Source organism: Pseudomonas monsensis (assembly GCF_014268495.2).
In the GTDB taxonomy this organism is placed as follows: Bacteria; Pseudomonadota; Gammaproteobacteria; order Pseudomonadales; family Pseudomonadaceae; genus Aquipseudomonas; species Aquipseudomonas monsensis.
The window spans coordinates 5,346,142-5,403,812 of record NZ_CP077087.1 but is presented as its reverse complement, the minus strand read 5'-3'; the positions used below and the strand labels follow the sequence as shown (position 1 = coordinate 5,403,812).

Here is a 57,671-nt window from a genome sequence, read left to right as displayed (position 1 = left end):
GCACGGCGACCTGCACGACTTCATGCAGTGGAAAGGCCCGATTCTCACCGACTCCGGCGGCTTCCAGGTATTCAGCCTGGGCGCGATGCGCAAGATCAAGGAGGAAGGCGTGACCTTCGCCTCGCCGGTCGATGGCTCGAAAGTGTTCATGGGCCCTGAAGAGTCGATGCAAGTGCAGCGCGATCTCGGTTCCGACATCGTGATGATCTTCGACGAATGCACGCCGTACCCGGCTGACGAAGACGTCGCCCGTGTATCCATGGAACTGTCGCTGCGTTGGGCTCAGCGCTCGAAAAACGCGCATGGCGATAACACCGCGGCGCTGTTCGGTATCGTTCAGGGCGGCATGCACCAGGATCTGCGCATGCGCTCGCTGGAAGGCCTCGACAAGATCGGCTTCGATGGCCTGGCCATCGGCGGTCTGTCGGTGGGCGAGCCGAAGCACGAGATGATCAAGGTGCTGGATTATCTGCCGGGCATGATGCCGGCTGACAAACCTCGTTACCTTATGGGCGTTGGCAAACCGGAAGATCTGGTTGAGGGTGTGCGCCGCGGTGTGGACATGTTCGATTGCGTGATGCCAACCCGTAATGCCCGCAATGGGCATCTGTTCATTGATACTGGCGTGCTGAAGATCCGTAACGCGTTCCATCGCCATGATGATTCGCCGCTGGATCCGACCTGCGATTGCTATACCTGCCAGAACTTCTCCCGCGCTTATCTGCATCACCTGGACAAGTGCGGCGAAATGCTCGGCAGCATGCTCAATACCATCCATAACTTGCGCCATTATCAGGTGCTGATGGCTGGTTTGCGCGAGGCTATTCAACAGGGTACATTGGCCGCCTTTGTCGATGCCTTCTACGCCAAACGCGGGCTCCCCGTTCCGCCTTTGGACTGAGTTTTCTGACCCCAAGATTCAACATTTGCAACTGGAGTGCTAAATGAGCTTTTTTATCTCTAACGCCATGGCTGACGCAGCTGCACCGGCTGCTGCTGGCCCAATGGGCGGCGGCTTCGAGTGGATTTTCCTGGTCGGCTTCCTGGTCATCTTCTACCTGATGATCTGGCGTCCACAGGCCAAGCGCGCCAAAGAGCAGAAGAACCTGCTGAGCAGCCTTGCCAAGGGCGACGAAGTGGTCACCACCGGCGGCATCGCCGGCAAGATCACCAAAGTGGCCGATGACTTCGTGGTTCTGGAAGTTTCCGACACCGTGGAAATGAAGTTCCAGAAGGGCGCCATCGCTGCCACGCTGCCAAAAGGCACGCTGAAAGCGATCTAAAGGTAACAACTTCTACTCAATCGACGGGGCGCGCAAGGCGCCCCGCGTTCATAACGGGCGGCGTGATGCTGAACAAATATCCTCTGTGGAAATACATTCTGATCCTGGCGTTGCTGGCGATCGGTCTGATTTATTCCGCTCCCAATCTTTACCCCGATGACCCGGCCATTCAGATCAGCGGTGCCAGCACGGCCCTGCAGGTCAATCAGGCCGATCTGGATCGCGTAAGCACCGCGCTTCACGAGTCCGGGATCAACGTCAAGGCTGCCACCCTGGCGGCGGGCGGCAAGGGCGGTCTGATCCGTCTGACCAAGGCTGAAGACCAGCTGCCGGCCAAAGACGTTGTGCGCAAGGCATTGGGTGATGACTACGTCGTCGCGCTGAACCTGGCACAAACCACCCCGCAATGGCTGCGCAATCTGGGCGCGCACCCGATGAAGCTGGGTCTGGACTTGTCCGGTGGTGTGCACTTCCTGCTGGAAGTGGACATGGACAAAGCCCTCGACGCACGCCTGAAAGTCTACGAAGGCGACGTCAAGAGCCTGCTGCGCAAAGAGAAGTTGCGCTATCGCAGCCTGCCGCAACTGGGCGGTGCCATTCAGCTGGGCTTCAGCGATGAAGACTCCCGCGAACAGGCCCGTGCACTGATCCGCAAGAACTTCAACGATTTCGACATTGTTCCGGCCGACCTCAACGGTCAACCGGTGCTGCGTCTGGCGATGACCCCGGCCAAGCTGGCGGAAATCCGTGAATACTCCATCAAGCAGAACCTGACCACGGTACGTAACCGCGTCAACGAGCTGGGTGTTGCCGAACCGATCGTCCAGCGTCAGGGCGCCAACCGCATTGTGGTTGAGCTGCCGGGCGTGCAGGACACTGCCGAAGCCAAGCGTATCCTCGGCAAGACGGCCAACCTCGAGTTCCGTCTGGCGGCTGAGCCAGGTGCTTCGAAAGCCACTTCCGAAACCTTCGAGTTCCGTGAAGGCAAGCGTCCGCCGGCACAGATCGAGCGTGGCCTGATCATCACCGGTGACCAGGTGACTGACGCCAAGGCCGGTTTCGGCGAGCACGGCACTCCGGAAGTGAACATCCGTCTGGATGGTCACGGTGGCGAGCTGATGAGCCGCGCGACCCGCTCCAACGTCGGTCGCAGCATGGCGGTGATCTTCATCGAACAGCGTCCGGTCACCACTTACACCAAGCAGGTTGTGGGCGGCGTCGAGAAAGACGTGCCGGTACAGACCTTCAAGGAAGAGAAGAAGATCATCAGCCTGGCGACCATTCAGTCGCCGCTGGGTGCGCAGTTCCGTATCACCGGCCTGAATGGCCAGGGCGAATCGTCCGAACTGGCACTGCTGCTGCGTGCCGGTGGTCTGGCCGCGCCGATGTACTTCGCTGAAGAGCGCACAATCGGTCCGAGCCTGGGTGCTGACAACATCACCAAGGGTATTGATGCATCGCTGTGGGGCATGCTGTTCGTCTCGCTGTTCATCATCGCCATCTACCGCTTCTTCGGTGTGATCGCCACCGTGGCACTGGCGGTGAACATGGTCTTGCTGCTGGCACTGATGTCGCTGCTGGGGGCAACGCTGACCCTGCCGGGTATCGCCGGTATCGTCTTGACCATGGGCATGGCGGTCGACGCCAACGTGCTGATCTTCTCGCGGATCCGTGAAGAGATCGCCGCCGGCATGACCGTGCAGCGTGCAATCAACGAAGGCTTCGGCCGGGCATTCACCGCGATTCTCGACGCCAACCTGACCACTCTGCTGGTCGGCGGCATCCTCTTCGCCATGGGCACCGGCCCGGTGAAGGGTTTCGCAGTGACCATGTCCCTCGGGATCTTTACCTCGATGTTCACGGCCATCATGGTGACCCGCGCGATGGTCAACCTGATCTTCGGCGGTCGTGACTTCAAGAAGTTGTGGATTTAAGGGGCTGCCATGTTACGTACAATCAACTTCATGGGCGTTCGCAACTTCGCGTTCGGCGTCACAGTGTTTCTCACGTTGCTGGCTATTTTCAGCGTCTTCCACAAGGGCATGAACTGGGGCCTGGACTTCACCGGCGGTACGCTCATCGAGCTGACCTACGAGCGTCCGGCGGATGTCACCAAGGTGCGCGAGCAACTGGTGGCTTCCGGTTACCACGAAGCCGTGGTGCAGAACTTCGGTGCAACCACCGACCTGCTGGTGCGCATGCCGGGTGAAGACCCGCAGCTGGGCCATCAAGTCGCGGACGCGCTGCAGAAAGTCGGCGGCGACAACCCGGCAACGGTCAAGCGCGTCGAGTTCGTCGGTCCGCAGGTCGGTGAAGAGCTGCGCGACCAGGGCGGCCTCGGCATGCTGCTGGCGCTCGGCGGCATCCTGATCTACCTGGCTTTCCGCTTTCAGTGGAAGTTCGCGGTCGGCGCCATCGTTTCGCTGATCCACGACGTGATCGTGACCGTGGGTATCCTGTCGTTCTTCCAGATCACCTTCGACCTGACGGTGCTGGCGGCAGTGCTGGCGATCATCGGTTACTCGCTGAACGACACCATCGTCGTGTTCGACCGGGTTCGTGAGAACTTCCGCGTGTTGCGCAAGGCTTCGCTGATCGAGAACATCAACATCTCGACCACCCAGACCTTGTTGCGCACCATGGCGACGTCGATCTCCACGTTGCTGGCGATCGCGGCACTGCTGTTCTTCGGCGGCGACAACCTGTTTGGCTTCTCCATCGCCCTGTTCATCGGTGTGCTGGCGGGTACTTACTCCTCGATCTACATCGCGAACGTGGTGCTGATCTGGCTGAACCTGACCACTGAAGACCTGATTCCACCGGCCAACACCGAAAAGGAAGTCGACGACCGTCCATAACGGCCACCGCTTTTTTCCAGCTGTCAGCCAAAAAAGGCGCGAGTTGAACTCGCGCCTTTTTTTATGCTCCAAGGCTGGGAGAAGCGCGGGCGCGTCCCGCATGTGATGGTCAGGAGGTTCATGTGAACAAGTCGTTGCTGGTTGGTGCGGTATTGGGTGCTGTCGGTGTGACTGCCGGGGGTGCTGTTGCCACCTACAGCCTGGTTAAAAGCGGCCCTGAGTATGCGCAAGTGTTGGCCGTCGAGCCGGTTAAAACACAGATCAAGACTCCACGTGAAGTGTGCAAGGACGTGACAGTGACTCGTCAGGCACCGGTAAAAGATCAACACCAGATTGCCGGTACCGTTGTGGGTGCGCTGGCAGGTGGTTTGCTGGGCAATCAGATTGGCGGCGGCACCGGCAAGAAGATTGCCACGGTAGCGGGTGCGGTCGGTGGCGGTTATGCGGGTAACAAGGTGCAGGAAGGCATGCAGGAGCGTGACACCTACACCACCACGCAAACCCGCTGCAATACGGTCAATGACATCAGTGACAAGGTCGTCGGCTACGACGTGCGTTACTCGCTCGATGGCAAGGAAGGTAAAGTGCGGATGGATCGTGATCCGGGCAATCAGATTCCGGTCGACAAGGAAGGCAAGTTGATTCTGTCGCAGAATGAGCCGGCTCAGTAAGGGCCGACTGTTTTAAAAAGAAGCACCCTGCGGGGTGCTTTTTTTGTGCCCGCCATTTAGGCCGCGCAACAAATCCCCTGTAGGAGTGGTGTGGTAGAGGTCGAATTCCAGGCATAAAAAAAGCACCCCGAAGGGTGCTTTTTTGCGTTTCGCGGGAAGCTTAGCGCTTCAGCGAAGCCGGCAGGTGCGGCTGGATCGCCGTCAGGACTGCCTTGAAGCATTTGGTGTTGCCGGCAACGATGTGGCCTTTTTCAAGGAAGTCGTGACCGCCGGTGAAGTCGCTCACCAGGCCGCCGGCTTCCTGAATCAGCAGGGCGCCCGCAGCCATGTCCCACTCGGACAGGCCCGATTCCCAGAACGCATCGAAACGACCGGCGGCCACGTAGGCCAGGTCCAGGCTGGCGGAACCGGCGCGGCGGATGCCGGCAGTCTGGCCAACCAGGGCGCGGAACATGCCCAGGTAGTTGTCGAGGTTGTCCATTTGGTCGTCACGGAACGGGAAGCCAGTGCCCAGCAGTGCACCGTCGAGGCTGGTACGACCGCTGACGCGCAGACGACGACCGTTCAGTTGAGCGCCGCGACCACGGCTGGCAGTGAATTCTTCCTGGCGAACCGGGTCCAGAACAACAGCGTGTTCCAGGCGGCCACGGTATTTACAGGCAATGCTGACAGCGAAGTGAGGAATGCCGCGCAGGAAGTTGGTGGTGCCGTCCAGCGGATCAATGATCCACAGGTACTCTTCGCCTTCGATGCCGGTACCGGCGTGCAGGCCAGTCTCTTCACCCTGGATCGAGTGATTCGGGTAAGCCTTGCGCAGGGCATCAATGATTTTTTGTTCGGCGGCGCGATCGACCTCGGATACATAATCCTTGGCGTCTTTTTCGTCGACCTTGATGGTATCCAGGCGCTCGATGGAGCGGAAGATCAGTTCACTGGCGCTGCGGGCGGCGCGCAGCGCGATATTCAGCATGGGCTGCATGGATGTGTCACCTAAGGTTGTTAAAGAAAGCCGCGCATTCTATCAGAACTTTTCTTCAGGTGAAGGACGCTGTTAGCTTTCATAGCTTAACGGTAGGCTGTTCTGTAAGATTTGCACCCCTTTCCCGTGTCCGAGAGCGCCTCCCTTGCTGCAGAACATTCGTGTCGTCCTGGTCAACACCAGCCACCCCGGCAACATCGGCGGGGCCGCGCGCGCCATGAAAAACATGGGTCTGTCGCGGCTGGTACTGGTCGAACCGCGGGTATTTCCGCATCACGAAGCCGATGCTCGAGCTTCGGGTGCCGGTGACATCCTTGAAAACGCGCAAGTCGTCGCCACCCTGGAAGACGCCTTGGTCGGCTGCAATCTGGTGCTTGGCACCAGCGCCCGTGACCGGCGCATTCCCTGGCCGCTGCTCGATCCGCGCGAATGCGGCAGCAAAGTGGTCGAGGAAGCCGGGCAGGGCGCGCAAATCGCCCTGGTGTTCGGTCGTGAAGATTCCGGCCTGACCAATGAAGAGCTGCAGCGATGTCACTTTCACGTGCACATCCCCTCCGATCCAGAGTTCAGTTCGCTGAACCTCGGGGCGGCGGTGCAGGTGTTGAGCTATGAAGTGCGCATGGCCTGGCTGGCGGCACAAGGTCAGCCGAGCAAGATCGAGAAAGAAGAAGTGGCTTCGGTGAAAAGTGCCGAGCTGGCGACCATGGATGAGCTGGAGCGCTTTTATGAGCATCTGCAGCAGACGCTGGTCGCCATCGAATTCCTCGATCCGGAAAAGCCCCGGCACTTGATGGCGCGCCTGCGCCGGTTGTACGGACGCAGCTCGGTCAGTCGGGCGGAAATGAATATTTTGCGTGGCATCCTCACGGAAACCCAGAAAGCGGCCCGTGGTGAGCTTCTTAAGCGGAAGGACTAAATGATGTTTGAGCGTTTGCGTGAAGATATCCAGAGCGTATTCCATCGAGACCCGGCGGCGCGTAACGCTTTTGAAGTCCTGACCTGCTACCCCGGCATGCATGCGATCTGGATTCACCGGTTGGCCGGCATGCTGTGGCGCAATGAGCTGAAATGGCTGGCGCGGCTGGTGTCGAACTTCGGTCGCTGGTTGACCGGCATCGAGATTCATCCGGGGGCCAAGGTCGGGCGTCGCTTCTTCATCGACCATGGTATGGGCATCGTCATTGGTGAAACCGCCGAGATCGGTGACGACGTGACCATTTATCAGGGCGTGACCCTCGGTGGCACCAGTTGGAACAAGGGCAAGCGCCACCCGACTCTGGGTGACGGTGTTGTTGTCGGCGCCGGGGCCAAGGTGCTGGGGCCGTTCACGGTCGGTGCCGGCGCCAAGGTCGGTTCCAATGCCGTGGTGACCAAAGAAGTGCCGCCGGGCGCGACTGTGGTCGGCATTCCGGGACGAATCATCGTCAAGTCGGACGAGGAGCAGGATGCCAAGCGCAAGGCCATGGCCGAGAAGATCGGTTTCGATGCCTACGGCGTCAGCGAAGACATGCCCGATCCGGTGGCACGTGCCATCGGTCAGTTGCTCGATCACCTGCAAGCGGTGGACGGACGGCTGGAAGGGATGTGCGGCGCGCTGAAGGATCTGGGCAGCAATTACTGTGCGAAAGATTTGCCTGAGTTGCGTGAAGAAGACTTCGCCTGCGTGAAGGGCAAGGATCAGAGTCAGGCCAGCTAAACCGCAGCGCTGCCATCGCGAGCAGGCTCACTCCTGCATTTCAAAAGCGTTTCCCTGTCAGGGGAGCCTGCTCGCGATGAGCGTCACGCGGTACTGCTGGCTGTAAGCCGCCAGCCTTTGCTATGATGCGCGCGCTCTTTTGCGGGTAAACCCGACTAAAGCACTAGGTCTTATAGTTGACTTAAATGCTCGGGAATTGCATACTCCCGCCCATTCCGAACTCCGTGGTAACTGTCCATGCGACTGACTACAAAAGGCCGATACGCCGTGACTGCCATGCTTGACCTGGCGTTGCACGCGCAGCACGGGCCCGTGTCCCTGGCCGATATCTCCGAGCGCCAAGGCATCTCCCTGTCCTATCTCGAACAGCTGTTCGCCAAGCTGCGCCGCAGTAACCTGGTTTCCAGTGTTCGCGGCCCAGGCGGTGGCTATCAGTTGTCCCGCGACATGCAGGGCATCCAGGTCGCTCAGGTGATCGATGCGGTGAACGAATCGGTCGATGCGACCAAATGCCAGGGCCAGGGCGATTGCCATTCCGGCGACACCTGCCTGACCCACCATCTGTGGTGCGACCTGAGCCTGCAGATTCACGAATTTCTGAGCGGTATCAGCTTGGCTGACCTTGTGACTCGCCGTGAGGTGCAAGAAGTAGCCCAGCGTCAGGACCAGCGCCGTTGCAACAGCAAGGCGCCACGCCTGGACAAGATTGAAGCGTCCGCCGTCGAATGACAGCCGAAGAGCTAGCGGCACGCCAGCCCTGATTTAGGAGATAGTCCATGAAATTGCCGATTTACCTTGATTACTCTGCGACCACCCCGGTTGATCCGCGTGTTGCGCAAAAAATGAGTGAGTGCCTGCTGGTCGACGGAAACTTCGGTAACCCGGCGTCCCGTTCCCACGTGTTTGGCTGGAAAGCTGAAGAGTCGGTCGAAAACGCCCGTCGTCAGGTGGCTGATCTGGTCAACGCCGACCCGCGCGAAATCGTCTGGACTTCCGGTGCCACCGAATCCGATAACCTGGCAATCAAGGGTGCGGCACATTTCTACGCCTCCAAGGGCAAGCACCTGATCACCTCCAAGATCGAGCACAAGGCTGTCCTCGACACCATGCGCCAGTTGGAGCGTGAAGGTTTCGAAGTGACGTACCTCGAGCCGACTGAAGACGGTCTGATCACCCCGGCGATGATCGAAGCCGAACTGCGCGACGACACCATTCTGGTATCGGTGATGCACGTGAACAACGAAATCGGCACCATCAACGACATCGCCGCCATCGGCGAGATGCTGCGTTCGAAAGGCATCCTGTTCCACGTCGACGCCGCTCAGTCCACTGGCAAGGTCGAAATCGACCTGCAGAAACTGAAAGTCGACATGATGTCGTTCTCCGCCCACAAGACTTATGGCCCTAAAGGCATCGGCGCGCTGTACGTCAGCCGCAAGCCGCGTGTGCGCATCGAAGCGACCATGCACGGCGGCGGTCACGAGCGCGGCATGCGCTCCGGCACCCTGGCGACCCACCAGATCGTCGGCATGGGCGAAGCGTTCCGTGTGGCCAAGGAAGACATGGTTGCCGAAAACGTTCGTATCAAAGCGTTGAGCGACCGCTTCTACAAGCAGGTCGAGCATCTGGAAGAGCTGTACGTCAACGGCAGCCTGACCGCCCGCGTTCCGCACAACCTGAACCTGAGCTTCAACTACGTTGAAGGCGAGTCGCTGATCATGGCGCTCAAGGATCTGGCGGTATCGTCCGGTTCGGCGTGCACCTCGGCGTCGCTGGAGCCTTCGTATGTACTGCGCGCTCTGGGCCGCAACGACGAACTGGCACACAGCTCGATCCGCTTCACCTTCGGCCGTTTCACCACCGAAGAAGAAATCGACTACGCCGCGCAGAAAGTCTGCGAGGCCGTTACCAAGCTGCGCGCTCTGTCGCCGCTGTGGGACATGTACAAAGACGGCGTCGATATCTCGAAGATCGAGTGGGCGGCACACTAAATATAGAAGCCGCCGGATACAGATCCTGTAGCGACGCGGCGATTACGCAGCGCAGTTGCAGGGCCTGAAGAGCGGCCCTGATGAGTGAGGATTGAGAATCATGGCTTACAGCGAAAAGGTCATCGACCACTACGAAAACCCGCGCAACGTCGGCAAGATGAATGCCGAAGATCCGGATGTCGGCACCGGCATGGTCGGCGCGCCGGCGTGCGGCGACGTGATGCGTCTGCAGATCAAGGTCAACGAGCAGGGCGTGATTGAAGACGCCAAGTTCAAGACTTACGGCTGCGGTTCGGCAATCGCTTCCAGCTCCCTCGCCACCGAGTGGATGAAGGGCAAGACCCTGGACGAAGCGGAAACCATCAAGAACACTCAGCTGGCCGAAGAACTGGCCCTGCCGCCAGTGAAAATCCACTGCTCGGTACTCGCTGAAGATGCCATCAAGGCAGCTGTTCGCGATTACAAGCAGAAGAAAGGCTTGATCTAAGCATTGGGCGACGAGTAAGGAGTCAACGATGGCTATCAGCATGACAGAAGCGGCTGCTCGACACGTGCGACGCTCCCTCGACGGGCGCGGCAAAGGTGAAGGGATTCGTCTGGGTGTTCGCACCACAGGCTGTTCCGGCCTTGCCTACGTGCTGGAGTTTGTCGACGAGGTGGTTGCCGAGGATCAGGTGTTCGAGAGTCACGGCGAAAAAGTGATCATCGACCCGAAAAGCCTGGCTTACCTGGACGGCACCGAGCTCGATTTCGTCAAGGAAGGGTTGAACGAAGGCTTCAAGTTCAACAACCCCAACGTACGCGGTGAATGTGGCTGCGGCGAAAGCTTCAACATCTGAGGCTTGTCGTGGGTATTCCTTGTCATTTCGCTTTATTCGAGCTGCAACCGAGCTTCCGCCTGGATCTCGAGCAGTTGGCCACGCGCTATCGTGAGTTGGCGCGCGGCGTTCATCCTGACCGCTTTGCCGACGCTTCCGAGCGCGAGCAGCGGTCGGCGCTCGAGCAGTCTGCACGGCTCAACGACGCCTATCAGACGCTCAAGAGTCCGGCCCAGCGCGCTCGCTACCTGCTGACCATCAGCGGGCATGAAGTGCCGATGGAGGTCACGGTTCACGACCCCGAGTTTCTTTTGCAGCAGATGCAATGGCGCGAAGAGCTCGAAGACCTCCAGGACAGCGCCGATCTTGACGGTGTTGCTGTGTTCAAGCGGCGCCTGAAAGTCGCTCAGGAACAGTTGAACGAAAGCTTCGCAGCCTGTTGGGATGATGCAGCGCAACGCGAACAGGCCGAGCGCCTGATGCGACGCATGCAGTTCCTCGACAAGCTCACCTACGAAGTGCGCCAGTTAGAAGAGCGCCTCGACGATTAACCCAGTGCCGCTCCGGTCGCACGCCTGATATACAGATAAGTCCTGATCACGATGGCCCTACTGCAGATCGCCGAACCCGGCCAAAGTCCTCAACCGCACCAGCGTCGTCTGGCTGTGGGGATCGACTTGGGCACTACCAATTCGCTGGTCGCTGCGTTGCGCAGTGGTCTTTCCGAGCCACTGGCCGACGCTGACGGGCAGGTCATCCTGCCGTCCGCCGTGCGTTATCACGCCGATCGCGTCGAGGTTGGCGAATCGGCCAAGCTGGCCGCGTCCTCCGATCCCTTGAACACTGTGCTGTCGGTCAAGCGCCTGATGGGGCGCGGTCTGTCCGACGTCAAACAATTGGGCGAGCAACTGCCGTACCGCTTTGTCGGCGGCGAATCGCACATGCCGTTCATCGACACCGTGCAGGGCCCGAAAAGCCCGGTCGAAGTCTCTGCCGATATCCTCAAGGTCCTGCGTCAGCGTGCTGAAGCTACTTTGGGTGGCGAACTGGTTGGCGCGGTGATCACCGTTCCGGCGTATTTCGACGATGCGCAACGTCAAGCCACCAAGGATGCGGCAAAACTCGCCGGTCTGAACGTGCTGCGTCTGCTCAACGAGCCGACCGCAGCCGCTGTGGCTTATGGTCTGGATCAACATGCCGAAGGCCTGGTCGCGATTTATGACCTGGGCGGCGGTACTTTCGATATTTCGATTTTGCGCCTGACTGGCGGTGTTTTCGAAGTACTGGCTACCGGCGGCGACAGCGCCCTAGGTGGCGATGACTTCGACCACGCGATTGCCGGCTGGATCATCGAGAGCGCCGGGCTGTCCGCCGATCTCGATCCGGGCGCACAACGCAATCTGCTGCAAACCGCCTGCGCGGCCAAAGAAGCCCTGACCGATGCCGCCAGCGTTGAAGTCGCCTACGGTGACTGGAAAGCGCAGTTGACCCGCGAAGCCTTCGATGCGCTGATCGAGCCGATGGTTGCCCGCAGCCTGAAAGCCTGCCGCCGTGCCGTACGCGATTCCGGTATCGAACTGGAAGACGTACACGCCGTGGTCATGGTCGGCGGTTCGACCCGTGTGCCGCGTGTGCGTGAAGCGGTCGCCGAAGCTTTTGGTCGTCAGCCATTGACGGAAATCGACCCGGATCAAGTGGTGGCCATCGGGGCCGCGATCCAGGCGGATACGCTGGCTGGCAACAAGCGTGATGGCGGCGAACTGCTGCTGCTCGACGTGATTCCGCTGTCCCTGGGGCTGGAAACCATGGGCGGGCTGATGGAGAAGGTGATTCCGCGCAACACCACCATCCCGGTCGCTCGCGCTCAGGACTTCACCACTTATAAAGATGGCCAGTCGGCCATGGCGATCCACGTGTTGCAGGGCGAGCGCGAGCTGATCAGCGACTGCCGCTCCCTGGCACGCTTCGAACTGCGCGGCATTCCAGCAATGGTGGCCGGGGCGGCGAAGATTCGCGTGACCTTCCAGGTCGATGCCGACGGTCTGCTCAGCGTGTCCGCCCGTGAACTGGGTTCGGGCGTTGAGGCGAGTATTCAGGTCAAGCCGTCGTACGGACTGACCGACGGCGAAATCGCCAAGATGCTCAAGGACTCGTTCCAGCACGCCAACGACGACAAGGTCGCTCGTGTTCTGCGTGAGCAGCAAGTCGATGCCCAGCGCCTGATCGAGGCGGTGCAGGGCGCTCTGGAGGCCGATGGCGAGCGTTTGCTCGACGCCGAAGAGCGCATGGTCATCGACCTGCAGGTGCAGGAACTGACTGAACTGATGAAAGGCACCGATGGTTACGCCATCGAGCAGCAGACCAAACGTCTGTCGCAAGTGACCGATGCTTTTGCTGCCCGCCGCATGGATCTGACGGTGAAAGCCGCTCTGTCGGGGCGCAATCTGAATGAAATCGAGGATATCTGATGCCGCAGGTCATTTTTCTGCCACACGAGAAGTTTTGCCCTGAGGGCATGGTGGTCGAGGCTGCGCCCGGCACATCTATTCTTGAACTGGCCCACGAACACCATATCGAGATGGAAAGTGCCTGTGGCGGCGTCTGCGCTTGCACCACCTGCCACTGCATCATCCGCGAGGGTTTCGACTCGCTGGAAGAGGCGGACGAGCTGGAAGAAGACTTTCTCGATCGCGCCTGGGGTCTTGAAGCGCAGTCGCGTCTGGCCTGTCAGGCTATCGTTGGTGAAGAAGACATCACCGTCGAAATCCCGAAATATTCGCTTAACCATGCGGCTGAAGCGCCGCACTGACTGGTAAGACTGTCATGAGCTACGGTTGGAATGATGTTAATCGCATTGCAGAAGAATTGGCCGAAGCCAAACCGGATGTAGATCCGCTTTCTGTCAATTTCGTCGACCTGCAGCGATGGATCATGGAACTGCCTGACTTCGACAACACCTCTGGCCGTGTCGGCGAGAAAGTGTTGGAAGCGGTTCAGGCGCTCTGGATCGAAGAAGTCGACTGATCGTCCTCGCAGGTTAGGCAATACCCAAGAACCCGCGTATAATTCGCGGGTTTAATTTTTCGCAAATTACCGTTTCTGGAGTTACACCATGGCTGTTCAACGTACTTTCTCCATCATCAAGCCTGACGCCGTTGCTAAAGGCGCTGCCGGCGAAATCGTTACCCGCTTCGAAAAGGCTGGTCTGAAAGTTGTTGCTTCGAAAATGAAGCAGCTGTCCAAAGCCGAAGCTGAAGGCTTCTACGCTGAGCACAAAGAGCGTGGTTTCTTCGGTGACCTGGTTGCTTTCATGATCTCCGGTCCGGTTGTTGTTCAGGTTCTGGAAGGCGAAAACGCTATCGCTCGCAACCGTGAGCTGATGGGCGCTACCAACCCTAAAGAAGCTGCTGCCGGCACCATCCGTGCTGACTTCGCTGAGTCGATCGACGCCAACGCCGTTCACGGTTCGGACTCCGAAGCCGCTGCTGCTCGCGAAATCTCGTACTTCTTCGCAGCTACTGAAGTAACCACTCGCTAAGCATTGGCTTGAGAGTGAAGGTGAATCCATGACTACATCGACTGTTAAAACAAACCTGCTGGGTCTGACCCAGCCGGAAATGGAAAAATTCTTCGACTCAATCGGGGAGAAGCGTTTCCGTGCCGGTCAGGTAATGAAATGGATTCACCACTTTGGCGTCGATGATTTCGACGCCATGACGAACGTCAGCAAGGCCCTGCGCGACAAGCTCAAGGCTATTGCCGAGGTTCGTGGTCCCGAAGTGGTCAGCGAGGACATCTCCAGCGACGGCACCCGTAAGTGGGTGGTGCGCGTGGCGTCCGGCAGCTGTGTCGAGACCGTGTACATTCCCCAGGGCAAACGCGGCACGCTGTGCGTTTCGTCCCAGGCAGGCTGTGCCCTGGACTGCAGTTTCTGCTCCACCGGCAAGCAAGGCTTCAACAGCAACCTCACTGCCGCCGAAGTCATCGGTCAGGTGTGGATTGCCAACAAATCTTTCGGCAGTGTTCCGGCTACCATCGACCGCGCCATCACCAACGTGGTGATGATGGGCATGGGCGAACCGCTGCTGAACTTCGACAACGTCGTGGCCGCCATGCATCTGATGATGGATGACCTCGGCTACGGGATCTCCAAGCGCCGCGTGACCCTGTCCACGTCGGGTGTGGTGCCGATGATCGATGAGCTGGCCAAGCACATCGACGTCTCCCTGGCGTTGTCCCTGCACGCACCGAATGACGCATTACGTAACCAATTGGTGCCGATCAACAAGAAGTATCCGCTTAAGATGCTGCTCGAGTCGTGCCAGCGCTACATGTCCGCCCTCGGCGAGAAGCGTGTGCTGACCATCGAGTACACCTTGCTCAAGGACGTCAACGACAAACTTGAGCACGCCGTGGAAATGATCGAGTTGCTGAAAGACATTCCGTGCAAGATCAACCTGATCCCGTTCAACCCGTTCCCGCACTCCGGGTACGAGCGGCCGAGCAACAACGCTATCCGCCGGTTCCAAGATCAACTGCATCAGGCCGGTTACAACGTCACCGTCCGCACCACCCGTGGTGAAGACATCGACGCCGCGTGTGGTCAATTGGTAGGGCAGGTGCTGGATCGCACCCGTCGCAGCGAACGTTACATCGCCGTGCGTGAGTTGAGCGCCGACAGCGATCTGGCACAGAACGCCGCGAACACTAACTAAGAGAGGATCTCTATGTCCCTGCGCTTTGCGCTGCTGTTGCTGATGGCCAGCCTGTGTGCTGGTTGTGTCCTGTCGGGTGACTACAACCCGATGAAGACCAGCAAGGGCCGCGATGAAGCGCGGGCTGCCTACGTGCAGTTGGGCCTGGGGTACTTGCAGCAGGGCATGACCGAGCGGGCCAAGGTGCCGCTGAAGAAGGCGCTGGAGCTTGACGATTCCGACCCTGACGCCAATGCCGCCCTCGGGCTGGTGTTTCAGGCCGAAATGGAGCCGAAACTGGCTGACGAGCACTTTCGCAAAGCCCTGTCCTCCCGACCCGCCGATGCGCGCACCCTCAACAACTACGGCAGTTTTCTCTACGAAGAACAGCGTTACAAGGAAGCCTACGAGCGTTTTGAACAGGCGGCCGCCGATACCCTGTATCCTGAGCGTTCGCGAGTGTTCGAGAACCTCGGCATGACGGCGGCGAAGCTCGGTCAGCGCGATCTGGCGCAGCAGCAGCTGGAAAAGGCTCTGCGTCTGAATCGTCAACAACCGCGTGCCTTGCTGGAAATGGCTGAGTTGTCCTTCGAAGACAGGCATTATGTGCCCGCGCGTGACTATTACGACCGTTTCAGCCTGCTAACCGAGCAAAATGCACGTAGTCTATTGCTCGGCGTTCGGCTGGCAAAAGTGTTTGAAGATCGCGACAAGGCCGCCAGTTACGGCCTGCAATTAAAACGACTCTATCCCGGTACGCCGGAATATCAGCAATACCTGTCGGAGCAATGATGAAAGCGGCGCATCCCGAAGTTGTAGCAGCGAATCGCGTTAACCCCGGTGAGACTCTGCGCCAGGCCCGCGAAAGCAATGGCTGGTCGCTGGCCGAAGTGGCCCTCAAGCTCAACCTCACCGTGTCTTCCCTGAGCAATCTTGAAGCCGGCGCTTTCGACAAGCTGCCGGGGCATACCTTTGCTCGCGGTTACATTCGCGCCTATGCCAAATTGCTCGGCATGGACCAGACCGTTCTGGTTCAGCAATTCGACCAGTCCACCGGTACCGACTCCCAGGGCAGCAACGTTCACGCCTTGGGCCGTATCGAAGAGCCAGTGCGGGTCTCCCACACGATCTTGCGTATCGTCAGCCTGTTGTTGCTGATCGCGGTCATCGGCGGCGGTTTCGTCTGGTGGCAGGATCAGACGTCGCAGCGGATCAAGGATTTGACCACCCTGGCCCCGGAGCACGTCGAAGTCGAGGGCGCCGACGGCACTACCCAGATTCATCCGATCGACGAGCCGGAAGACCAGGCAGTCGCGCAAAACCAGGCCGAAAGCTCGACTTCCCTGGCCTTGCCACCCTCCGAAACCACCGCAGAATCGACCGGTGCCGAGCCTGTTGCTCCGGCGACGGCACCAACTGCGCCGGCGGTAGCGCCAACCGCACCAGTTCATACCCCGGCGCCGGTCGTTGCCCCTGCGGCGACTCCGGCACCGGCTGTTCCGGCCATGCCTGCGCCAACCGTCACTGCACCGGTGGCGCCTGCGCCGACCGCAGAAGTGGCGGCTCCGGCGGCCGGCGATGGTCAGGTTCAGCTGCAATTCACCGGCGATTGCTGGGCACAAGTCACCGATGGCCGTGGCAAAGTGCTGTTCAGTGGCCTGAAGCATAAAGGCGACAGCGTGGCTGTCAGCGGCAAGCCGCCGCTCAGTGTGCGCCTGGGTGTTGCCCGCGCCGCACAGGTCAGCTACAACGGCCAGCCGGTCGATGTCGCTCCGTTCACCAGTGGCGAGACTGCTCGCCTGAAGTTGGGTCAATAAGTCATGCACGGCGAATCTCCAATCAAACGTCGCGTTTCGCGCAAGATCTGGGTCGGTAACGTACCTGTTGGCGGCGATGCGCCTATCGCTGTGCAGAGCATGACCAACAGCGACACCAATGATGTGGCTGCCACCGTTGCCCAGATCAATCGTCTGGAAGCGGCCGGCGTCGACATCGTCCGCGTTTCGGTACCGGACATGGACGCCGCCGAGGCGTTCGGCAAGATCAAGCAACTGGTCAAGGTGCCGCTGGTTGCCGACATCCACTTCGACTACAAGATTGCCTTGCGCGTCGCCGAACTGGGTGTGGACTGCCTGCGTATCAACCCGGGCAACATCGGTCGTGAAGACCGCGTGCGCGCCGTGGTCGATGCTGCCCGTGATCGCGGTATTCCGATCCGCATCGGCGTCAACGCCGGTTCCCTGGAAAAAGACCTGCAAAAGAAGTACGGCGAGCCGACCCCGGCCGCCCTGGTCGAATCAGCCCTGCGTCACGTCGAGCACCTCGAACGCCTGAATTTCCAGGACTTCAAGGTCAGCGTGAAGGCCTCTGACGTGTTCATGGCCGTCGAAGCCTACCGCTTGCTGGCCAAGGAAATCGTCCAGCCGCTGCACCTGGGCATTACCGAAGCCGGTGGATTGCGTTCGGGCACAGTGAAATCCGCCGTGGGCCTAGGTATGCTGCTCGCCGAGGGGATTGGCGATACTATCCGCATCTCGCTGGCGGCCGATCCGGTCGAGGAAGTGAAGGTCGGTTACGACATTCTCAAGTCTTTGCATCTGCGTTCCCGTGGCATCAACTTCATCGCCTGCCCGAGCTGCTCGCGGCAGAACTTCGATGTGGTCAAGACCATGAACGAGCTGGAAGGGCGTCTTGAAGACCTGCTGGTGCCGCTGGATGTCGCGGTGATCGGTTGTGTGGTCAACGGCCCCGGCGAAGCCAAGGAAGCCCATATCGGCTTGACCGGCGGTACGCCAAACCTGATTTACATCGACGGCAAGCCGTCGCAGAAACTGACGAATGACAATCTGGTGGATGAGCTGGAAAAGCTGATCCGCGAGAAAGCGGCCGAGAAGGTCGAAGCTGACGCAGCGGTTATCGCGCGCGGCTGAGCCTGACTGAAGCGCCGAACGAATTTAAGGATTTAAAGTGAGCAAGTCTTTGCAAGCCATACGTGGCATGAACGACATCCTGCCCGAACAGACCCCGCTGTGGCGTTATTTCGAGGGCACCGTTGCGCGTTTGCTGGATAACTACGGTTACAAGCAGATTCGCATGCCGATCGTCGAATTCACCGAGCTGTTCAAGCGCTCGATCGGTGAAGTGACCGACATCGTCGAAAAAGAGATGTACACCTTCGAAGACCGCAATGGCGACTCCCTGACCCTGCGTCCGGAAGGTACCGCGGCGTGCGTGCGTGCGGTGCTCGAACACGGCATCACCGGCGGTGGCCAGGTGCAGAAACTCTGGTACATCGGCCCGATGTTCCGCCACGAGCGTCCGCAGAAAGGCCGCTATCGCCAGTTCCACCAGATCGGTCTGGAGGTGTTCAACCTCGACGGTCCGGACATCGACGCCGAGCTGATCATCATGACCTGGCGCCTGTGGGGCGAGCTGGGCATCCGTGATGCGGTCAAGCTCGAACTCAACAGCCTGGGCACCAGCGAGTCCCGTGGTCGTTACCGTGAAGCGCTGGTCGAGTACCTCTCGGCGCACCACGACAAGCTCGACGAAGACAGCCAGCGTCGCCTGAAAACCAATCCGCTGCGCGTGCTCGACACCAAAAATGCCGACACTCAAGCGGTGCTGGTCGGTGCGCCGAAGATGGCGGACTACCTGGATGACGAATCCCGTGCCCACTTCGAAGGCCTGAAGGCGCGTCTGGATGCCGTCGGCATTCCGTACGTGCTCAACCCGAAGCTGGTACGCGGCCTCGATTACTACAGCAAAACCGTATTCGAATGGGTCACCGACAAGCTCGGCGCCCAGGGCACTGTCTGCGCGGGCGGTCGTTACGACGGTCTGGTCGAGCAGATGGGCGGCAAGCCGACTACCGGCGTGGGTTTCGCCATGGGCATCGAACGTCTGGTGCTGATGCTGGAAACCCTCGAGCAGATCCCGGAAGAAATCTCCCGTCAGGTCGACGTCTACCTCTGCGCCTTCGGTGAGCAAGCCGAACTGGCCGGCCTGGCCCTGGCCGAGCGTGTCCGCGATCAGCTTCCAAACCTGCGTCTGCAAGTCAATGCAGGCGCCGGCAGCTTCAAAAGCCAGTTCAAGAAAGCCGACAAGAGCGGTGCGCTGTACGCACTGATCCTGGGTGACGACGAAATGGCCCAGCAAGTGGTAGGTTTCAAACCCCTGCGTGGCCAGGGCGAACAACAAAGCATTGCCTGGGATGCGCTCGCCGCTCACCTGGCCACCTGCGTCGTGCAGGGTTGAAGCTGTCTAAACAGCCGATTTAGCGATTAAGGAGTATTGGGGTGTCGAGTACCGAAGACGAACAGTTGGCGGATTTGAAGGACTGGTGGACACGCAACGGCAAACCTCTGGTCACCGGCGGCCTGTTGGCACTGGTTATCGTGTTCGGCTGGCAGGCTTATCACAAGTATCAGAGCAACCAGTCGCAAGGCGCCTCGGTGCTTTATCAGCAACTGCTGGAAACCACGCTGACGCCTGACGGCAAGCCTGATGCGGCCCGCGTTGCGGATCTGGCCGGCAAGCTCAACAGCGAATTCGGCGGCACCGCGTACGCGCAGTACGGCAGCCTGTTCGTGGCAAAAGTGGCGGTCGACAGCGGCAAGCTGGACGACGCGGCGACCGAGCTCAAAGCCATTGTCGACAAACCGGCCAACCCGGCGCTGGGCGAAATCGCCCGTCAGCGTCTGGCGCAGGTGTTCGGCGCGCAGAACAAGGCCGAAGACGCCCTGAAACTGCTCGACGGCGACGCCGACAAAGCGTTCCTGGCCACTCGCGAAGAACTCAAGGGCGACCTGCTGGTGCAGTTGGGCCGTACCGATGACGCGAACAAGGCGTATCAAAAAGCCAAGGCAGCACTGTCGGATGAAGCGGCGGTCGGTGGCCTTCAAATCAAGCTCGACGACCTGGCCAAAGGGGATGCGTGACGTGATCCGTTGGAAGCATGCAGCATTGCTGGCTCTGGCCTTGTTGGCCGCGGGTTGCAGCAGCAACAGCAAAAAAGAATTGCCACCGGCCGAGCTGACCGACTTCAAAGAAGAAGTGGTTCTGCACAAGCAGTGGAGTCGTTCGATCGGTGACGGTCAGGGCGAAACCTACAACATGCTGGTGCCGGCGATCGACGGTGACACCATCTACGCCGCCGATGTAACCGGCGTGGTGATGGCCATGGATCGCGGCAATGGCGACGTGAAATGGAAGCAGGATCTTGATCTGCCTGTCTCCGGCGCTGTCGGCGTTGGCTACGGTCTGGTGCTGATCGGTACGCTGCGTGGCGAAGTCGTCGCTCTGGACACCAGCAACGGTGAAGAGAAGTGGCGCGCGCGCGTGACCAGTGAAGTCCTCGCACCGCCGGCCAACAACGGTGACGTCGTAGTGGTGCAGACCCAGGACGATCGTCTGATCGGTCTGGATGCTGCCACCGGTACGCAACGCTGGGTGTATGACAGCACCCCGGCCGTGCTGACCCTGCGTGGCACCAGTGCACCGCTGGTGACCAACCGCCTCGCGGTGGCAGGTCTGTCCACCGGTAAAGTGGTCGCGCTGGACATTTCCAACGGCGTGCCGGTCTGGGAACAACGGATCGCGATTCCACAGGGTCGTTCGGAACTGGAGCGCGTGGTCGACATCGACGGCGGCCTGCTGCTGTCCGGCGGCACCCTGTACGTGGCCAGCTATCAGGGTCGCGTGGCGGCACTGGATCTGGAAAGCGGCCGTCAACTCTGGCAGCGCGATGCGTCGAGCTATGCCGGTATTGCCCAAGGTTTCGGCAGCGTTTACGTGAGCCTGTCCTCGGGCACCGTTGAAGGCGTCGACGAGCGTTCCACCACCGCGCTGTGGAGCAACGACTCGCTGGCTCGTCGTCAACTGTCGGCTCCGGAAGTGTTCTCCAGCTATGTTGCAGTAGGTGACCTGGAAGGTTATCTGCACCTGCTGAGTCAGGTTGACGGTCGTTTCGTCGGCCGTGAGCGCATCGACAGCGACGGCCTGCGTGCCCGTCCGCTGGTGGTGGGTGACACGATTTATGTGTATGGCAACAGCGGCAAACTGGAAGCCCTGACCATCAAGTAAGAACTATGCTTGGGGTTAACACCCCCAGGCAGCTTCACTGGTAGGAGCGAGCCTGCTCGCGAAGGGCGTCAACGATGACGCGTACAGCCTGAATAAACGCGGTGCTGTTAGCGTTTTTCGCGAGCAAGCCCGCTCCCACAGTGTTGCCCCGAGCACCAGCCGCTGCCTCGCAGCGGCTTTTGTATTTTCTGAAATAACGAAGTGGAGAGCCGCATGGTTCCCGTAATCGCCCTGGTGGGCCGACCGAACGTCGGCAAATCCACCTTGTTCAACCGCCTGACCAGGACTCGCGACGCTATTGTCGGCGACTTGTCCGGTCTGACCCGTGATCGCCAGTACGGTGAGGCCAAGTGGCAAGGGCGTTCCTACATTCTGATCGACACCGGCGGTATCTCCGGTGACGAACATGGTATGGACGAAAAAATGGCCGAGCAGTCGCTGCTGGCCATCGAAGAGGCAGATGTTGTTCTGTTCCTGGTAGATGCCAAGGCTGGTTTCACCGCCGCCGACCAGATGATCGCCGAACACCTGCGCAAACGTAACAAGCGTTCCCACGTGGTGGCCAACAAGGTCGACAACATCGACCCGGAAATGGCTCGCGCCGAGTTCGCCCCGCTGGGCATGGGCCACGCGATCCCGATCGCCGGTGCTCACGGCCGTGGTATCACGCAGTTGCTGGAAGCCGCTCTGAGCGATTTCCCGCGTGACGATGACGAGCCGCAGGAAGGCGAAGAGGAAGAGATCGTTGCCGAAGGCGAGGAAGCCAAGCGCATTCCTGGCCCGAGCGAAAAAGACGGGATCAAGATCGCCATCATCGGTCGTCCGAACGTGGGTAAATCGACCCTGGTCAACCGCATGCTCGGTGAAGACCGGGTGATCGTCTATGACCAGCCCGGCACCACCCGCGACAGTATCTACATCCCGTTCGAACGGAATGAAGAGAAGTACACGCTGATCGACACCGCCGGTGTGCGCAAGCGCGGCAAGATCCACGAAGAAGTCGAAAAATTCTCCGTGGTCAAAACCCTGCAGGCGATCAAAGACGCCAACGTGGTGATCTTCGTGATGGACGCCCGCGAAGGCGTGGTCGATCACGACCTCAACCTGCTGGGCTTCGCCCTTGAAGCCGGTCGAGCGCTGGTGATCGCGATCAACAAGTGGGACGGCATGACGCCGAGCGAGCGCGACTTTGTGAAGGTCGAGCTGCAGCGTCGCCTGTTCTTCGTCGACTTCGCCGACATCCACTTCATCTCGGCGCTGCACGGTACCGGCGTGGGCAACCTCTACGCTTCGGTGCAGAACTCGTTCAAGTCGGCGGTCACCCGCTGGCCGACCAGCCGCCTGACCCAGATCCTTGAAGATGCGGTCAGCGAGCACCAGCCGCCGATGGTCAACAGCCGTCGGATCAAGCTGCGTTACGCTCACCTGGGGGGGGCTAACCCGCCGATCATCGTGATCCACGGTAACCAGATCGAGAAAGTGCCGAAGTCCTACGTGCGCTATCTGGAAAACACCTACCGTCGTGTGCTGAAGCTGGTCGGTACGCCGATCCGCATCGAGTTCAAGGGTGGCGAGAACCCGTACGAAGGCAACAAGAACACGCTGACCGACCGTCAGGTCAACAAGAAGCGTCGTTTGATGTCGCACAACAAGAAAGCCAGCAAGAAGCGTCGCGACAAGAAGTAAAAAGCAGCTTCAAGTTTCGAGCTGCAAGCTTCAAGTAAAAGCGATAAAGCAGAGAGGGCTTCGTATGAAGCCCTTTTTTGTGGGCGCGGGTTTTTGCTTGCAGCTTGCAGCTTGACGCTTGAAACTTGCAATTCACCTGCAAGGGGCTTCCGATGATCACCAGTAAGCTGCCGAATGTCGGCATCACGATTTTCACGCAGATGTCTCAGCTCGCGGCGCAAACCGGGGCCATCAACCTTTCCCAGGGGTTCCCTGATTTCGACGGCCCGCAATCCCTGCGCGATGCGGTGGCTCGGCACGTTGCCAGCGGCCATAACCAGTATTCACCCATGACCGGTCTGCCGGCGTTGCGTCAGCAGATAGCTGCGAAGATTGCCCGCAGTTACGGGGTTAACGTCGATGCCGACCACGAAGTGACCGTCACACCGGGCGCGACCCAGGCGATCTTCTGTGCGATTCAGGCCGTTATCCACAGCGGCGACGAAGTCATCGTCTTCGATCCGTGCTACGACAGCTACGAACCGGCGACGGAACTGGCAGGTGGCCGTTGCGTGCATGTGCAGCTGAGTCCGGACGATTTCTCCATTGATTTCGACAAGCTCGCCACGGCCCTGAGTCCGCGCACGAAAATGATCGTTCTCAACACCCCGCACAACCCCAGCGGCGCGCTGATCAGCCGTGCCGAGCTCGACCAACTGGCGGCCCTGATCCGGGGGCGCGACATCTACCTGATCAGCGACGAAGTCTATGAACACCTGGTGTTCGACGGCGTGCCGCATGTCAGCGTACTGGCCCATGAGGAGCTGTATCAGCGCGCCTTCGTCGTCAGCTCGTTCGGCAAGACTTACCACGTGACCGGCTGGAAGACTGGCTATGTGGTCGCTCCCCCGGCGCTGACCGCCGAACTGCGCAAGGTGCACCAGTACGTCAGTTTCTGCGGTGTGACGCCGCTGCAATATGCCCTGGCCGATTACATGGCCGAGCATCCCGAGCACGTCGAGGAACTGCCGGGCTTCTATCAGGCCAAGCGCGATCTGTTCTGCGATCTGCTGGCGCCGTCGCGCTTCAGCTTTACCCGGGTCACCGGCACCTATTTTCAACTGGTCGATTACTCGCAGATCCGCCCCGACCTGAATGACGTCGAGATGGCCATGTGGATGACCCGCGAGCACGGTGTGGCGAGTATTCCAGTGTCGGTGTTCTACCAGAATCCACCCGAAGGCCGGCGCCTCGTGCGTCTGTGCTTCGCCAAACGCGAGGAGACGCTGCGCGAAGCAGCGGCAAAACTATGCGCGATCTGAGTGCGTTACCCGATCTCAATCTGGCGCTGATCCAGACCAGTCTGGCGTGGCACGATCGCCAGGCCAATCTCGAGCATTTCGAGCAGTTGCTGGAACAGGCGCGCGGTGCGGATCTGATCATTCTGCCGGAGATGTTTACCACCGGTTTCTCCATGGAGTCCGCGACCCTCGCCGAAGCCGAAAATGGCCCGACCAGCAAATGGCTGCGGGTGCAGGCGGCGAAGTTCAATGCCGTGATCACCGGCAGCGTGATCATTCAGGCGGCCGACGGCAGCCATCGCAACCGCTTGTTGTGGGCGCGGCCGGACGGTGAAGTGCTGCATTACGACAAGCGTCACCTGTTCCGCATGGCCGGCGAGCACAACCACTACACCCCCGGCGAACGCCAGGTGCAGTTCGAACTCAAGGGCTGGCGGATACGGCCGCTGATTTGTTACGACCTGCGCTTCCCGGTGTGGAGCCGTGATGCGCAGGACACTGACTTGCTGCTGTACACCGCCAACTGGCCGGGGGCTCGGCGTCTGCACTGGAATCGCCTGTTGCCGGCGCGGGCCATCGAAAACCTCTGTTACGTGGCGGCGGTGAATCGTGTCGGCACCGACGGCAAGGGCTTCGCTTACACCGGCGACAGTCAGGTCCTGGATTTCCAGGGCGAAATGTTACTGGCGGCAGGGGAGGCCGACGGTGTGTTCAAGGCCGTACTGGAAGCCGCGCCGCTGGCGGCTTATCGCGAGCGCTTTCCGGCAAATCTGGACGCGGACACCTTCGAGTTCATCTGAGGTTTGTATGAACACTCATACAATTGCGTTCAGGTTTGGCGCTGTTTGCCGATAGGAAGATCAGCCAAGGAGGATTTTCCAATGACCAGCATCAGCGCCACCGCCGTCAATCCCTATCCGGTTACGCCGTCAAAAGTGTCGATCCGCGACCCGCAAGAGCAAACCGCCAACCCGTTGAACGCTACCGATGCCAATGGTGACGGTGAGCTGCGCGTAAACAGCGCAGATGCCAACATCGCTTCAGTCGGCGATGCTGGCAGTCCAATCGAAGCCCTGAAAAAGCAGATCGCCGAGGCGCAGAAGTTGTTGGCCGAGCAGCAGGCTCAGTTGGCCAGCAGCGAGCGCGGCAACGCCAGCGCGGAGCAAAAGGCTCAGCAGGTGATGGAAATCCAGACACAGATCGCCGTGACGGCCAGCAACATTCAAGTGCTGCAGGCGACCTTGTTACAGGCAATGTTGAGTGTCGATGTGCACGCCTGAGATTTTTCTCGCTTGATCTGGCTTTTTCGCGGGCAAGTCGAAACTTCGCAGCGCCCACGAAGAGGCCACTGAAGTCAGCGTAAAGGCACCAGGCAAAAAAAGGCCCCGAGGTTCGCACCCCGGGGCTTTGTGTATTTCAGCGAAGGCTTAAGCCGCTTTCGCTTCCGGCTGGCTCAACGAGCGGTTCAGCGCGCTGAACAGGGCCTTGAAGCTGGCCGTGGTGATGTTTTCATCAATGCCCACGCCGTGTACCGCACGCTCGCCGTTCACCCGCAATTCGATGTAGGCCGCTGCCTTGGCGTTGGTCCCCGCGCCGATGGCGTGTTCGTTGTAGTCCATGATTTCCACCGGAATCGGCAGGCCGGCCACCAGTGCTTCCAGCGCACCGTTGCCCTTGCCGCGCCAGTGCAGGTTGGTTTCGCCCTGACCCTTGCTCGCCACTTCCACTTCGACGGCGCTGTTGCCGTTTTCTTCCTGCAGGCGATGGCTGACCAGTGCGTACGGGGTGTTGGCTTGCAGGTATTCGCTGATCAACAGCGAGTGGATCTGCTTGGCGGTCATCTCAAGGCCCAGGCGATCGGTTTCACGCTGCACGACCTGGCTGAACTCGATCTGCATGCGACGTGGCAGGCTGATGCCGTATTCCTGCTCCAGCAAGTAAGCGATACCGCCCTTGCCCGACTGGCTGTTGACGCGAATCACCGCCTCGTAGCTGCGGCCGATGTCGGCCGGGTCGATCGGCAGGTACGGCACTTCCCACAGGGTATCCGGTTGCTGCTGGGCGAAGCCCTTGCGGATCGCGTCCTGGTGCGAGCCGGAGAATGCGGTGTGGACCAGATCGCCCACGTACGGGTGACGTGGGTGCACCTGAATCTGGTTGCACTCTTCGACGACTTTGCGCACGCCGTCGATGTCGGAGAAGTCCAGCTCAGGGTCGACGCCCTGGGTGTACATGTTCAGGGCCACGGTGACGAGGTCGACGTTACCGGTACGCTCGCCGTTGCCGAACAGGCAGCCTTCGACGCGATCCGCGCCGGCCATCAGGCCCAGCTCGGTGGCGGCGACGCCGGTGCCACGGTCGTTGTGGGTGTGCAGGCTGATGATCACGCTGTCACGACGGTTGATGTTGCGGCCAAACCATTCGATCTGGTCGGCGTAGACGTTCGGGGTCGCGCATTCGACGGTGGCCGGCAGGTTGAGGATCATCTTGTGCTCAGGCGTCGGGTTCCAGACCTCGATCACTGCATCGCAGACTTCCTTGGCGAATTCCAGCTCGGTGGCGCTGAAGGTTTCCGGCGAGTACTCGAAAGTCCACTCGGTGTCCGGCTGCATGGCTGCGTATTTGACGAACAGCTTGGCGGCGTTCACGGCGATGGCCTTGATACCGTCCTTGTCCTGGTTGAAGACGATGCGACGGAAGGACGGCGAGGTGGCGTTGTACAAGTGAACGATGGCTTTCTTCGCCCCGCGCAGGGATTCGAAGGTGCGCTCGATCAGGTCTTCACGGCCCTGGGTCAACACCTGGATGGTGGTGTCGTCCGGGATGTGGCCTTCTTCGATCAGGGTACGCACGAAGTCGAAGTCGGTTTGCGAAGCGGCCGGGAACGAGGCTTCGATTTCCTTCACACCCACCTGAACCAGGGTCTTCCAGAAGCGCAGCTTCTTCACCGCGTCCATCGGCTCGATCAACGACTGGTTACCGTCACGCAGGTCGGAGCTGCACCAGATCGGCGCGGCGTCGATGGTTTTCGACGGCCAGGTGCGATCCGGCAAGTTGATGACGGGGAACGCGCGGTATTTCGAAGACGGATCTTTGAGCATGCTCATCGGGAAATTCCTTATTGTCTGGGCCGAAAAGAGGCGGCCTGCCGGTGGAACAAAAGTTCTTGGAAAAGCGTGGGACGAGGCGCAGCGATTCAGCCCGGCAGTCGTGCGCTGACGAGGCACAGGCTGCGGTGCTGGCGAAGCTGAATAAGGGTGTGAGAGGTTTTCATGCCTTAAACCCTAACCGCGAGGGGAGAGGATGGCAAGCAGTCGAAAAAAATTGAGAGGAATACTCTGAAATTGGGGTTTTGCAGGATTTTATTGCGCTTAAGGCGGTAGATCTTGTTGATGTTTGCGTGAGGCTAGATTGGGGCGCAATCGAGGATTGTGGAGCGTTGGCAGGTATGAGTGTGTTTCACAGGCCGCCTTCGCGAGCAAGCTCGCTCCCACATCGGATCGTGTTCATGCACATATCCTTGTGGGAGCGAGCTTGCTCGCGAAGAGGCCATCAGCCCATTCAAATGTTTAAGGCTGGAACGCGCCAATGAAAATCGCCGGGTCCACCCGCGCATCGTTCAGGCTGATGTTCCAGTGCATGTGCGGCCCGGTTGCCCGCCCGGTCGAGCCGACCTTGCCGACCACCGCGCCACGGGCCAGTTGATCGCCGACCTTCACATCAATTTTCGACATATGGCAGAACATGCTGATGAAGCCCTGCCCGTGATCGACAAACACCGTGTTGCCATTGAAGAAGTAGTTGCCGGTCAGAATCACCTTGCCCGCCGCCGGGGTCTTGATCGGCGTGCCGGCCGGTACCGCAAAGTCGAGGCCTGCATGGGGATTGCGCTCTTCGCCATTGAAGAAACGACGCACACCGAACTTGCTCGACAGCGGCCCGTTGACCGGTTTGTCCAGCAGCAGATTGCTCGGCGTGTTCGGGCTGAAGCTGCGATACGCCTTGATCTGCTCGGCCAGTTCACCCTCGATGCGCTTGAGGTTCGACTGATCCGGATTGACTTGCTGCTTGTTCTTCAGGGTGATGCGTTGTTCCGGATATTTCTTGTTGCCCACGGTGAACGGCAGATTACGCCCGCCACTGCTGATCTGCTGCGCGCCTGGTTTGACGGTTAGCGGCACGCCGACAATCGCCAGCCAGTTGTTCTGTTCTTTCACCACCAGCACCGGTTTGCCCTGATAGGTGGCTTTCGGTGCCTGCGCGGCTGCGCCCAGATCAACCACCGCCACACCGCCCGGCACCGGTTTGTTGAGTAGCCGGGTGATGTAGCTGTCGGCGTGGGCATTGAAGGTGGTCAAACACAGCAACAATAACGGAGCGAAAAAACGCGGCATGGATCAGTCCAGTAAAGAAAGGGTGACAGGCGTCAGGTGGTTGTCTTCGACGCGCACTTGCAGTTCGCCTTCGCCGAGTTTGGCCTTCAGGCGCTGCCCGGTGTGGGTCTGCGCGGCGTTGCGGATCGCTTGGCCACGCTCATCCAGCAGAATGCTGTAACCGCGACCGAGGGTCGCCAACGGGCTGACCACATGCAGCGTCTGCATCTGGCTGTGCAGTTGCAGGCGACGGCTTTTCAGGCCTTCGCGCATGGCCCGGGGCAGGCGTTCGGCGAGGCTGTCGAGGCGCTGGCGCAACATCGCCAGTTGGCGTCCCGGGTGTTGCCCGGCGAGTCGGGTTTCCAGACGGATCAGGCGTTCGCGACGAGTATTGAGCTGACGCTCGAAGGCGCGGCGCATGCGCATGTCCAGGTCATCCAGACGCTGCGCCTGCTGGCGCAGACGTTCGCCGGGATGCCGCAGGCGCCGGGCCATGCCTTCCAGGCGCAGACGGTCGCGCATCAAGCGGTCACGCATGCGCATCACCAAGCGGCGATGCAGGCTTTCGACCTGACGGATCAGGTGACTGGAGTCGGGGGCGAGCAGTTCGGCAGCCGCCGACGGCGTGGGGGCGCGTACGTCGGCAACAAAGTCGCTGATCGACACGTCGGTTTCATGGCCGACAGCGCTGACAATCGGTGTTACACAGGCATCGACCGCACGCGCCACAGCCTCTTCGTTGAAGCACCAGAGGTCTTCCAGCGAGCCGCCGCCACGGGCGAGGATCAGCGCGTCGAAACCGCGGGCGTCGGCCAGCTTCAGTGCGCGGACAATCTGCGCGGTGGCCTCGCGGCCCTGTACGGCCGTGGGGATCAGCGTCAGTTGCACCTGCGGTGCACGGCGGCGGAACACGCTGATGATGTCGCGAATCACCGCGCCGGTCGGCGAACTGATGATGCCGATGCGCTGCGGATGCGCCGGCAGCGGCACTTTGCGCTCGGCGCTGAACAGGCCTTCGGCGCTGAGTTTTTCCTTCAGCGCATCGAACGCCAGACGCAGCGCGCCATCACCGGCCGGTTCGACGGTGTCGAGAATCAGTTGATAGTCGCCGCGGCCTTCGAACAGCGAAACCTTGCCGCGTACCTTCACGGCCAGGCCGTCCTTCAGCGCCTGGCGCACCCGCGCCGCGTTCTGCCGGAACAGCGCGCAACGCACCTGCGCGCCGCTGTCCTTGAGGGTGAAATACACATGGCCGGACGCCGGGCGGGCGAGGTTGGAGATTTCGCCTTCGACCCAGATGTTGCTGAACACGTCTTCGAGCAACACCCGCGCGCGGCCGTTGAGCTGGCTGACGGTCAGGACTTCGCGGTCAAGGCCGAGCCTTGAAAAGGGATCTTTAATCATGGGGCGCAGTTTAAAGGCATTTGCTGATCAATCTCCATGAATCACCACAAATCCAATTGTGGGAGCGAGCCTGCTCGCGCAAGCGTCTTATCCTTCGACATCTTCAGTGGCTGACAGTCCGCATTCGCGAGCAGGCTCGCTCCCACATGGGGGATTGCTGAAAGCCTGGATGAAGTGGTGGATCAGCGGGGTGGGATTCTGGCGATAGGCGAGGGCGACGGTGCTTTGGCAATCGGCATCCGTCAACGGAAGAAATCGTACGCCGGGCGGCGCGATGTCCTGCATGGACTCAGGCAGCAGGGCGATGCCGAATCCGGCCTGGATCAATTGCAGCTGAGTGGTCTTGCGCGACATCACCCGCGCCGCTTTGGGGAAAAAGCCCTGGCGCATGCACAGGTCGGCACACAGATAGCTGAGCCCGCCGCGCTGGGGATGAGGGATCGAGATGAACGCCTCGTCTCGCAGTTGCACCAGTTCGACAGAGGCCGAATCGGCCAGGCGATGATCGTTCGGCACCGCCAGCAGCAGGCGTTCGGTGAATACCGGCGCCACCTGAATCCCTTCACGCTGACGCAATACCGGCAGGCGCAGCAGGCCAACGTCGAGACGTCCTTCAGCCAGCTCTTCAAGCTGCGCCTCGGAGGACAGCTTGCCGAGGTCCAGCGATACGCCGGGTTGTTGATCGAGATAAGTGCTGATCCGACGTAATAAATGTCCGCTGATCGACACGGTGCTCGAGTGACTCAGGCGCAACGTGCCCCGTTGGCCGGTGCCGACTTCGGTTGCCATCGCGCAGGCTTTGCTCAGTTCATTGAGCAGGTTTCTGGCTCGCGGCAACAACGCCTCACCTGCCGCCGTGAGCCGTGGCTGGCGCGCGGTGCGCTCGAACAGCGGCGTTTGCAGGCGGGTTTCCATGTCCTTGATCTGCCGGCTCAGCGCCGATTGCGCGATAAACAGACGTTCAGCGGCCGCACTGAAACTGCCGCATTCGGCAATTTCCACGAAGTAGCGCAGTTGACGGGTCGAGAGCACGAGGTATGCCTTTTCGAGATGAGTAAGCGGCTTTGAACATATTAGTCGCAACGCCTGGCGCTGGCTAAAGTCATCTCAGGCTTATGGGGGATGTGCAGTGATGAGTGTGCTGGGGTTGTTGAGTGAGTGGACGTGGGGCGCGGGTGGCTGGGCGATGATCGGGTTGGGGATCACGCTGGCCTATATTGTCTTCGGCATTGCCGGATTCGGCACGGCGCTGGTCGCGGGGCCGATGCTGATTCTGTTCATGCCGCTGTCGAAAATCGTGCCGTTGCTGGTGCTGCTGGATTTCGTCGCGGCGTTCGGCAATCTGCTGCCCTCGCGCCGGGACGTGGCGAAACCCGAGCTGCTGCGTTTGTTGCCGAGTATGGCGGTGGGTTGCACGTTGGGGGTGATTTTCCTGCTTAACCTCAAATCCGATGTGCTGTTGCTGTTGATGGGTCTGTTTATCAGCGCCTATGCCGTTTACAGCCTGTGGGTGAATGTGCGGCCGACGCAATTGTCGGCGGCGTGGGCCGTGCCGATGGGCACGGTGGGCGGGTTGTTCGGGGCGTTATTCGGCAGTGGCGGCTTCTTGTATGCGATCTATCTCAACAGTCGTCTGCCAAAAGAGGCGGCCCGGGCCACGCAAAGTGCGCTGATCAGTTGCAGCACGGTGGTGCGTTTGAGCCTGTTCGCCATCGCCGGTGTGTATGCCGAGCTACCCTTGTTGATGCTGGCGCTGTGTCTGTTGCCGGCCATGGCATTGGGGCTGTGGATCGGGCGGCGGTTGACCATGCGTTTGTCGCGCGAGGCGTTTGTGCGGCTGGTGACGTGGCTGGTGCTGGCCAGCGGGATTGCGTTGATCGGACGCTATCTCGGCACTTGACCGGATTTTGTCAGGGATTAAGCTGCCGGCCGCGCTGACGCCTTCGCGGGCAAACCCGCTTCCACAGGTCTCTCGGGTGTACACAACATTTGTGACTGCCGAGATCTGTCGGAGCGAGCTTGCCCGCGAAGGCAGCGGAGTGAGCACCGCAGAATTTCCATTTGACGTCGCAGGCTGCACCCATGAATTCGCAAAGCATCATCGTCCCGAAAATCTCCACCCTGCCGGTCCACGAACCCCGGGCACGGGCGATCGTGCGTTGGCTGGTGCGCAAGAACATCGTCAAGGAAGAGCTCACGACCTGCGGACGCACCGGCAATCGCATGGGGTACGCCTTGGCTGACGGCGCGCGGGCGGTGGTGCTGCATCCCGAGGCGCTGCCGTTTGGCGAGCCGGTCAATGGGTTGGAGATCATCACCAAACGCTGCATCTATACACCGGCCAAGGGGTTTCTCGAAGAAGCCGGTTGCGCGGAGTGTCGCCGCGAGGTTGGCGAAGCGTTGTTCGAAAGCCTGGAAGACTGGATGCCCGGGCGCACCGACAACTTCACCTGCCCGGAATGCGGGCATGAAGACGACATCAACGGCTTTCTGTATTTGCAGGAGTGCGCGTTCTCCAACCTTGGCTTCATCTTCAACAACTGGCTGGAGGCCGGGTTCAAGCAGAGCTTTATCGACGAATTCGCCGATTGGCTCGATCAACCTGTCTCTTGGGTCAAGGTGGAGCTGTAGCGGCGGGGATCTCCGTATATCAGCAACATTGATATTAGGCTGAGTTTTACATTGAACAGCAGGGGGTGGATGACTATAATGGCGCGCTTCCATTTTCCCGCTCGGGAGCCCCCGCGATGCTGCGTATCAGCCAAGAAGCTCTGACATTCGACGACATTCTCCTAGTGCCCGGTTATTCCGAGGTGCTTCCTAACGAAGTCAGTCTCAAGACCCGCCTTACCCGTGGCATCGAGCTGAACATTCCTCTGGTTTCTGCCGCCATGGACACCGTTACTGAAGCCCGTCTGGCAATCGCCATGGCTCAGGAAGGTGGCATCGGCATTATCCACAAGAACATGACCATCGAGCAGCAAGCTGCCGAAGTGCGTAAGGTCAAGAAGTTCGAAGCCGGCGTCGTCAAGGATCCGATCACCATCGAGGCGGATGCCACGGTGCGTGACTTGTTCGACTTGACCCGCATGCACAACATTTCCGGCGTTCCGGTGCTGCACGATGGCGACCTGGTCGGCATCGTCACTTCCCGTGACGTACGCTTCGAAACCCGTCTGGATGCCACCGTGCGCGAAGTGATGACGCCTAAAGAGCGTTTGGTCACTGTGCGCGAAGGCGCCGACAAGAACGAAGTCCGCGAGCTGTTGCACAAGCACCGCCTGGAAAAAGTCCTGATTGTCGACGACAAGTTTGCCCTCAAAGGCATGATGACCGTCAAAGACATCGAAAAAGCCAAAGCCTACCCGCTCGCCAGCAAGGACGATCAAGGTCGTCTGCGCGTTGGCGCTGCCGTCGGTACCGGTAAAGACACCGGTGACCGCGTTGCCGCGCTGGTCAATGCCGGTGTGGACGTCGTGGTGGTCGACACCGCGCACGGTCACTCCAAAGGTGTGATCGACCGCGTTCGCTGGGTCAAGGAAAACTTCCCTGAAGTGCAGGTGATCGGCGGCAACATCGCCACCGGCGCTGCCGCCAAGGCCCTGGCCGAAGCTGGCGCCGATGCGGTCAAGGTCGGTATCGGCCCAGGCTCGATCTGCACCACGCGTATCGTCGCCGGTGTTGGCGTGCCGCAAATCAGTGCCATCGCCAACGTCGCCGCTGCCCTCGAAGGCACTGGTGTTCCGTTGATCGCCGACGGTGGCATCCGTTTCTCCGGTGACCTGTCCAAGGCCATCGTGGCGGGTGCGTCCTGCGTGATGATGGGCTCGATGTTCGCCGGTACCGAAGAAGCGCCGGGCGAGATCGAACTGTTCCAGGGCCGTTCGTACAAGGCTTACCGCGGTATGGGTTCGCTGGGCGCCATGTCCCAGGCGCAAGGCTCGTCCGACCGTTACTTCCAGGACTCCTCGGCAGGCGCCGAGAAGCTGGTGCCGGAAGGTATCGAAGGCCGTGTGCCGTATAAAGGCACCCTGACGGCGATCATTCACCAGTTGATGGGCGGTCTGCGTTCCTCGATGGGTTACACCGGCAGTGCCGACATCGAAGAAATGCGCACCAAGCCCGAGTTCGTGCGGATCACCGGTGCCGGTATGGCCGAATCCCACGTTCACGACGTGCAGATCACCAAAGAAGCGCCAAACTACCGAGTCGGCTAACGCCGACAGCTATAAGCCACAAGCTATAAGCTGCAAGCGGTACTGCATTCATGCAGCTACCGCGCAGCTTCCGATAACTTGCAGCTTGCAGCTTGAAGCTTGCAACTGCTTTTCAGAGCTCTACCATGGCCCTCGATATTCACGCTCACCGCATCCTGATCCTCGACTTCGGTTCGCAATACACCCAACTGATCGCCCGCCGCGTGCGTGAGATCGGTGTGTACTGCGAACTGCACCCGTTCGACATGGACGAAGATGCGATCCGCGAATTCGCTCCTAAAGGCGTCATCCTCGCCGGCGGCCCCGAGTCCGTGCACGAAGCCAACAGCCCGCGCTGCCCGCAGGCCGTGTTTGACCTGGGCGTACCGGTCTTCGGTATCTGCTACGGCATGCAGACCATGGCCGAGCAACTGGGCGGCAAGGTGGAAGGTTCCGAACTGCGTGAGTTCGGCTACGCCCGCGTTGACGTGGTCGGCAAGAGCCGCCTGCTCGACGGCATCGAAGATCACATCGACGCCGACGGCCTGTTCGGTCTCGACGTGTGGATGAGCCACGGTGACAAGGTCACCAAAATGCCGGCAGACTTCCACATCCTCGCCAGCACCCCGAGCTGCCCGATCGCCGGCATGTTCAACGACGAACGCGCTTACTACGGCGTGCAGTTCCACCCGGAAGTGACCCACACCAAGCAGGGCGGTCGCATCCTGTCGCGCTTCGTGCTGGACATCTGCGGCTGTGAAGCCCTGTGGACCCCGTCGAAGATCGCTGAAGACGCTATCGCCAACATCCGCGCACAAGTCGGCACCGACAACGTGCTGCTGGGCCTGTCCGGCGGTGTTGACTCCTCGGTGGTTGCCGCACTGCTGCACAAGGCCATCGGCGACCAGTTGACCTGCGTGTTCGTCGACAACGGCCTGTTGCGTCTGCACGAAGGCGAGCAAGTAATGGCCATGTTCGCCGAGAACATGGGCGTCAAGGTGATCCGCGCCAACGCTGAAGACCAGTTCCTCAATAACCTGGCCGGCGAAGCCGACCCGGAGAAGAAGCGCAAGATCATCGGCCGTACCTTCATCGACGTGTTCGATGCCGAATCCTGCAAACTGGACAACATCAAGTACCTGGCTCAGGGCACCATCTACCCGGACGTGATCGAGTCGGCTGGCGCGAAAAGCGGCAAGGCCCACGTGATCAAGTCGCACCACAACGTGGGCGGCCTGCCGGAAGAGATGAACCTGAAACTGGTCGAGCCATTGCGCGAACTGTTCAAGGACGAAGTCCGTCGTCTGGGTCTGGAACTGGGCCTGCCGTACGACATGGTCTACCGTCACCCGTTCCCGGGCCCGGGCCTTGGCGTGCGCATCCTCGGTGAAGTGAAGAAGGAATACGCCGACTTGCTGCGTCGTGCCGACCACATCTTCATCGAAGAACTGCGCAAGGCCGACTGGTACCACAAGGTCAGCCAGGCGTTCGTGGTGTTCCAGCCGGTGAAATCGGTTGGCGTGGTCGGCGATGGCCGTCGTTACGCCTGGGTCGTGGCCCTGCGTGCCGTGGAAACCATCGACTTCATGACCGCACGTTGGGCTCACCTGCCTTACGAACTGCTGGAAACCGTTTCCGGCCGCATCATCAATGAAATCGAAGGCATCTCCCGCGTCACTTACGACGTGTCGAGCAAGCCGCCGGCGACGATTGAGTGGGAATGATCCCGCGCATGCCGTGACGGTGTGAGTGCAGGTAAACAAGAGGCCGCGTGAAGCAATGTTTCACGCGGCCTCTGCGTTTGCGGCGTTCATTTCTAACCGATCAGCCTCAATCGGGAATCCGGCTGCGCAATATCAGCCCGGTATCGGATAGTCGTTCCGACATGTCCCTCAGGCTGGCGAACTCAATGTCATTCACACGCTGCCATGCAGGTCGGTGGAGGGACACCTTGCCGTCACTCGATCGAGTAATCGGTGTGCGTTGCAGCAAACCCTGTTTGCTGCGGTGGATCAGGGTGTAGCTGTCGCCTGTTTTTTCGAACAGATACATACCGCGCCTGTATAAGAGATTCTCCAGCGTCTCCTCGTTCCAGCTCACCTCGGGGGCCTGAACTTTCCAGCGCAAATCGGCGCGAAGAAGGTCCGGATTCCCTTGCCTGACGGTAGCCCCGGGCGGGCTGTCGCGTGGTACTTCAATCCCTGGATCGACATCCACACCCAGCTCTTCACCGATGCCGACTTCAGCGATTCGCAGGCCGATTCCGCCCTTCAATTCACTGATACCCATCAGTCCTCGGAAGGTATTGGTGTTGTGAGCATCCGTCACTACGAGCCATTTTCCCGGGCTGTTGAGGTAGGCGTCGCCGGTCATGATGTCGTTTGCCAGGTAGGTGCTCATCATTTGCTCGTCGACGGAGGGCAGCGGTGCTTTCATTTTGTAGCTCGCGGCGCAGTCGATCGCCTGGATCCGAACACCGTTTGCTCGCGCGGCCTGAACCAGTTCCAGCGGGTTGAATCGACCGGCGGGATCGGTGCCCAGGCTGCTCAGGTAAGTGCGTAATTGCGCAGTCATGTTGCCGCTGCTGAAATAGCGGTTCAGTTCAACTTGAGCGAAGTCACTGAGCAGTCCGCGCATGTAGAGGGTTTTTACGTGACGGGCCAGCGCGGGCATGCTTTCAATCAGAAAACGCAGGCTGGCGATGCGATTCAGGGTTTCACCCACTACCAGCCCTGAAGCACTTTCAAAAATCCTGTCGACAAGATCGGCCAGCGGCATCAGGCGGCTGATTTCGGGTATTGCCGGACGCGCAGGCAGAATGACCCACGGCAGGTTCTTGAAAAAAATTCTGGCTAAACTCTGCAAGAGTTGGCGCTTACCGGATGCGTACAACTCGAACGGATCGTCCATGGCAAAGCCGCCGGCTCCGTCGGGCTGCAACTGGACATGGGCCTCGTCGAGGTTCAACGCCCAGCTTCTTATCGAACTGCGCACCGTTGGATCGATATCGTAGGCGCTGGTCACTGGACGAGGAGGGCGCGATGTCGACGGTTGCGGTTCCTGCGCCGGTTGAGCGGGTACCTCGGGCGGTGCAGGTTCGAAGGTATCGAGTTCGATATCGGGGGCGCATTGCTTGCCCATGCATTGACCTCCACCTCTGAGCCCCAGTGCAGGCATGCGCTCCCAGTCACCTTCGCCATTGAGACGGACTGGCAGGGCGTGGACGAGCTGGTTGGGTCGCTCCGGGTCAACGATCGCCCAGTCGCCACTGCCCCGAGAGTTGGTGAAGTAGCGCACATAGTACGGCGTGTCATTCATCAAAATGGCATAGGGCGGATCCGTGTCGAGACGGTAGATTCCGTGGAATTTCCCGGACTCCTCGCCGAGTGCCGTACCGTCGAGCAACTCGTTGCATTGATAACGCTCGGGCACCGCTGGCGGTGGGACGTTCTGCGCCGGAACCAGGACTGTTTCATCGAGATTTGGCACGCTAGTGTCGACATCCTCCGGCACCATGATCTGCATTGGGTTGTCAGCCTCGGTGGCAGGGTTCAAGGCTTCGCTGTACTCGGCCATTTCTGCGGCCTCTGCCGCATCGACCTCGGCGCCCATTTCCAGCATCGGCCCGGTGCCGATCAGCAATGGCAGATTGAGTAACAGGTTGATGCCATTCAGGACCGCATTCTGCACGCCGGCCTTGCGTTCGGCCCTTGTCTTGCCGTTTTGCGCCTGATCGATATTCAGACCCATGCTGGCCACGGTGGCGCCAATCACCGGCAACGCCAGCGGCCAACCGACAGTGGCCATCGGACCGAACACTTTGAGGCCGGCACTCAGATAGCCGATCCACAGTTTTTTGCGCAGATCGCCATTGGACGTCAGTGACAGGTGGGCTTCAGCAAACATCGCCTGACGGGTCGAGTCGCGCAGCCAGCTGAATGCATCATCGCTCAGCACCTGATTTGCGCGGTTGATCAACTGATGGTCGGCCCGGCCCCAGGTGCTCACCAATCGGTTCATCAGATCGGACATGTTCTCGTTCATGTGCTGACGATCGGCGAGGGCAAAGTGATCCAGGAAGTTCGCGCAGCGTTTTGCGTCGTTCAGTTGATCCAGTACCCACCAATGCAGGTCCGCTGCCGTTTCCTTGATCACGAACGCCTCGGTTTCACTGGGCAGATAGATAATCTGGCGACCGGCGGGGTCGACGATGCGCAGCAATTGCGTGGCGACATGCCCGTCGACGTCGAAGGCGCATACGTCGCCCGTTGGCGTGTGGCTCGCTTGCAGCATGCTCAGGCTCACCGGCCAACTGACGGGCCCCACCACTGAGCCCGTCAGCCATTGGAAGTCAGTGCCGCTGAGCTGCCCAAGGTCCAGCGCCTGCACCGCACGGCTGAGGAAATTGCACTTGGCCAAGGTGCGAAAATCCTCGCTGTGACTGTTCCAGAAGTCCGTCAGGGTGGTGCTGTAGTTGCCACTGAAGTCGAGGTTCCAGAACGCGTTCAAGACCTCGTTGCCATGCAGGCACACCTGGTTTTTTTCGTCGAAGTTCTCGCCCTGCGGACCTTCGGTGTAGAAGCCGCCGTACAGATCGAGCAGGTCGGCGTTGTCCTGGTCGGTGGCGCGGAAACGATGAATGACCAACTGTGTCAGGGTCAGTGATTCGTAGGGTTTTTCGCGGATGTGCTCCCAGCCGGTAAACGAGCGGGTGCTGCTCTGGGCCGTCTTGAAGCGATGGAAATAAACCTGATCCGGATCGAGGCTCAACAAGCCTTTTGCTTCCAGCAGATTACGCGCGGCTTCATGGGCGGCGTCCTGCAGGCCGGGGCAGTTCTGCACGACGGTATAGGCGATTCGCTGCAGCGCCGCTTTGTCTGCCGCGTTCGGTAGAGGGCTTTGTTGGGTGGCGTACATGCTTTCTCCATCCTTGAGAATTGAGGGCCGAGCATGGCCGACTCGCTCAAGGGGAGTGCACTACATATGTACCGCACATGATCGTTCGAAAGATGTCGGGGGTCAGCGCCGTGCCACGTCGGAAAAGTAGAACTTGTCGAGGGTGTGCCGCGATTCGGTGTACTCGAACTGACGGCCGTCCTGGAGGAAGGTCTGGTTGCTGACCACGATCACATGGCTCTGGCCGTCGAGGTCCAGGTGCAGTTGATCGTCCTTGCTGCGCGGCACCGCTTCGATGGTGCGTTGGGCGTAGGCAATTTGTAACTGCAGGGTCTGTTCGATATGGGCGTAGATCGATTGCTCGGCGATCTCGAGGGACAGGCCGGGAATCACTTCGCTGACAAAGTGGTTGATGTCGAGAATTACGCGTTTGCCGTCGATCCGCCGCACACGCTTGATCCGGGTGATGAGACTGCCGGGTTCGGCATGGATGTGTTCGAGCAGGGCGCCTTCGAGCGGGATCTGGCTCAGCTCGACCACTTCGGTGCTGACATCATTGCCCAGGCGCGGGTAGGTCTCCTGGAAACTGACGATGCCGCCGAGCTGAAACTCGATCGGGTCGGTCGACAGCACAAAGGTGCCCTTGCCATGGATTTTCTGCGCAAAGCCGCGTTCCTGAAGCAGTTCAATCGCCTTGCGCACCGTGCCTCGGCTGGCCTGATAGCTGTCCATCAGTTCGGTTTCGGATGGCAGGCGGGCTCCGCGCTGCAGGCGCTCAGTGGTGATGTTGGCCAGCAGATCGCTATAGATCTGGTTGTATTTGCTCATGGGGAGGCTCGGTGCCGGCTGTGCTCAAAGCTTCGAACCTTAAGGCCAGGGTAGGGCTTTGTCCATGTGGGCGATGGAAATCACCTTAAGGTCGGGTAGGAAAATTCGCCCTCGGTCTGGCGGGAATATACACAAACAAACTCGTATGTACGAGTTGTTGCATTAACTCGTACAGACGAGTATTTTTCGCTTCGGCGTGCTGCCAATAACAACAATCCATAGCGGAAGAATTAGCATGAGCCACGACTATCCGAACATCGCCCGGCAGTTGCTGCAAAGCCTCGGCGGCAGCGACAACCTCGAGCAGGCCGCCCATTGCGTCACGCGGTTGCGGCTGGCCCTTAAGGATCCGAGCCTGGTCGACAGTGCCAGGCTCAACCAGATTGACCTGGTCAAAGGCTCGTTCTTCACGGGGGGCCTGTATCAGGTGGTGATCGGTCCGGGCGAAGTGGAAAAGGTCTATGCCGAACTGCGTCGCCAGACCGGTCTCGCGGCGTCGACCATCGCTGACGTCAAACAGAAAAGCGCCGAAAAGATCAACGCCATGCAGCGTCTGGTGCGGGTGTTTTCCGACGTGTTCATGCCGATCCTCCCGGCGCTGATCATTGCCGGCCTGCTGATGGGCATCAACAATCTGCTCGGTGCCAAAGGCATGTTCATCGACGGGCAGACCCTGCTCGATGCCTACCCGAACCTCGACGGGCTGTGGAGCCTGATCAATCTGATGGCCAACACCTCGTTCGTGTTTCTGCCGGCGCTGGTGGGCTGGTCGGCGGCCAAACGCTTTGGCGGCAGCGAGATCCTCGGCATCGTGCTCGGTCTGATGCTGGTGCATCCTGACCTGCTCAACGCCTGGAACTATGGCAAGGCCGTCGCCGGGCTGGACGGGCAGCATCTGCCGTACTTCGACATTCTCGGGCTGTTTCAGGTGGAGAAGGTCGGTTATCAGGGGCAGATCCTGCCGATTCTGCTGGCCGCCTACGTGATGAGTGTCATCGAAAAGTGGCTGCGCGCGCGCGTGCCCAACGCCATTCAATTGCTCGTTGTACCCATCACCACCATTGTCGTCACAGGCGTGCTGGCGCTGGCAGTGATCGGCCCGGTGACCCGCCACCTCGGCATCTTCATCACCGAAGGGCTGGTCATGCTGTTTGATCTGGCGCCGATGGTGGGTGGCGCGATTTTCGGTGTGCTGTATGCCCCGCTGGTAATCACCGGCATGCACCACATGTTTCTCGCGGTCGACCTGCAATTGATCTCGACCCAGGGTGGCACCTTTATCTGGCCGATGATCGTCATGTCCAACCTCGCTCAGGGCAGTGCCGCCCTGGCGGTGTTCTGGATGACCCGTAATGCACGGGACAAGAGCATGGCGTCGACATCGGCGATTTCCGCCTACTTCGGCATCACCGAGCCGGCGATGTTCGGCGTCAACCTGCGTTACAAGTTTCCGTTCTACGCCGCGCTGACCGGTTCGGCGCTGGGCTGCGTGTTCCTGTCGCTGAACAAGGTTCAGGCCTCGGCCATCGGCGTTGGTGGTCTACCGGGGTTCATCTCGATCATTCCGCAGTACATCCCGATGTTTGTGCTGGGAATGCTGATTGCCATGCTCGTGCCGTTTGTTCTGACCTGTGCATTGAGCATGAAGATTGTCAGGCCCGGTTATCGGGTTGCCTGATCAAGTGCTTTCGCGAGCAAGTTCGCTCCCACAGTCGATCGCTTTTCAACGTGGGCGCGAGCTGCACGGACTTATTGAAGGAGTTGTGCCATGCAAGACTGGCAGCGTTCGGTGATCTATCAGGTCTATCCGAAGAGTTTTCATAGCCACGCCGGCAACCCGACGGGGGACCTGCTCGGTATCGTCGCCAAGCTCGACTACCTGCAGTGGCTGGGTGTCGACTGCTTGTGGATCACGCCATTCCTGCGTTCGCCGCAACGCGATAACGGCTATGACATCAGCGATTACTACGCCATCGACCCGAGCTACGGCAGCATGGCCGACTGCGAATTGCTGATCGCCGAGGCGGGCAAGCGCGGGATCAAGCTGATGCTCGACATCGTGGTCAATCACACCTCGATCGAGCACGTGTGGTTTCAACAGGCGCGCAGCAGCCTCGACAACCCTTACCGTGATTTCTACATCTGGCGAGATCAGCCGAACAACTGGGAATCCAAGTTCGGCGGTTCCGCCTGGGAGTACGAAGCCCAGACCGGTCAGTACTACCTGCACCTGTTCGACCACACCCAGGCCGACCTGAATTGGGACAACCCCAAGGTCCGCGCTGAAGTGTTCAGGATGATGCAGTTCTGGCGGGACAAGGGCGTGGGCGGTTTTCGTCTGGATGTGATCAATCTGATCTCCAAGCCCGCGGACTTTCCCGAAGACGCCAGCGATGGCCGATGCTTCTATACCGACGGGCCGAATGTCCACGAATACTTGCAGCAGATGTACCGCGAGGTTTTCGAAGGGCACGACCTTATCAATGTCGGCGAGATGTCATCGACCAGCCTCGAACACTGCATTCGTTATTCCAATCCGCAGTCGAAAGAACTGTCGATGACCTTCAACTTTCACCACCTGAAAGTCGATTATCCGAACCGGCAGAAGTGGGTGCGCGCCGACTTCGATTTCCTCCAGCTCAAGAGCATCCTGTCCGACTGGCAGATCGGCATGCAGGTCGGCGGCGGCTGGAATGCGCTGTTCTGGTGTAACCATGATCAACCGCGCGTGGTCTCGCGCTTCGGCAATGACGGCGAGTACCGCGAACTCTCGGCGAAGATGCTCGGCACCGCGCTGCACTTTCTGCAGGGCACGCCGTTCGTGTATCAGGGCGAAGAGTTGGGCATGACCAATCCGGGGTTCGAGTCGATCGAGCATTATCGTGATGTCGAGACGCTGAACATCTTTCGCCTACGGCGCGAGGCCGGCAGCAGCGACGCCGACAATATGGCGGCGATCATGCAGAAGTCCCGTGATAACGGGCGCACGCCGATGCACTGGGACGCCGGGCCGAACGCCGGTTTCAGCAGTGTCGAGCCGTGGATCGGAGTGCCGGCCAATGCCGCGCAGATCAACGTCGCCAAGCAGCTCGATGACCCCGACTCGGTACTGCATCACTATCGCAATCTGATCGCACTGCGCCGCCGCGAATCGCTGATTACCGAAGGGGTGTACCGACAATTACTGCCCGAACATCCGCAAGTCTGGGCGTATGTGCGTGAAGGCAGCGCCGAGCGTTTGTTGGTGGTGAACAACTTCTACGGGACAACCTGTGAAGTGGAGTTGCCGACGACAGTCATCAGCGAGTCAATGAGCCAGCGCCTGTTGATCAGCAATTATCCGGACGGCCCGTTGCGCAAGCGGCAGGTGGTTTTGCGACCTTACGAGTCCTTCGTCCTGCACCTGATTGATCCCTGACATTTAACTGGAAAAACCAGCTTTCAAAAAACACGCAGAGCACTGCGCGGGGGATTTTTGCGCGCCGAATTCATGCAACCAGACAATAAAAACAATGGGGTGGCTTATGAAAACAACAATAAATCGCAGCCTTGCAGTGGCAGGTTTTTGCCTGGCCTTACCGTCAGCTTCAGAGGCGCTGGAGTTTGGCGGCTACTTGCGCAGCGGTGTCGGCACGTCGGTCAACAGCAGCGGTCAGTCGTGCTTCCAGTTACCGGGCGCGCAGACCAAATATCGCTTGGGTAACGAGTGCGAGCAGTACGGCGAGCTGGAGTTGCGCCAGGACCTTTACACCCTCGACGACGGTTCGATACTGAGTGTCGACGGCATGGCCTCGCTGTACAACCGCTACGACCGCAGCCCCACCTTCAAGGACGACAACGGTTCGATCCGCTTGCCACAGGCTTATGCGCAGTGGTCGGCGATGCCCGCACTCAACGGTGGTTCATTGTGGGCCGGGCGCCGTTACTACAAACGCAATGACATCCATATTTCCGACTTCTACTACTGGAACCAGAGCGCCACGGGCGGTGGGGTCGAAGACGTGTTGATCGGCGACCTTAAATACAGCTACGCCTTTTCGCGCAAGGACAACCTGTACCAGAAGGACTACATCAATCGGCACGACTTCAACGTCGCCGGGTTCAAGACCAACCCGGGCGGTGAGCTGGAGTTCGGCTTGAGCTATATCGACAAACCCGACAGCCGCGATGCCCATCGGGGCTGGGCGATCACCACGCAACATGTGCAGACGGGTTTTCTCGGCGGCAAGAACAAACTGGCGCTGCAATACGGTGAAGGGCCGGGCACCGGGCTGGGCTATACCGGCAACGTCAAACTGGACGAGAGCAACAAGAGTTACCGGATCGTCGAGTTTTTCGACTGGCAGGTGACACCGCGCTTCGGTGGCCAGGTCGAGGCGGTGTACCAGAAAGACATTCGCCCGGACGGTGCCGATCAGAACTGGATCTCTCTAGGTGTGCGTCCCACCTATGCGCTCAGCGACCACTTCAAACTGGTGACCGAACTGGGCCACGATCAAGTCGAAGCCCAGGGCGGCACGCGCAAGCTGAGCAAATTCACGTTTGCCCCGACCTGGTCGCCCAAAGGCCCTGAGTTCTGGGCGCGTCCAGAGGTGCGCCTGTATTACACGTACGCTACCTGGAACGAGGCGGCCAAACGGGCGGCCAATGAACTGGCCAAAGGCTCGGCACTGTCTGATACCGGCGCCTTCGGCAGTGCTCGCCACGGTGCGAATGTCGGATTGCAGGTCGAATACTGGTGGAAATAAGCGATGCTGGTGGAGCGTTGCGCTCCATGAGCACTTCAAAGCATAAAACTGCAGGTGACGTCATGGCCACACCCCAACAATTGCAACTGCTGGCTCCTTTGTCCGGAGTCCTGATGGCGCTGGAGCAGGTCCCCGATCCGGTGTTTTCCGGGCGCGTGATCGGTGACGGCCTGTGCATCGACCCGACCTCGTCGACCCTGTGCGCGCCCATGGCCGGGGTCATCAGTAATGTGCAGGCCAGCGGACACGCCGTGAGCATAACCGACGACCATGGCGTGCAGGTCTTGATGCACATCGGCCTGGATACGGTGAACCTCGCCGGGCAAGGCTTCACCCGTCTGGTTGAAGAGGGCCAACGGGTCACCGCGGGGCAGGCGCTGATCGAGTTCGACGCCGATTACATTGCCCGACATGCGCGCAGCCTGATGACATTGATGCTGGTGGTCAGCGGGGAGCCGTTCACTTGGCTGGTCGCGTCGAGCGGACGGGTCGAAACCGGTCAGCCGTTGCTTGGGCTTGTCAGCGGACAGACGATCAGCGAAGAGCCAGGCGCAGCAGAAACGCCGGCGGTGTTTTCACAGCAGTTGAAACTACCCAACCCCAATGGCCTGCACGCGCGCCCGGCAGCGGTGTTCGCGCAAGCGGCAAAGGGCTTCGCGGCAAAGATTTACCTGCACAAACAGCAGGCTCGGGCCAACGCCAAATCCCTGGTGGCGATCATGGCGTTGCAGACCGCTTTCGGCGACAGCGTGCAGGTCAGTGCGGTGGGCGAAGATGCTGACGCCGCCATTGAGGCGCTGACTCGATTACTGGTTGAGGGCTGCGGTGAAACGGTGACAGCAGTGGCATCTGTCGAGGTGGTTGAAAGCGAGGTTCTGACCCTTCTGCGTGGCGTCTGCGCGTCACCCGGTTCGGCATTGGGCAAAGTGGTGCAGATCAGCGAGCCAGTCTTCGACGTCAGCGAGTTCGGCGGCGGAGCAGACATCGAGCGTGCGGCCCTCGCCACTGCCTTGGTCGAAGCGGATCTGGCCTTACAGCATTTGCGCGACAGCGCCGCTGGCGAGGCCGAAGCCGAGATCTTCAAGGCGCATCAGGAACTGCTCGAAGATCCGGGACTGCTCGACCAGGCCCAGGCGCTGATCAGTGAGGGCAAAAGCGCGGCGTTCGCCTGGCGCGCAGCCACTGAAGAAACCGCAGCGATGTTTCGCCAGTTGGGCAGTGCGCTGCTGGCTGAACGGGCGGCGGATCTGACCGATGTCGGGCGCCGGGTGCTCAAGTTGCTGCTGGGGATTGCCGAGCAGGCGCTGGCGTTGCCGCAAGACAGTATTCTGATCGCCGATCAGCTAACCCCGTCGCAGACCGCTGGCATCGATACCAGCAAAGTACTGGGGTTCGCTACGGTCGGCGGCGGCGCGACCAGCCACGTGGCGATTCTCGCTCGCGCCTGTGGCCTGCCGTCGATCTGCGGGGTGCCGGTGCAAATGCTCGCACTGTGCAACGGCACTCCGGTATTGCTTGACGCCGACAAGGGCGAATTGCATGTGCATCCCGATCCTGCGGCCGTTAGCCAATGGCAGGCGCGGCACGCGCAACAGCGTCACCGCCATGAACATGAGCTGGCCAATGCAACGCTCGCGGCACGGACCCGTGACGGGCATCACATCGAGGTGTCGGCCAACGTCGCCTCATTGTCTGAGACCGAGCAGGCAATGGCCCTGGGCGGTGCGGGCGTCGGCCTGCTGCGTTCGGAATTTCTCTATCTGGGCCGCAATCACGCACCGAGCCATGACGAACAGGTCGCCACCTACAGCGCCATCGCTCGCTGTGTCGGACCTGCGCGCAATCTGGTGGTGCGCACCCTCGATGTCGGTGGCGACAAACCGCTGGCCTACGTGCCCATGGACAGCGAAACCAATCCGTTCCTCGGCGTGCGTGGTATTCGTTTGTGCCTGGAGCGCCCGCAGTTATTGCGTGAGCAGTTCCGGGCCATGCTCGGCTGTTGCGATCTGACGCATTTGCACATCATGTTGCCGATGGTCACGCAACTGTCGGAACTGCGTCTGGCGCGGCAGATGCTCGACGAGGAAATCCTCGCGCTGGGGCTAACGCAACGGCCGAAACTGGGGATCATGATCGAAGTGCCGGCAGCGGCACTGATGGCGGACCGGTTTGCGCCTCTGGTGGATTTCTTCTCGATCGGCACCAATGACCTGACGCAATACACCCTGGCGATGGATCGCGATCACCCGCGCCTGGCCAGTCAGGCCGACAGTTTTCATCCCTCGGTACTGCGCTTGATCGCCATGACCGTGAAGGCCGCGCACGCCCATGGCAAATGGGTCGGCGTGTGCGGGGCGATGGCCTCGGAGCGTCTGGCGGTGCCGTTGTTGCTGGGGTTGGGGGTGGATGAGCTGTCGGTGAGCGTGCCGATGATTGCGCCGGTCAAGGCGACGGTGCGCGAGCTGCAGTTGGCCGAATGTCAGATCATCGCCCAACAAGTGCTCGGTCTGGAAAGTGCCGGGCAGGTGCGCGAGGCGCTGCAGCTGTTTCACGAGGCAACCGTCGATACTTTGCGGGTTCTGGAGAACTGAAGATGTTGGATAAATTGCAGAAGGCATTCTGGAAGGCCCTGACCCCGGATCTGGTCGTGGACACGCCCGAAGCGCCGGCCGAGCCGAGCGAAGGATTAAGCGCCGCCATCGTCGCGGCACTGGGCGGTGTGGATAACCTCCAGTCGCAGCAACCACTGGCGTTGACGCGGGTGCGGGTTGTATTGCGTGACGTGTCGGGCATTGATCAACAGGCTTTGAGCGCTGCCGGGGTCGCGGGCGTGATGCCCTTGGCGGACGGTGTGGTGCATCTGATTACCGGGCTGCGACCTTAAGCCGGTCAGGGGTGTGCGGCCTCAGGTCGCCCTTACTGTTTCTCATCCGCAGGTGTATCGTATTCGCCTTTTACGGACCTGCCGGGTCCGATGCTGATACGTGAGGTAGTTGAGTTCATGTCCTTTACCCGTCGCCAAATCCTCGGTGGCCTGGCCGGTCTTGTTGTCGTTGGTGTCGGAGCGGGGGGCGCGTCGCGTTATTGGCTGGGCAAAATGGCTGACGCTGAAGCGGGCCATGACTACGAGTTGATTGCCGCGCCCTTGGACGTTGAGTTGGTGCCGGGGCACAAGACCGAGGCCTGGGCGTTCGGCCCGTCGGCACCGGGCACCGAGTTGCGCGTGCGTCAGGGCGAATGGCTGCGGGTACGGTTCATCAACCATCTGCCGGTGGCGACCACCATCCACTGGCACGGCATCCGCCTGCCGCTGGAAATGGACGGCGTGCCATACGTCTCGCAACTGCCGGTACTGCCGGGCGAATACTTCGACTACAAATTCCGCGTGCCGGACGCCGGCAGCTACTGGTATCACCCGCACGTCAGCAGCAGCGAAGAACTTGGCCGGGGATTGGTCGGACCGCTGATCATCGAAGAGCGCGAGCCGACCGGTTTCAAATACGAAAAGACCTTGAGCCTGAAGAACTGGCACGTCGACGACGAAGGCAATTTCGTCGAGTTCAGCATTCCCCGTGAAGCGGCCCGTGGCGGCACGGCAGGGCGGCTGTCGACGATCAATGGCGTGCCGTTGCCGGTGATCGAATTGCCGGCCGGGCAGATCACGCGTGTGCGCCTGCTCAATCTTGATAACACCCTGACTTATCGCATCAACATTCCCGGCGTCGAAGCGCAGATCTACGCGCTGGACGGCAATCCGGTCGAGCCACGGCCGCTGGGCAAGGAATACTGGCTCGGCCCCGGCATGCGCATTTGCCTGGCAATCAAGGCTCCGGCGGCCGGTGAAGAATTGTCGCTGCGTAACGGCCCGGTGCGTCTGGGCACCCTGCGTTCGGTGGCCAACAACGATGCGCCGACCGAGTGGCCGAAGGCCTTGCCGGCCAACCCGGTGGCCGAGCCGGATCTGGCCAATGCCGAGAAACTCAACTTCAATTTCGAATGGGTCGGGTCGGTGTCGATCAACGTCGACAACGGCAAGCCGCCGAGCCTGTGGCAGATCAACGGCAAGGCCTGGGACATCACCGACAAGACCTGCGCCGACCGGCCGATTGCCAGCCTGAAACTCGGTCAGAGCTACATTTTCGAATTGAAAAACATGACCCAGTACCAGCACCCGATTCACCTGCACGGTATGAGTTTCAAGGTGATCGCCTCGAACCGGCACAAGATCATCCCGTACTTCACCGACACTTATCTGCTGGGCAAAAACGAGCGCGCGCAGGTGGCGCTGGTGGCCGATAATCCTGGGGTGTGGATGTTCCATTGCCATGTGATCGACCACATGGAAACCGGCCTGATGGCCGCCATCGAGGTGAAGTGATGCGCCAGATTCGCCCCGCCGCGATCATCGACCGCAGCCGTGACCGCGACTTCATGCGCGAAGCCCTGGACCTCGCCGCCCAAGGTGCAGCGCTCGGCGAAGTGCCAGTGGGCGCGGTGCTGGTGCAGGACGGTGAGATCATCGGTCGCGGTTTCAATTGCCCCATCACCACCAGCGACCCCAGTGCCCACGCGGAAATGGTCGCGATCCGCGCCGCCGCCCAAGCGGTGGACAACTATCGCCTGCCGGGCAGCACGCTGTATGTGACGCTGGAGCCGTGCAGCATGTGCGCCGGGCTGATCGTGCATTCCCGCGTGGCCCGGGTGGTGTATGGCGCATTGGAACCGAAAGCGGGGATTGTGCAGAGTCAGGGGCAGTTTTTCACCCAGGGCTTTTTGAATCACCGGGTGTTGTATGAAGGCGGGGTGTTGGCGGAGGAGTGTGGCGCGGTGCTGACCGAATTCTTCCGCGCCCGAAGAGCAAAAAGCCCCTCACCCTAACCCTCTCCCGGAGGGAGAGGGGACTGACCGAGGTGATTGGCAGAGCTATGGCGATCAAGATATCGAGTTGAACTCAGATCTTGAAAAGCCTAAAGATCGGCCCCCTCTCCCGGAGGGCGAGGGGACTGATCGAGGTGATTGGCAGAGCTATGGCGATCAAGATATCGAGTTGAACTCAGATCTTGAAAAGCCCAAAGATCGGGCCCCTCTCCCGGAGGGCGAGGGGACTGACCGAGGCGATTGGCAGAGCTATGGCGATCAAGATATCGAGTTGAACTCAGATCTTGAAAAGCCCAAAGATCGGCCCCTTCTCCCGGAGGGCGAGGGGACTGACCGAGGTGATTGGCAGAGCTATGGCGACCAAGATATCGAGTTGAACTCAGATCTTGAAAAGCCCAAAGATCGGCCCCCTCTCCCGGAGGGAGAGGGGACTGACCGAGGTGATTGGCAGAGCTATGGCGATCAAGATATCGAGTTGAACTCAGATCTTGAAAAGCCCAAAGATCGGCCCCCTCTCCCAGGGGAGAGGGCTGGGGTGAGGGGTGAGTTCACCGCGGTGTTTGAGAGGTTGGATTACTTCTTCGCGACAATCACAGCACGCATCGGCGCCGGCAGGCCCTCGATGGTTTTGCTGTGGTCTTCGGGATCAAGGAAGTCGCTCAGCGACTGGTACTTCATCCACTCGGTGCCGCGCTGCTCTTCGACCGTGGTGGTGCTGACGTCCACACACTTCACATCGGTGAAACCTGCTCGGCGCAGCCACAATTCCAGCGCCGGCACCGACGGCAGGAACCACACGTTACGCATCTGCGCGTAGCGGTCTTCCGGCACCAGCACCTGATGCTTGTCGCCTTCGACCACCAACGTTTCCAGTACCAGTTCGCCGCCCTTGACCAGGCAGTCCTTCAGCGCCAGCAAATGTTCGATCGGCGAACGACGGTGGTAGAACACACCCATGGAGAACACCGTGTCGAAGCCTTCGAGGTTCGGCGGCAGGTCTTCGAACGGGAACGGCAGGTGCCAGGCGTTCGGCTCGGGCAGATAGCGCTGCACCGCCTGGAACTGGCAGAAGAACAGCCAGTTCGGATCGACACCGATCACGCTGTCCGCGCCGGCGCCGAGCATGCGCCACATGTAATAACCGTTGCCGCAACCGACATCGAGGATGCGTTTGCCCTTCAAGTCGAGGTGCGGCGAGACGCGTGACCACTTCCAGTCCGAGCGCCATTCGGTGTCGACGTGCACGCCGAACAGGTCGAACGGGCCTTTGCGCCACGGCGACAGGCCCATCAGTGCGGTCCGCATCTGCGCGCGGGTTTCATCGTCGCAGTCGGTGTTGAGTTTCAGACCGTTGAGCAGGTCGACTTCGCTTGGCTGGATCTTCGGCAGGGCGTCCAGCGCACTTTGCCAGCGCTCCAGGTCGCCGTGACCTTTCTCCATTTTCTTGTCGAGTTGCACTTGCAGGGTGCTGGCCCATTCGGCCAGCGGTGTGCCGGCCAGACGGCGGGCGAGGGGGGACAGATCAATCATGGCAAGGCAATCAACGAGGCAAAGTTAAGACACTGGAACCACGGCACGACTTTCGAGAACCCGGCGGCCAGCAGGCGTTCGCGGTGTTCTTCGAGGCTGTCGGGCTTCATGACGTTTTCGATGGCGCTGCGCTTCTGGGCAATCTCCAGTTCGCTGTAGCCGTTGGCGCGTTTGAACGCGACGTGCAGATCGGTGAGCAGCGCGTGCTCTTCGGCATCGTTGAAGCGCAGTTTCTCCGACAGAATCAATGCGCCGCCGGGCAGCAAAGATTGGCGGATACGCGAGAGCAACGCGGTGCGCTGTTCCGGGGCAATGAATTGCAGGGTGAAATTCAGCGCCACCACCGAAGCAGGCTGGAAATCGAGGGCGAGGATGTCGCCTTCAATCACTTCGACCGGCAGCAACTCCTGGAACATCGAATTCTGGCCGTTAAGGTATTCGCGGCACCGCTCGACCATCGCCGCCGAGTTATCCACAGCGATCACCCGGCAACCGTCGGTGCGAACATGGCGGCGAAGCGCCTGAGTCACCGCCCCGAGCGACGCGCCAAGGTCATAGAGCACGCTGTTCGGCTGGGCGAATTGCGCGGCGAGCACGCCGAGGTTTTCGACGATGGTCGGGTAACCCGGCACCGAGCGCTTGATCATGTCCGGGAACACCCGCACCACGTCTTCGTTGAAGGCGAAGTCAGGCACCTTGTCCAGGGGCTGGGCGAAAATGCGATCGGGTTCTTTGCTCACGGCGGTTTCCGGCGGTGTCGGTGGAAAAGGCCGGCATTTTAGCCAAACTGGCGCGGGGATGCGCGGGTTGTCTGATAAAGCACCGCACACAAACCTGAAGCACACACGTGTGGCGAGGGGATTTATCCCCGCTCGGCTGCGAAGCAGTCGTAGAACCTGTGCATGCGATAGGTCTGATACACATTGCTGGCAGGTTTTAGGGGCCGCTTCGCAGCCCATCGGGGATAAATCCCCTCGCCACAGTTATTCAGCGTTTGGTCTGGGAGAAGGCGGAGGCCGCAATGCCCCACTGGCCCAGCCAGTAGCTGAGGATGATGACGTACGGCGCAGCGTGAAATGGCGACACAAACCGGTCAATGCCAATCACGCTGTCCGAGAACACAAACGCCAGCGCACCCCCCGCCGCCAGTAGCGCCGAACGCTTGGGCACATCGGTTCCGAGACGAGCGAGGGCACGCCAGAGCATTGCGCTGATCGCCGTGCCGTAAACGATCACCGGCACCAGCAACGGCCCCAGACCGCTGGAAATCAGAAGTCCCAGCAATACCGCGCCAACTCCGAGGGCGAGCACCAACGGCAACACCGCCAGACGCTTGCAGTCACTCAGATAAGCCTTCAGATAAGCCAGATGCGCGACCAGAAACGCACCGAGGCCGAACACAAACAGGTCTCCCGGCCACGCCAGCAACACGTCACCGAGCAGTGAGAAAATCAGACCCAGGCTGATCCAGCGCCGATAGTCACCGGGCGGCGCATCGTGCAACCAGCCGAGCAGCGCCAACACCGGCAACGGTTTGACCAACAGGCAGAGCAGCGCCGCATGGGTACTCAGGCCGTAGAGATACGTCACCGCGCCCATCAGCGCCAGAATCAGCCAGCCCACGATCAGTTCACCGAGATCGCGCAGTCAAAGGTTTCCACCGGCAACACTTCCGGAGCCCACGGCTGTTGCGAGGTCAGGCGCAAGCGCCCGGTGCCGGGAGCGAAGGCCTGAAAGCGCCAGGTCGACAGGCCGGCCGCACCGACGACGCCGGCGTCTTCTGGATTGCTGTAAACCTCGGGGCTCAATGCACGCAGCACGCCACCGGCCGAATCCTGAATGGCCCAGCGATAGCCCGTGGTCGGGTTGCTTGGCAGCATCACAATCAGGTTTTGCCCGTTGGTGAGCCGGACCGGGCACTCGCTTTGTTTTTCCACGGTCACGTTGTGTTTCGGCGGCGTGGCGCACGCGGCCAGCAACGAAAGGGCGAGGGGGATAAACAGGCGAGTGGGGGACATAAGGTCAGCAGCTCCGGCGTTGGTGACGAACGGCGAGCATAACTGAAGATGAGACAAAGTGTGACAACGCCAAGCCCTCACCCTAACCCTCTCCCAGAGGGAGAGGGGACTGACCGAGGTGTCTTGTGTCAAACATCGACCTGAAAAACCTAGTCGATTATGGATTCAGCGACATAGCTTCAGGTCGGCGTACTTCTGCAATATTCCGCAATTAGCTCCCTCTCCCTCCGGGAGAGGGCTGGGGTGAGGGGCTTTCTGTCAGAACAGGATCTTCGCCACATCCGCAAACTTCTTGGCGAAATGCACAGTAATCCCTTCCTTCAGATAATCCGGCAATTCCTCAAAATTACCCCGGTTTGGCTCCGGCAGGATCAATTCGAAAATCTTCTGCCGCCGCGCTGCAATCACCTTCTCGCGCACCCCGCCAATCGGCAGTACATGCCCGGTCAGCGTCAGTTCGCCGGTCATCGCCACGCCTTTTTTCGGCGCCTGATTGCGCGCGAGCGAGAGCAAAGCACTGGCCATGGTCACGCCGGCGCTCGGGCCGTCTTTTGGTGTGGCGCCTTCCGGTACGTGCAGGTGGACGAAGGCTTCGTCGAAGAACTTCGGATCGCCGCCGAACGACTTCAGGTGCGAGCTGACGTAGCTGTAAGCGATCTCCGCCGACTCCTTCATCACATCGCCCAGTTGCCCGGTGAGTTTGAACCCGCGATTGAGCGTGTGAATCCGCGTGGCTTCGATCGGCAGGGTCGCGCCGCCCATGCTGGTCCAGGCCAGACCGGTAATGACGCCGGTGCCGGACAACACTTGTTCATTGCGAAATACCGGATGACCCAGCGACCCTTCAAGGTCTTTCGGCCCGAGTTTGATCACCGCTTTCGGGTCGTCGATCAGCTTCATCACCGCTTTGCGCACCAGTTTGCCCATTTGCTTTTCCAGCTGGCGTACGCCGGCTTCACGGGCATAACCGTCGATCAAGGCCTTGAGCGCGCTGTCGCTGATGCTCAGGCTGCCCTTGGACACGCCGGCCTTTTCCAGCAGTTTCGGCCACAGGTGACGCTTGGCGATGGCGACTTTTTCTTCGGTGATGTAGCCCGACAGGCGAATCACTTCCATCCGGTCCAGCAGCGGGCCGGGAATCGAATCGAGGGTGTTGGCGGTGCACACGAACAGGACTTTCGACAGGTCCATGCGCAGGTCCAGATAGTGATCGAGGAATTCGACGTTCTGCTCCGGGTCGAGGGTTTCCAGCAGCGCCGAGGCCGGGTCGCCCTGGTAGCTCTGGCCCATCTTGTCGATCTCGTCGAGCATGATCACCGGGTTCATCACTTCGACGTCTTTCAGCGCCTGGACGAGTTTGCCCGGCTGCGCGCCGATGTAGGTGCGGCGGTGGCCCTTGATCTCGGCTTCGTCGCGCATGCCGCCGAGGCTGAAGCGGTAGAACGGCCGGCCGAGGGATTCGGCGATGGATTTGCCGACGCTGGTCTTACCCACGCCCGGCGGGCCGACCAGCAGCACGATGGAGCCGCTGATTTCGCCTTTATAGGCACCGACCGCGAGGAATTCGAGGATGCGGTCCTTGATGTCGTCGAGGCCGGCGTGGTGTTTGTCGAGGACTTTGCGTGCGTGCTTGAGGTCGAGTTTGTCCTCGCCGTACACGCCCCACGGCACCGACGTCGCCCAGTCGAGGTAGTTGCGGGTGACCGCGTACTCCGGCGAGCCGGTTTCGAGGATCGACAGCTTGTTCATTTCCTCTTCGAGGCGTTTCTGCACCTGCGCCGGCAGGACTTTGCCTTCCAGGCGCTGCTCGAACTGTTCGAGGTCGGCGCTGCGGTCGTCCTTGGTCAGGCCGAGTTCCTGCTGGATGACCTTGAGTTGCTCTTTGAGGAAGAACTCGCGCTGATGCTCGCCGATCTTGCGGTTAACTTCGGCGGAAATCTCTTTCTGCAGGCGCGCGACCTCGACTTCCTTGCGCAGCATCGGCAGGACTTTTTCCATGCGCTTGAGCATCGGCACGCAGTCGAGCACTTCTTGCAGCTCATTACCTGTCGCCGAAGTGAGGGCGGCGGCGAAGTCGGTCAGCGGCGACGGGTCGTTGGGGCTGAAGCGGTTGAGATAGTTCTTCAGCTCTTCGCTGTACAGCGGGTTGAGCGGCAGCAGTTCCTTGATCGCGTTGATCAGCGCCATGCCGTAGGCCTTGACCTCGTCGGTCGGCTCGGTCGGCTGATGCGGGTATTCGACTTCCACCAGGTACGGCGGGCGGTGGTGTTTGAGCCAGGTCTTGATGCGCACGCGGCTCAGGCCTTGGGCGACGAACTGCAGTTTGCCGTTCTCGCGGCTGGCGTGGTGGACTTTGACCAGCGTGCCGTATTGCGGCAGGGCGCCGGTGTTGAAGTGGCGCGGGTCTTCCTGGGGCGTGTCCATGAAGAACAGGGCCAGCGAGTGGTGTTCGGATTTGCTGACCAGTTCGAGGGTTTCGGCCCAGGGTTCTTCGTTGACGATGACCGGCAGGACTTGCGCCGGGAAGAATGGCCGGTTGTGGATCGGGATGATGTAGACCTTGTCCGGCAGGTTCTGGCCGGGCAGGGCGAGGCCTTTGCCGGAGGAGGTGTGTTCGATGTGTTCGGCTTCGGTGTAGTCGTCTGGGTTTTCCGGGAATTCTTGCTGGTCGCTCATGGGGCACCTGCGCAATGGGGTATGGGTCTTAGATGGGGCAGGCTTGGGGTGGTTTCAATGGGGGGGGTGTTTCTGTTTGTGTGTTCAGGGTTTTGACAGGGTTTCTCTGCACCTGACGACCTTCTGAACGCCGCCCGCAAGGCGTTTTCACCCCTTGGGCTGGGCCTGTTCAGTACGGCGCAGAGCGGCGGCATCCGACTGTAAAAAACCACCGGGCCGTGAAGCCCGGTGGTGGTTGGCAATGCGCCGTTCACGCCTGATGTTTATTTCACCTCGGTTAAATTCACATCATGGACCAGCATGTCGATCAGTTCCCGTAGGTATTTGAAACCCTCATCTTTTTTCTCCCAGCGATCAATGAACAGCAAGCCTTGGTCATTGATCTGGATCGGTGTCACAACGATGTCGCCGGTCTTGGACTTATGCACCAGACGGGGCCCACCCGTGCCTGTATGTTCGATCATGAACATCCCGGGGAGGGTCAGTTTGCTGCGGCTGACCGCCGGCGTCGGGGCTGGCGTTTGCGTTCCGGCGGTGGCCATGTTCATTCGAAAATCGCTGCGCAAGGCCCGGCTATCGACTCCGCGCCTGCCGGTCACCACTTCCCACATCCCGTGGTGGACACCTCTGGCCAGTTCCGCAGTGGTGTCGCGTACATGGAGACTGATCGCCGAGAGGGTATCGGCCAGACCCGGCACACCCAGGTTGTAATTAGTGTGGGCATTGCCGATGAGGGCCATCCATTTATGCGGCCCGTGTGCCAGTTGGTCGGCTTCGATCACTTGGGTGGCGAAATAGCTGAACATCTCGTTTCGCGAGACGTCTTTGCCAGCCATACCCTGGAGGTGGTAGGACGCCGTGCAATCGAGTGCCCTGATACGGATCTGGTACTTGGCCGCCAACTGATAGACTTCTGTGTACGTATCGTTACCCTTATAGAGGGGCATGTGGCCACGGTCCTGAAGGTGCAGATAAGCCTTAAGTCTGTCCGGCATATGCTGTGTCCGATAAAAGATATCCAGATCGGCCTGGTGCAAATCGGTGAGCAGATGTTCCACGTATAGCGTGTCATACCCGGCTTGCTTGAGCGCCTTCATGTACTTTTTCAGCAGCGCTTTGCTCGACACGTCTGCATGGGCTTCGCCAAGCAGCAGGTTCCAGCGTCCGCGGGCCAGTTGCTCCAAAAACGCGTCGAACGCGGTGTCTGAAGTGATTGTCGGGAGCGTGGCAGCTTCCGGGGGCGTGTAGTGGGCAAAAGCGTCCCGGGACTTTTCCTGGAGCCGCTGGCGGTTGGCGATGAACGCATCGTATGCCTGTTTTTCATTGGGTAAGGTCGGGGAATAGCGTGAATCCATGCCGCGGGGTTGATGCAACATTTGCGCGATATCGTGACGCAGGGAGGGCGCAATATCGTATTCGCTGAAATGGTCGACAACGGAGGCGCTCGCTATGGGCCTGGAGACGGGCTCAGGCGCCTTGTACGCCGTTGGCCATTGCACCCGATAATCGCCCCTGGCTGCCGCATCGCCGGCGATGGCCCCGGCTGAATCGAGGCCGATGCGTGCCGGCTGATCCAGTGCGACATCTTCCACGCGCACGGCAACAGCCGCGTGCAGGTCGGCCAGGCCGGGGGTGTTGTCGAAGGTGCTCATACGTGATTGTTCGGTGAGGACCACCCAGCGCTCTTCAGGCGCATCGGCGATATCGGCGGCCAGCGTCTTGTGCGAATAGAAATTCCTCAAGGTGTTGCTGCGAGGGGTCAATGGCGAAACGTCGTCCAGTACCAGGGCGCCGTCCAGTTGGTAGCTGGTCGACGCATCCAGCGCATGGATTTTCAGACCCTTTTCGCGCGCGGTACGCACCAGTGCCAGATAAGAGAACGCCGCGTTTTCCTCATGTCCCAGCGCACGGTCGACGGCTTTAAGGTGTTTTTTGATGTGTCTCCAGGTTCCGCCCTTGTTCATTTTTTCCAGCTTGATATGGAAAACATCTCCCGCCAGGTATTCCACGTAAAGTCGCTTGAAGTCGTTGCTCGCGAGTGCGTCCAGATTGCTGATCAGCAATTGTTTGCTGGCGATCGAACC

At 60.2% G+C, this 57,671-nt stretch carries 51 protein-coding genes (2 of these 51 only partly in view); 38 read left to right on the top strand and 13 right to left on the bottom strand.

Annotated elements, in window-relative coordinates:
* The 5 genes from tgt to HV782_RS23755 all read left to right on the top strand — a co-directional run.
* On the top strand, positions 1 to 901 hold the 3' portion of the coding sequence (tgt, locus tag HV782_RS23775) for a tRNA guanosine(34) transglycosylase Tgt (RefSeq protein ID WP_161794909.1). 215 nt of this gene lie to the left of the window's left edge; 901 of the gene's 1,116 nt are visible here — the last part of the coding sequence; its start codon lies off the left edge, out of view; the stop codon is at positions 899 to 901.
* 43 nt (positions 902 to 944) lie between these two features.
* The gene (yajC, locus tag HV782_RS23770; RefSeq protein WP_003227923.1) at positions 945 to 1,283 is read left to right on the top strand and encodes a preprotein translocase subunit YajC; all 339 of its coding nucleotides are present in this window, start codon (positions 945 to 947) and stop codon (positions 1,281 to 1,283) included.
* A 65-nt stretch (positions 1,284 to 1,348) separates the two neighbouring features.
* Positions 1,349 to 3,217, top strand: coding sequence for a protein translocase subunit SecD (gene secD / locus HV782_RS23765; protein ID WP_128616289.1), 1,869 nt, complete (start codon positions 1,349 to 1,351; stop codon positions 3,215 to 3,217).
* Positions 3,218 to 3,226: 9 nt separating this feature from the next.
* Positions 3,227 to 4,141, top strand: coding sequence for a protein translocase subunit SecF (gene secF / locus HV782_RS23760; RefSeq protein WP_123466021.1), 915 nt, complete (start codon positions 3,227 to 3,229; stop codon positions 4,139 to 4,141).
* Positions 4,142 to 4,263: 122 nt separating this feature from the next.
* The gene (locus tag HV782_RS23755; RefSeq protein ID WP_007916907.1) at positions 4,264 to 4,812 is read left to right on the top strand and encodes a glycine zipper 2TM domain-containing protein; all 549 of its coding nucleotides are present in this window, start codon (positions 4,264 to 4,266) and stop codon (positions 4,810 to 4,812) included.
* A 160-nt stretch (positions 4,813 to 4,972) separates the two neighbouring features.
* Here HV782_RS23755 and suhB read toward each other — a convergent pair whose 3' ends face one another.
* Complete coding sequence (gene suhB / locus HV782_RS23750) at positions 4,973 to 5,791, bottom strand: type III secretion system regulator SuhB (RefSeq protein ID WP_016773320.1); 819 nt, start codon at positions 5,789 to 5,791, stop codon at positions 4,973 to 4,975.
* 145 nt (positions 5,792 to 5,936) lie between these two features.
* Between suhB and trmJ the strand changes: the two genes are divergently transcribed.
* The 22 genes from trmJ to HV782_RS23640 all read left to right on the top strand — a co-directional run bounded on the left by trmJ (position 5,937) and on the right by HV782_RS23640 (position 25,320).
* Positions 5,937 to 6,707: a tRNA (cytosine(32)/uridine(32)-2'-O)-methyltransferase TrmJ gene (trmJ, locus tag HV782_RS23745; RefSeq protein ID WP_123466023.1), complete on the top strand. Its 771-nt coding sequence runs from the start codon at positions 5,937 to 5,939 to the stop codon at positions 6,705 to 6,707.
* A 3-nt stretch (positions 6,708 to 6,710) separates the two neighbouring features.
* On the top strand, positions 6,711 to 7,487 hold the full coding sequence (gene cysE, locus HV782_RS23740) for a serine O-acetyltransferase (RefSeq protein WP_025109222.1): 777 nt from the start codon (positions 6,711 to 6,713) through the stop codon (positions 7,485 to 7,487).
* A gap of 237 nt (positions 7,488 to 7,724) precedes the next feature.
* Positions 7,725 to 8,216, top strand: coding sequence for a Fe-S cluster assembly transcriptional regulator IscR (gene iscR, locus HV782_RS23735; protein WP_003227911.1), 492 nt, complete (start codon positions 7,725 to 7,727; stop codon positions 8,214 to 8,216).
* Positions 8,217 to 8,263: 47 nt separating this feature from the next.
* Positions 8,264 to 9,478, top strand: coding sequence for an IscS subfamily cysteine desulfurase (locus HV782_RS23730; RefSeq protein ID WP_123466025.1), 1,215 nt, complete (start codon positions 8,264 to 8,266; stop codon positions 9,476 to 9,478).
* A 100-nt stretch (positions 9,479 to 9,578) separates the two neighbouring features.
* Positions 9,579 to 9,965 carry a Fe-S cluster assembly scaffold IscU gene (gene iscU / locus HV782_RS23725; RefSeq protein WP_003248539.1) on the top strand — a complete coding sequence of 129 codons (387 nt, stop codon included), beginning with the start codon at positions 9,579 to 9,581 and terminating at the stop codon, positions 9,963 to 9,965.
* 28 nt (positions 9,966 to 9,993) lie between these two features.
* On the top strand, positions 9,994 to 10,317 hold the full coding sequence (gene iscA, locus HV782_RS23720) for an iron-sulfur cluster assembly protein IscA (RefSeq protein WP_003227904.1): 324 nt from the start codon (positions 9,994 to 9,996) through the stop codon (positions 10,315 to 10,317).
* Positions 10,318 to 10,325: 8 nt separating this feature from the next.
* Entirely contained in the window at positions 10,326 to 10,847 is a 522-nt protein-coding gene (hscB, locus tag HV782_RS23715) for a co-chaperone HscB (RefSeq protein ID WP_003227901.1), read from the top strand.
* A 51-nt stretch (positions 10,848 to 10,898) separates the two neighbouring features.
* A complete protein-coding gene (hscA, locus tag HV782_RS23710) occupies positions 10,899 to 12,764 on the top strand; it encodes a Fe-S protein assembly chaperone HscA (protein ID WP_186748231.1) in 1,866 nt (621 codons plus the stop codon).
* Positions 12,764 to 13,105: an ISC system 2Fe-2S type ferredoxin gene (fdx, locus tag HV782_RS23705; protein ID WP_025109219.1), complete on the top strand. Its 342-nt coding sequence runs from the start codon at positions 12,764 to 12,766 to the stop codon at positions 13,103 to 13,105. The genes hscA and fdx overlap by 1 nt, the downstream gene beginning before the upstream one ends.
* Before the next feature lie 14 nt (positions 13,106 to 13,119).
* Positions 13,120 to 13,320, top strand: a complete 201-nt coding sequence (iscX, locus tag HV782_RS23700; protein ID WP_186748230.1) for a Fe-S cluster assembly protein IscX — start codon at positions 13,120 to 13,122, stop codon at positions 13,318 to 13,320.
* An 88-nt stretch (positions 13,321 to 13,408) separates the two neighbouring features.
* On the top strand, positions 13,409 to 13,834 hold the full coding sequence (ndk, locus tag HV782_RS23695) for a nucleoside-diphosphate kinase (protein WP_003227894.1): 426 nt from the start codon (positions 13,409 to 13,411) through the stop codon (positions 13,832 to 13,834).
* Between the two features lie 28 nt (positions 13,835 to 13,862).
* Positions 13,863 to 15,011, top strand: a complete 1,149-nt coding sequence (gene rlmN / locus HV782_RS23690; protein WP_123466031.1) for a dual-specificity RNA methyltransferase RlmN — start codon at positions 13,863 to 13,865, stop codon at positions 15,009 to 15,011.
* A gap of 12 nt (positions 15,012 to 15,023) precedes the next feature.
* On the top strand, positions 15,024 to 15,782 hold the full coding sequence (pilW, locus tag HV782_RS23685) for a type IV pilus biogenesis/stability protein PilW (protein WP_186748229.1): 759 nt from the start codon (positions 15,024 to 15,026) through the stop codon (positions 15,780 to 15,782).
* A complete protein-coding gene (locus HV782_RS23680) occupies positions 15,782 to 16,807 on the top strand; it encodes a RodZ domain-containing protein (protein ID WP_128616292.1) in 1,026 nt (341 codons plus the stop codon). Before pilW ends, HV782_RS23680 begins: the two co-directional genes overlap by 1 nt.
* A 3-nt stretch (positions 16,808 to 16,810) precedes the next feature.
* The gene (gene ispG / locus HV782_RS23675; RefSeq protein ID WP_025109215.1) at positions 16,811 to 17,920 is read left to right on the top strand and encodes a flavodoxin-dependent (E)-4-hydroxy-3-methylbut-2-enyl-diphosphate synthase; all 1,110 of its coding nucleotides are present in this window, start codon (positions 16,811 to 16,813) and stop codon (positions 17,918 to 17,920) included.
* A gap of 37 nt (positions 17,921 to 17,957) precedes the next feature.
* Complete coding sequence (hisS, locus tag HV782_RS23670; protein WP_123466037.1) at positions 17,958 to 19,247, top strand: histidine--tRNA ligase; 1,290 nt, start codon at positions 17,958 to 17,960, stop codon at positions 19,245 to 19,247.
* A 41-nt stretch (positions 19,248 to 19,288) separates the two neighbouring features.
* Positions 19,289 to 19,930, top strand: a complete 642-nt coding sequence (locus HV782_RS23665; RefSeq protein ID WP_123466039.1) for a YfgM family protein — start codon at positions 19,289 to 19,291, stop codon at positions 19,928 to 19,930.
* Positions 19,923 to 21,074: an outer membrane protein assembly factor BamB gene (gene bamB / locus HV782_RS23660; RefSeq protein WP_123466041.1), complete on the top strand. Its 1,152-nt coding sequence runs from the start codon at positions 19,923 to 19,925 to the stop codon at positions 21,072 to 21,074. Before HV782_RS23665 ends, bamB begins: the two co-directional genes overlap by 8 nt.
* 213 nt (positions 21,075 to 21,287) lie before the next feature.
* On the top strand, positions 21,288 to 22,760 hold the full coding sequence (gene der / locus HV782_RS23655) for a ribosome biogenesis GTPase Der (RefSeq protein ID WP_123466043.1): 1,473 nt from the start codon (positions 21,288 to 21,290) through the stop codon (positions 22,758 to 22,760).
* Between the two features lie 152 nt (positions 22,761 to 22,912).
* Positions 22,913 to 24,061, top strand: coding sequence for a pyridoxal phosphate-dependent aminotransferase (locus HV782_RS23650; RefSeq protein WP_186748228.1), 1,149 nt, complete (start codon positions 22,913 to 22,915; stop codon positions 24,059 to 24,061).
* Complete coding sequence (locus HV782_RS23645) at positions 24,049 to 24,840, top strand: amidohydrolase (RefSeq protein WP_128616295.1); 792 nt, start codon at positions 24,049 to 24,051, stop codon at positions 24,838 to 24,840. Before HV782_RS23650 ends, HV782_RS23645 begins: the two co-directional genes overlap by 13 nt.
* A gap of 81 nt (positions 24,841 to 24,921) precedes the next feature.
* Positions 24,922 to 25,320: a hypothetical protein gene (locus HV782_RS23640; RefSeq protein ID WP_123466048.1), complete on the top strand. Its 399-nt coding sequence runs from the start codon at positions 24,922 to 24,924 to the stop codon at positions 25,318 to 25,320.
* Positions 25,321 to 25,467: 147 nt separating this feature from the next.
* On the opposite strand, the gene leuA is transcribed toward HV782_RS23640, so the two are convergent.
* The 4 genes from leuA to HV782_RS23620 all read right to left on the bottom strand — a co-directional run bounded on the left by leuA (position 25,468) and on the right by HV782_RS23620 (position 30,849).
* A complete protein-coding gene (gene leuA / locus HV782_RS23635) occupies positions 25,468 to 27,147 on the bottom strand; it encodes a 2-isopropylmalate synthase (protein ID WP_123466050.1) in 1,680 nt (559 codons plus the stop codon).
* A 462-nt stretch (positions 27,148 to 27,609) separates the two neighbouring features.
* Positions 27,610 to 28,434: a M23 family metallopeptidase gene (locus tag HV782_RS23630; RefSeq protein WP_186748227.1), complete on the bottom strand. Its 825-nt coding sequence runs from the start codon at positions 28,432 to 28,434 to the stop codon at positions 27,610 to 27,612.
* Positions 28,435 to 28,437: 3 nt separating this feature from the next.
* Positions 28,438 to 29,817, bottom strand: coding sequence for an exodeoxyribonuclease VII large subunit (gene xseA, locus HV782_RS23625; protein ID WP_186748226.1), 1,380 nt, complete (start codon positions 29,815 to 29,817; stop codon positions 28,438 to 28,440).
* 87 nt (positions 29,818 to 29,904) lie between these two features.
* Positions 29,905 to 30,849: a LysR family transcriptional regulator gene (locus tag HV782_RS23620; RefSeq protein ID WP_186748225.1), complete on the bottom strand. Its 945-nt coding sequence runs from the start codon at positions 30,847 to 30,849 to the stop codon at positions 29,905 to 29,907.
* Positions 30,850 to 30,949: 100 nt separating this feature from the next.
* Here HV782_RS23620 and HV782_RS23615 point away from each other — a divergent pair, with 100 nt between their 5' ends.
* The 4 genes from HV782_RS23615 (at position 30,950) to guaA (ending at position 35,737) form a co-directional block, all read left to right on the top strand.
* Positions 30,950 to 31,717, top strand: coding sequence for a sulfite exporter TauE/SafE family protein (locus HV782_RS23615; protein ID WP_186748224.1), 768 nt, complete (start codon positions 30,950 to 30,952; stop codon positions 31,715 to 31,717).
* A gap of 182 nt (positions 31,718 to 31,899) precedes the next feature.
* On the top strand, positions 31,900 to 32,448 hold the full coding sequence (locus HV782_RS23610; protein WP_123466059.1) for a sugar ABC transporter ATPase: 549 nt from the start codon (positions 31,900 to 31,902) through the stop codon (positions 32,446 to 32,448).
* Between the two features lie 116 nt (positions 32,449 to 32,564).
* Entirely contained in the window at positions 32,565 to 34,034 is a 1,470-nt protein-coding gene (guaB, locus tag HV782_RS23605; protein ID WP_123466061.1) for an IMP dehydrogenase, read from the top strand.
* Between the two features lie 125 nt (positions 34,035 to 34,159).
* Positions 34,160 to 35,737, top strand: coding sequence for a glutamine-hydrolyzing GMP synthase (gene guaA, locus HV782_RS23600; protein ID WP_123466063.1), 1,578 nt, complete (start codon positions 34,160 to 34,162; stop codon positions 35,735 to 35,737).
* Positions 35,738 to 35,843: 106 nt separating this feature from the next.
* Here guaA and HV782_RS23595 read toward each other — a convergent pair whose 3' ends face one another.
* Both HV782_RS23595 and treR read right to left on the bottom strand, forming a co-directional pair.
* Complete coding sequence (locus HV782_RS23595; RefSeq protein WP_186748223.1) at positions 35,844 to 38,930, bottom strand: membrane-targeted effector domain-containing toxin; 3,087 nt, start codon at positions 38,928 to 38,930, stop codon at positions 35,844 to 35,846.
* A 102-nt stretch (positions 38,931 to 39,032) separates the two neighbouring features.
* Positions 39,033 to 39,737: a trehalose operon repressor gene (treR, locus tag HV782_RS23590; protein WP_123466067.1), complete on the bottom strand. Its 705-nt coding sequence runs from the start codon at positions 39,735 to 39,737 to the stop codon at positions 39,033 to 39,035.
* A 235-nt stretch (positions 39,738 to 39,972) separates the two neighbouring features.
* On the opposite strand from treR, the gene treP reads away from it, so the two are divergent.
* From treP to tadA, 7 genes are all read left to right on the top strand, one after another.
* A complete protein-coding gene (gene treP, locus HV782_RS23585; protein WP_186748222.1) occupies positions 39,973 to 41,415 on the top strand; it encodes a PTS system trehalose-specific EIIBC component in 1,443 nt (480 codons plus the stop codon).
* Between the two features lie 90 nt (positions 41,416 to 41,505).
* Positions 41,506 to 43,155, top strand: coding sequence for an alpha,alpha-phosphotrehalase (treC, locus tag HV782_RS23580; protein WP_186748221.1), 1,650 nt, complete (start codon positions 41,506 to 41,508; stop codon positions 43,153 to 43,155).
* A 106-nt stretch (positions 43,156 to 43,261) separates the two neighbouring features.
* Positions 43,262 to 44,485, top strand: a complete 1,224-nt coding sequence (locus tag HV782_RS23575; RefSeq protein ID WP_186748220.1) for a maltoporin — start codon at positions 43,262 to 43,264, stop codon at positions 44,483 to 44,485.
* A 62-nt stretch (positions 44,486 to 44,547) separates the two neighbouring features.
* On the top strand, positions 44,548 to 47,076 hold the full coding sequence (gene ptsP / locus HV782_RS23570) for a phosphoenolpyruvate--protein phosphotransferase (protein ID WP_186748219.1): 2,529 nt from the start codon (positions 44,548 to 44,550) through the stop codon (positions 47,074 to 47,076).
* 2 nt (positions 47,077 to 47,078) lie between these two features.
* Positions 47,079 to 47,369, top strand: a complete 291-nt coding sequence (locus HV782_RS23565) for a PTS sugar transporter subunit IIB (RefSeq protein WP_128614561.1) — start codon at positions 47,079 to 47,081, stop codon at positions 47,367 to 47,369.
* A 117-nt stretch (positions 47,370 to 47,486) separates the two neighbouring features.
* A complete protein-coding gene (locus HV782_RS23560; RefSeq protein ID WP_186748218.1) occupies positions 47,487 to 48,863 on the top strand; it encodes a multicopper oxidase family protein in 1,377 nt (458 codons plus the stop codon).
* A complete protein-coding gene (gene tadA, locus HV782_RS23555) occupies positions 48,863 to 49,363 on the top strand; it encodes a tRNA adenosine(34) deaminase TadA (RefSeq protein WP_123466085.1) in 501 nt (166 codons plus the stop codon). Before HV782_RS23560 ends, tadA begins: the two co-directional genes overlap by 1 nt.
* A 573-nt stretch (positions 49,364 to 49,936) precedes the next feature.
* Here tadA and cmoB read toward each other — a convergent pair.
* The 6 genes from cmoB to HV782_RS23525 all read right to left on the bottom strand — a co-directional run.
* A complete protein-coding gene (cmoB, locus tag HV782_RS23550) occupies positions 49,937 to 50,893 on the bottom strand; it encodes a tRNA 5-methoxyuridine(34)/uridine 5-oxyacetic acid(34) synthase CmoB (protein WP_186748217.1) in 957 nt (318 codons plus the stop codon).
* Positions 50,890 to 51,633 (bottom strand): carboxy-S-adenosyl-L-methionine synthase CmoA, encoded by a 744-nt coding sequence (gene cmoA / locus HV782_RS23545; protein ID WP_186748216.1) that lies wholly within the window; start codon positions 51,631 to 51,633, stop codon positions 50,890 to 50,892. The genes cmoB and cmoA overlap by 4 nt, the downstream gene beginning before the upstream one ends.
* Before the next feature lie 247 nt (positions 51,634 to 51,880).
* The gene (locus HV782_RS23540) at positions 51,881 to 52,516 is read right to left on the bottom strand and encodes a lysoplasmalogenase (RefSeq protein WP_186748215.1); all 636 of its coding nucleotides are present in this window, start codon (positions 52,514 to 52,516) and stop codon (positions 51,881 to 51,883) included.
* Between the two features lie 2 nt (positions 52,517 to 52,518).
* Positions 52,519 to 52,911, bottom strand: coding sequence for a protease inhibitor I42 family protein (locus tag HV782_RS23535; RefSeq protein WP_128615635.1), 393 nt, complete (start codon positions 52,909 to 52,911; stop codon positions 52,519 to 52,521).
* 258 nt (positions 52,912 to 53,169) lie between these two features.
* Positions 53,170 to 55,587, bottom strand: a complete 2,418-nt coding sequence (gene lon / locus HV782_RS23530) for an endopeptidase La (RefSeq protein WP_189655973.1) — start codon at positions 55,585 to 55,587, stop codon at positions 53,170 to 53,172.
* A gap of 263 nt (positions 55,588 to 55,850) precedes the next feature.
* Positions 55,851 to 57,671, bottom strand: partial view of a membrane-targeted effector domain-containing toxin gene (locus HV782_RS23525; protein WP_186748214.1) — the final stretch only. The gene runs 3,900 nt beyond the window's last position; only the last 1,821 of its 5,721 coding nucleotides appear in the window; its start codon lies off the right edge, out of view; it ends in the stop codon at positions 55,851 to 55,853.

What these genes read in the sequence shown, in the direction of transcription:
- yajC (WP_003227923.1), top strand. Translation starts at nt 945, where the DNA reads ATGAGCTTTTTTATCTCTAACGCCATGGCTGACGCAGCTGCACCGGCT.
- secD (WP_128616289.1), top strand. Translation starts at nt 1,349, where the DNA reads ATGCTGAACAAATATCCTCTGTGGAAATACATTCTGATCCTGGCGTTG.
- secF (WP_123466021.1), top strand. Translation starts at nt 3,227, where the DNA reads ATGTTACGTACAATCAACTTCATGGGCGTTCGCAACTTCGCGTTCGGC.
- suhB (WP_016773320.1), bottom strand. Translation starts at nt 5,791, where the DNA reads ATGCAGCCCATGCTGAATATCGCGCTGCGCGCCGCCCGCAGCGCCAGT.
- cysE (WP_025109222.1), top strand. Translation starts at nt 6,711, where the DNA reads ATGTTTGAGCGTTTGCGTGAAGATATCCAGAGCGTATTCCATCGAGAC.
- iscR (WP_003227911.1), top strand. Translation starts at nt 7,725, where the DNA reads ATGCGACTGACTACAAAAGGCCGATACGCCGTGACTGCCATGCTTGAC.
- HV782_RS23730 (WP_123466025.1), top strand. Translation starts at nt 8,264, where the DNA reads ATGAAATTGCCGATTTACCTTGATTACTCTGCGACCACCCCGGTTGAT.
- iscU (WP_003248539.1), top strand. Translation starts at nt 9,579, where the DNA reads ATGGCTTACAGCGAAAAGGTCATCGACCACTACGAAAACCCGCGCAAC.
- iscA (WP_003227904.1), top strand. Translation starts at nt 9,994, where the DNA reads ATGGCTATCAGCATGACAGAAGCGGCTGCTCGACACGTGCGACGCTCC.
- hscA (WP_186748231.1), top strand. Translation starts at nt 10,899, where the DNA reads ATGGCCCTACTGCAGATCGCCGAACCCGGCCAAAGTCCTCAACCGCAC.
- fdx (WP_025109219.1), top strand. Translation starts at nt 12,764, where the DNA reads ATGCCGCAGGTCATTTTTCTGCCACACGAGAAGTTTTGCCCTGAGGGC.
- iscX (WP_186748230.1), top strand. Translation starts at nt 13,120, where the DNA reads ATGAGCTACGGTTGGAATGATGTTAATCGCATTGCAGAAGAATTGGCC.
- ndk (WP_003227894.1), top strand. Translation starts at nt 13,409, where the DNA reads ATGGCTGTTCAACGTACTTTCTCCATCATCAAGCCTGACGCCGTTGCT.
- rlmN (WP_123466031.1), top strand. Translation starts at nt 13,863, where the DNA reads ATGACTACATCGACTGTTAAAACAAACCTGCTGGGTCTGACCCAGCCG.
- pilW (WP_186748229.1), top strand. Translation starts at nt 15,024, where the DNA reads ATGTCCCTGCGCTTTGCGCTGCTGTTGCTGATGGCCAGCCTGTGTGCT.
- HV782_RS23680 (WP_128616292.1), top strand. Translation starts at nt 15,782, where the DNA reads ATGAAAGCGGCGCATCCCGAAGTTGTAGCAGCGAATCGCGTTAACCCC.
- ispG (WP_025109215.1), top strand. Translation starts at nt 16,811, where the DNA reads ATGCACGGCGAATCTCCAATCAAACGTCGCGTTTCGCGCAAGATCTGG.
- bamB (WP_123466041.1), top strand. Translation starts at nt 19,923, where the DNA reads ATGCGTGACGTGATCCGTTGGAAGCATGCAGCATTGCTGGCTCTGGCC.
- der (WP_123466043.1), top strand. Translation starts at nt 21,288, where the DNA reads ATGGTTCCCGTAATCGCCCTGGTGGGCCGACCGAACGTCGGCAAATCC.
- HV782_RS23650 (WP_186748228.1), top strand. Translation starts at nt 22,913, where the DNA reads ATGATCACCAGTAAGCTGCCGAATGTCGGCATCACGATTTTCACGCAG.
- HV782_RS23645 (WP_128616295.1), top strand. Translation starts at nt 24,049, where the DNA reads ATGCGCGATCTGAGTGCGTTACCCGATCTCAATCTGGCGCTGATCCAG.
- HV782_RS23640 (WP_123466048.1), top strand. Translation starts at nt 24,922, where the DNA reads ATGACCAGCATCAGCGCCACCGCCGTCAATCCCTATCCGGTTACGCCG.
- leuA (WP_123466050.1), bottom strand. Translation starts at nt 27,147, where the DNA reads ATGAGCATGCTCAAAGATCCGTCTTCGAAATACCGCGCGTTCCCCGTC.
- HV782_RS23630 (WP_186748227.1), bottom strand. Translation starts at nt 28,434, where the DNA reads ATGCCGCGTTTTTTCGCTCCGTTATTGTTGCTGTGTTTGACCACCTTC.
- xseA (WP_186748226.1), bottom strand. Translation starts at nt 29,817, where the DNA reads ATGATTAAAGATCCCTTTTCAAGGCTCGGCCTTGACCGCGAAGTCCTG.
- HV782_RS23615 (WP_186748224.1), top strand. Translation starts at nt 30,950, where the DNA reads ATGAGTGTGCTGGGGTTGTTGAGTGAGTGGACGTGGGGCGCGGGTGGC.
- HV782_RS23610 (WP_123466059.1), top strand. Translation starts at nt 31,900, where the DNA reads ATGAATTCGCAAAGCATCATCGTCCCGAAAATCTCCACCCTGCCGGTC.
- guaB (WP_123466061.1), top strand. Translation starts at nt 32,565, where the DNA reads ATGCTGCGTATCAGCCAAGAAGCTCTGACATTCGACGACATTCTCCTA.
- guaA (WP_123466063.1), top strand. Translation starts at nt 34,160, where the DNA reads ATGGCCCTCGATATTCACGCTCACCGCATCCTGATCCTCGACTTCGGT.
- HV782_RS23595 (WP_186748223.1), bottom strand. Translation starts at nt 38,930, where the DNA reads ATGTACGCCACCCAACAAAGCCCTCTACCGAACGCGGCAGACAAAGCG.
- treR (WP_123466067.1), bottom strand. Translation starts at nt 39,737, where the DNA reads ATGAGCAAATACAACCAGATCTATAGCGATCTGCTGGCCAACATCACC.
- treP (WP_186748222.1), top strand. Translation starts at nt 39,973, where the DNA reads ATGAGCCACGACTATCCGAACATCGCCCGGCAGTTGCTGCAAAGCCTC.
- treC (WP_186748221.1), top strand. Translation starts at nt 41,506, where the DNA reads ATGCAAGACTGGCAGCGTTCGGTGATCTATCAGGTCTATCCGAAGAGT.
- HV782_RS23575 (WP_186748220.1), top strand. Translation starts at nt 43,262, where the DNA reads ATGAAAACAACAATAAATCGCAGCCTTGCAGTGGCAGGTTTTTGCCTG.
- ptsP (WP_186748219.1), top strand. Translation starts at nt 44,548, where the DNA reads ATGGCCACACCCCAACAATTGCAACTGCTGGCTCCTTTGTCCGGAGTC.
- HV782_RS23565 (WP_128614561.1), top strand. Translation starts at nt 47,079, where the DNA reads ATGTTGGATAAATTGCAGAAGGCATTCTGGAAGGCCCTGACCCCGGAT.
- HV782_RS23560 (WP_186748218.1), top strand. Translation starts at nt 47,487, where the DNA reads ATGTCCTTTACCCGTCGCCAAATCCTCGGTGGCCTGGCCGGTCTTGTT.
- tadA (WP_123466085.1), top strand. Translation starts at nt 48,863, where the DNA reads ATGCGCCAGATTCGCCCCGCCGCGATCATCGACCGCAGCCGTGACCGC.
- cmoB (WP_186748217.1), bottom strand. Translation starts at nt 50,893, where the DNA reads ATGATTGATCTGTCCCCCCTCGCCCGCCGTCTGGCCGGCACACCGCTG.
- HV782_RS23535 (WP_128615635.1), bottom strand. Translation starts at nt 52,911, where the DNA reads ATGTCCCCCACTCGCCTGTTTATCCCCCTCGCCCTTTCGTTGCTGGCC.
- lon (WP_189655973.1), bottom strand. Translation starts at nt 55,587, where the DNA reads ATGAGCGACCAGCAAGAATTCCCGGAAAACCCAGACGACTACACCGAA.